This is a genomic window from Lutimaribacter degradans (assembly GCF_023703375.1).
Taxonomy (GTDB): Bacteria; Pseudomonadota; Alphaproteobacteria; order Rhodobacterales; family Rhodobacteraceae; genus Lutimaribacter; species Lutimaribacter degradans.
The window spans coordinates 331,503-373,561 of sequence record NZ_JAMQGO010000002.1 but is presented as its reverse complement, the minus strand read 5'-3'; the positions used below and the strand labels follow the sequence as shown (position 1 = coordinate 373,561).

Here is a 42,059-nt window from a genome sequence, read left to right as displayed (position 1 = left end):
CAAACGATCCAAACAAACCTCCGCGGGGTGGAGCAGCCCGGTAGCTCGTCAGGCTCATAACCTGAAGGTCGTAGGTTCAAATCCTACCCCCGCAACCAGAATTCATAAAATATAAAAAAACGTTAGAGCTCGATCCAAGCAGTCGGGTTTCTTGCGTACATTCATGTCAACGTTTGGCGAGTCGACCCCTCCCGCCGATATAGGCCCGCGCTCACCCACGGTGGGTGACAATCTCCCGTGTTGAGCGGGACTGCTATGCTTTTTTTGCCTGCCGGCTCGGTCCGCTTGGCATCGTGACCTGCCACTGAACGTTCATTCAGTTGGAATCAGGGCCCTTTCGGTTGATACGCCGGTCGGCGCAGTGTGAGCAACCGACAGCCCCGAGAACAGGCGTGGCCACACCGAGCAATCGGATACAGACATTGGCGCGACATCGAAACTCGGCCAAATTCCGCAACGCCGCGTAACGGGCCAAGCGCTTATCGGTCAATCCAACTCAGATGCTGCGGGCTAAGTCGATGGCACCCGGTCTTTTGCGGGCACGCGTCGCGATGCCTGAGTTCGCTGAGCGCAAAGGCGTTCCAGCTTCCACTTCTCTATGCTGGACTCAGGCCATAAGCTATGCTCTCAAGACAACGGCGTATGTGACGCCATCGTTGTAATCCGCGAACACCTGTAACAACGGCCAGAAACAGAACAGACCATTGGGTCACGCGAACGCGAGTGAGCACTGGCCCGATTGTGAACTTTCGCGGTTCAGTCAAATGTGGGACTGTCTGACGTAAACCAGACAGCTGGAGGAAGTATGAATATCCGCTGCCTTGCCGCCTCGGTTGCGGCTTCTGTCTTACTCGTGTTCGCGACGCCTGCCAGCGCCTCCGACACGATCCTTTCTGTCACCGGAAAAGTGACCGACGGCGAAATCAACCTGACGCTGGAACAAGTCGAGGCCATGGGAAGCACCAGCATCGTGACAACCACCCCCTGGCATGATGGCCTGACGACCTTCGAGGGCGTTCCCATGGCGCGTTTCCTTGACGCCGTGGGGGCGCAGGGCACGACGGCCTATGTTCACGCCCTGAACGACTTCAGTATCGACATTCCCCTGTCGGACCTGACCCGCTTCGATGCGATAATGGCATTCAAGACGGACGGTGAATACATGGGGATCGCTGAAAAAGGTCCGCTGTTCATCGTTTTCCCTTACGACGACGTGAGGGAGGTCCGCAACGAGCTCTTCTATGCCCGTTCCGTCTGGCAAATCCATACCATCGAGATCGAATGACTGCACACAGTGATATAACGTCATGAAGCGCCTTGAATGGTTGCGCTTGATCACCGGCACGGTGGGCATTTGCCTGTTCGTTGCCGCGATAATCTATGCCCATGGAGTCGGCGTTTCACAAAACGCCCTCGACCGGGTGACGGCATACGACTGGCCAACGTCAGCCCTCCAGGGCCGCAATGAAGCCAGCGAGATGGAACGGAACGTCCTACGGCTTGCGTTGCGGGACGACCAGCCCAGCCGCGATGCCGCTGTCCTGTGGCACCAGATTCTTCAGAGCCGAATTAGAGACTGGGGCAACAGCGACTTCCACCAGTTCATCGAGGGGGATCAGCGCCTCGAGGCCCAATACGGCGCGCTGGTCGCGGATATGGAAAGGCTCGGTAGAACGTTGTTGCAACTCGCCGATGAGCGCGCAGCTTCAGACGCCCTCGCCGAGCCTGGCGACATTGCAGACGCTATTGAACAGGCTGGCGTGATCAAACAAGCTGTCAACCGGCTGGCCATGAGCGCCTTTGCGCACGGCTTGAACGAGAGGACACAGGCCAGAGAAGAATTGCGCAACAGGCAAGCCGCCCAGAAAGTGCTTAACCGCTCCCTGTTCGCGGCCGTATTGATACTGTTGTTTGTTATGATCTGGCAAAATCGATCACTGGTGCGGGCCAACGCCGCCGTTGCGGACGGCGCCCGGCAGCTTGCCGAACGAGAGGCGGAACTGTCGGCCCTGTTGGCAAGCACAACAGATGGCGTCCTGGTTATGGATACTGATTGGCGCGTTACCTACGCAAACCAGAGCGCCATCGACACCTTACTGCCAATCCACGAAGTTCAGGGAGTTTCCTTTTGGAAACTGCTCCCGGACCTAGTGGGCAGCAAATTCGAAAGTTTTTTTCGCAGGGTGATGGAGCGGCAGACACCGGAGAAAACTGAACTGTACTACGCAAGACTGGGCTGCTGGTTCGAAGTGCATGCTCATCCTGCGCCCGAAACGCTGATGATCTTTCTGCGGGATGTGACCGCGCAGCGCCGCGTCGAAGAACGTTTCCGCCACGTGGCGCATGTATCGAGCGACTTCATCTTTGACCGTGACGTTGTCACAGACATGACTTGGGTAAATGACGCGGCTTTTTGGCTGCCTGACATCCCACCGGGGCCCCAAAGAGTTCCGCGAAGCGCGTGGGTCGATAGCGTCCATCCCGACGACATCGCCGGGGTCGAAGCAGCAATCGAGGCAGCGACCCGAAGCGTTCAGGATTACTGGGAGGTTGAGTATCGGCTGCGGAGACCCGACGGCGAGTATATTCCCGTCCGCGAACGGGCGAGCCTTTTGCGCAATGATGCAGGAGAGCCGGTTCGCGTGATCGGGAACATTATCGATCTTTCCGAGAAAAAGGCGCTGGAGGCGCAGTTGCGCCAATCGCAACGGCTGGATGCGGTAGGCCAACTGACGGGGGGAATTGCGCATGATTTCAATAACCTTTTAACCGTGATCATGGGCAATGCCGAAGCGCTGACCGACACGCTGGCAGCCGACCAATCGAGCGCAACCATGGCACGGCAGATCATGATCGCGTCCGAGAGCGCTGCCGACTTGACGCACCACTTGCTTGCCTTTGCGCGCAAACAGTCGCTTTCACCCGGTATTTTCCAGGCAAATGAGCTCATCGAAGGCATGCGAATGCTGATTGAGCGCTCGATAACTCCGGCAATCACGCTGGAGTTACACCTCGATGATTGCCTTGGCTTTATCTATGTCGACCGAGCAATGTTCGAAAACGCGCTGCTCAATCTTTGCGTTAATGCACGCGATGCGATGCCAGATGGTGGTTCGCTCCACATTGTGACAAACTCGGTAACATTGAATGGACCAACCTCTCCTGGCACACCGCAAGAGGGCGAATACGTGCGCGTGGCAGTCTCGGACACCGGCGCAGGGATGGATGACGATACACTGGCCCAGGCATTCGAGCCATTCTTCACCACCAAGCCTGTCGGTGCAGGAAGCGGGTTGGGCCTGAGCATGGTTCATGGTTTCGTGCATCAGTCCGGTGGGCAAGTGCGCGTTCAAAGCGAAATGGGCAAAGGCACCACGGTCGAGTTACTGCTGCCACGTTACGCCCAGCCGGCCGACGACCACGATGCGCCAGAGGTCCAGCCTGCCGCCCAGAAAGACCTGCCGCGCGCACGCATTCTCGTGATCGATGATGAGGATCAGGTGCGGGACTACATCTGCATGATCGTCCGAGCGCTCGGATACGAGGTCGAGTCTGAGTCGCGCGCCGCCATGGCATTGAACCGTCTAGAAGCTGGCGAGGAATTTGATCTTTTGGTCTCCGACATAGTCATGCCTGGCGGCTTTAGCGGTCGAGAGTTGGCTGAAATCGTGATCGAGAGGTGGCCGGGTCTTCCCGTGCTCCTGGTTTCCGGTCACGCTGAAGAGATTACCGCACCTGACGTGCAGCTCGACCCACGCATTGGCTTTCTGCGCAAGCCCTTTCGCAAGAGCGAATTGGCGCACAGGTTGGCGGATATGCTGACTGCTGAAAATCGTTGAACCGGCTCCGTAGTGAAATCGGGACAGTAGCCAGCCCTCGAAAAGCGACTTGCCGATGGCTTGGAGGCACGACCCATTGATTTCCGCTGGGTAGCGTGATTCACGGTTCGAAAAACGAGCGGTGAACATGTCTGATCTCTCCTGACTGACCGACGCGCAGATGGCGCGTCTGAAGCCCTATTTCCCGAAGTCCCACGGTAGCCGCGCGTCGATGACCGGCGTGTGCTGAGCGGGATTATCTTCTTCAATCGCAATGGGTTGCAGTGGCGAGATGCACCTGCGGAATAGGGACCGCACAGGACACTTTATAACCGCTGGAAGCGATGGAGCGACAAGGGCGCCTTTGCACGCATCATGGTTGGCTTGGCCGCCGAGCACGGCGAGAAAAAGACGGTCATGATCGACGCTACGTATCTGAAGCCACACCGGACCGCGACCAGCCTGGCCGCAACCGTCATCTATTGGCTATGAAGCAAGAACGAGCCCTGACCCTAGCATGAGCGGCGCCCCTTCAAGACATGAGCCATTCGGAGGTCGACCGATCTGCCCGCGGCCGGTCCATAAGCGCCATGTGTGTTACGGAAATGATCGGGCTGGCCGAAGTCGCGCCGGGTTCGGTGCGGGCGGCTGTACGGCGAACGTTAACCGGGCTGGTGGTCGCCGGTGGCCTCGCGCCAGTGGCGGCGGCACAGGCTGACATAGGTTTCATTGCCGCCGATCTGGACTTGCGCGCCGTCGCGCATCACGCGGCCTTCGCCATCCTTGCGCACAACCATCGTGGCCTTTTTCCCGCAATGGCAAATCGTGCGCACCTCACGCATTTCATCGGCGACCGCCAACAGCGCGGCCGAGCCGGGAAACAACTGGCCCATGAAATCGACCCGCAACCCATAGGCCATGACTGGCACGTTGAGGTCATCAACCGCGCGGGCAAGTTGCCAAGCTTGTGCAGGCTGTAAAAACTGCGCCTCGTCCACGAAAACGCAAGCCACCGGGCCTTGGGCCAAGCGAGTGGTGATCTTGGAAAACATGTCTTCGCCCGGCGCGAATGTATCGGCATCGCTGCCAATGCCGATTCTGCTGGCGATTCGGCCCTTTCCGGCGCGCGTGTCCAGTTGCGCGGTCATCAGGTAGGGCACCATTCCACGCTCGCTGTAGTTATGCGCCGCCTGTAGCAGGGCGGTCGATTTCCCGGCGTTCATCGTGGAAAAATTGAAATGCAGCTTTGCCATGGCGTGGGCATAGTCCGGCTTTGACCATATTGGCAAGACGGCCGCGCGCCCGAAAGAACAAGGACGGGGCGTAATATTGTACAGCCGTGTTGCCGATGTCGGGGTCGAATGAAACGAAAAAACGGGTTCGTCGCGCGGCTGCCGGGAAACCGGCTTTGCTGTCCCTCGCAGCAAAGGCGCGACAAACCCCACACGCTTGCCAGCCCCGGGGTGGGCCGGCCACTCGTCAAAACCCTTAAAAACCATGTGGTTTCTTCTTACATGACAAATGCTGTCGAAGACTTTAAGGGGAAACGCGCGCGAGATTTCCCACAATAAGAAAAGGTCCGATCATGAATGCGATGGGCAGTTATCTGAAAAAGCATACCGAGGCCCTGGTGAAATCTGTCGGGGTCGAAAAAGCCTGTGAACTGACCGGAAAATCCAAGGCCACGTTGGGGCGGTATTACTCGGATCACGATGAACATGCCGACCGGTTCATGCCCATCGACACGGTTGCCAAGCTGGAAGAAACCAGCGCCTATCCTCATGTCACCAGCGCACTGGCCGAGCTGGGCGGGATCACCCTGTCGATTGACAGGCATCGCCCGAACCGTGCCAAAAGCAGTGGCGTCAATTCCGATGTGCTCGCCCTGAGCCAGCGGTTTGCCATGCTGATAGCCGAGTACCAGCAATCCATCGAGGATGGCGTGATTTCCGTAAGCGAGACGAAGCTACTTCTCAAGGAAGCCGTGGCGCTGCAACGCGTGCTGTTGGACATGAAGCTGCACCTTGAAGAGGGTAAAAACTGAAAGCCTTCAAACGCCGCAGTTGGACCCATGAAAAGGCCCGCCGGTCGTGAAACCTGAGGGCCTTGTCATGTTCCGTGCGCGCACGTTCAGGCAGGCACGCCGCCTTGCAGGGCCTGGACCCCGAAATCGCCCTTGGTCCGCGCCTCCATCGCCTGCACGGCGGCGATGGCGCCCGCAGCGGTGGTGAAGTAGGGGATCTTGTCATAGAGCGCGACCGAGCGGATCTCGCGGCTGTCTTCGACCGCCTGGCTGCCTTCGGTCGTGTTGAACACAAGGGCGATTTCGCCGTCCTTCAGCGTGTCGACGATGTTCGGGCGGCCTTCGTAGACCTTGTTGACGGTGGCGCACTCAACACCGGCATCCTGCAACCATTTCGCGGTGCCACGCGTGCCGACCAGTGTCAGCCCCAGCTCGACCAGCGTGCGAGCGGCATCAGCCATGGCGTCGGTCTTGTCATCGTCCTTGATCGAGATGAACACCTTGCCCTCTCGTGGCAGGTCGCTGCCGGCACCAAGCTGTGCCTTGAGAAAGGCCATGGCAAAGGACACGTCCCAGCCCATCACCTCGCCGGTCGAGCGCATCTCGGGGCCCAGGATGGTGTCGACGCCGGGGAAGCGGGCGAAGGGCAGAACCGCCTCTTTCACCGAGAACCACGGCATGTCCGGGTCGGCCAGCGTCAGCGGGTCGGCCATGGGTTGCGACCCCGGCAACGCACCTTTGGGATAGCGCGCGCGCAGCGGGAAATTCTCCATCGGTTCGCCCGCCATCAGCCGTGCCGCGATGGACGCAATCGCGCTGTCGGTGGCCTTGGCAACAAAGGGCACTGTGCGGCTGGCGCGTGGGTTCACCTCGATCAGGTAGATGTCGCCATCCTTGACGGCGAATTGCACGTTCATCAGGCCGACGACGCCCAGCTCTAGCGCCAGGGCCTCGGTCTGGCGCTTGATCTCGTCGATGATGTCACGCGGCAGGCTGTAGGGGGGCAGCGAACAGGCGCTGTCGCCCGAATGCACGCCCGCCTCCTCGATATGCTGCATGATGCCGGCCACGTGCACGGTCTTGCCATCGCAAAGCGCATCGACATCACATTCGATGGCGCCTGACAGGTAGTTGTCCAGCAACACGGGGCTGTCGCCCGAAACCACCACTGCCTCGGCGATGTAGCGTTCCAGGTGGGCCATGTCGCGCACGATTTCCATCGCCCGCCCGCCCAGTACGTAAGAGGGGCGGATGACCAGCGGAAAGCCGATATCCTCGGCAATGGCCAATGCCTGCGCGTCGGTGCTGGCAATACCGTTATGGGGCTGTTTCAGCCCCAGCTTGTTGACCATTTGCTGGAAACGCTCGCGGTCTTCGGCCAGGTCGATCGCGTCGGGCGTTGTGCCCAGGATCGGGATACCTTCTTCGTACAGCGCGTTGGCCAGTTTCAGCGGCGTCTGGCCGCCGAACTGCACGATCACGCCGTGCAGGGTGCCGTTCTCCTGCTCGACCCGCAGGATTTCCATCACGTGCTCGAAAGTCAGTGGCTCGAAATACAGCCGGTCCGAGGTGTCGTAGTCGGTGGAAACCGTCTCGGGGTTGCAGTTGATCATGATCGTCTCGTAGCCCGCATCGGTCAGCGCGAAACAGGCGTGACAGCAGCAGTAATCGAACTCGATCCCCTGGCCGATCCGGTTGGGTCCGCCCCCGAGAATGACCACCTTCTTGCGGTCGCTGGGGCGTGCCTCGCATTCCACCTCGTCCATGGCGGGCGCTTCGTAGGTGGAATACATGTAGGGTGTCTGGGCCTCGAACTCGGCGGCGCAGGTGTCGATCCGCTTGAACACGGCCGTCACGCCCAGGTTTTGCCGCGCGCGGCGCACATTGGCCTCGGTCCGGCCTGTCAGCTTGGCCAGGCGTGCATCGGTAAAGCCCATCATTTTCAAACGGCGCAGGCCGTTTTCGGTGACGGGCAGGCCGTTCTTGCGGATCTCGGCCTCGGTCTCGACGATCTCGCGGATACGCGCAAGGAACCACGGGTCGAACATGGTGACGCCGTGGATGTCATCGTCCGACAGGCCGTGGCGCATGGCCTGCGCGATGGTGCGCATCCGGTCGGGCGTCTGTTCACTGATCGCCTTGATCACGGCGGCGCGGTCGGGCGCCCCTTCTATCTCGACCTCGTCGAACCCGGTCAGACCCGATTCCATCGACGCCAACGCCTTTTGCAGCGACTCGTGGATCGTGCGGCCAATGGCCATCGCCTCGCCCACCGATTTCATCGCCGTGGTCAGATGGGGCTTGGAGCCGGGGAATTTCTCGAACGCGAATTTCGGGATCTTGGTGACGACGTAATCAACCGTCGGCTCGAAACTGGCGGGCGTGACCTTGGTGATGTCGTTATCCAGCTCGTCGAGCGTGTAGCCCACGGCCAGTTTTGCCGCGATCTTGGCAATCGGAAAGCCCGTGGCCTTTGATGCCAGTGCCGAAGAGCGGCTGACTCGGGGGTTCATCTCGATCACGACCATGCGGCCGTCTTCGGGGTTAATGGCCCATTGCACGTTCGAGCCGCCGGTCTCCACCCCGATCTCGCGCAGCACGGCGATGCTGCCGTTTCGCATGATCTGGTATTCCTTGTCGGTCAGCGTCAGCGCGGGCGCCACGGTGATGGAATCGCCCGTGTGCACGCCCATCGGATCGACGTTTTCGATGGAACACACGATGATCGCGTTGTCCGCCTTGTCGCGCACAACCTCCATCTCGAATTCCTTCCAGCCCAAAAGGCTTTCATCGACAAGGATCTGGCCCACCGGGCTTGCATCCATGCCGGACCGGCAGAAATGTATGTAATCGTCGCGGTTATAGGCCACGCCGCCGCCGGTGCCGCCCAGCGTATAGGCGGGGCGGATGATGGCGGGCAGGCCGATATCTTCGAGCGCCTCAAGCGCCTTGGCTACGCCGGTCTCAAGGTCGAAATGGCCCTGCGCATCCTTGGGCGCGGTGACGATGGTGGCCTTGGGGTTCTCGATTCCCAGCCGGTCCATCGCCTCGCGGAACAGCTTGCGGTCTTCGGCCATCTCGATGGCCTCGCGATTGGCGCCGATAAGTTCGACCCCGAATTTTTCCAGCACGCCCATATCGGCAAGCGCCAGGCTGGTGTTCAGCCCGGTTTGCCCGCCCATCGTGGGCAGCAGCGCGTCGGGGCGTTCCTTCTCGATGATCTTGGCGACGACCTCGGGGGTGATCGGCTCGATATAGGTGGCGTCGGCCAGGCCCGGATCGGTCATGATCGTGGCGGGGTTCGAGTTGACCAGGATAACCCGGTATCCCTCTTCCCTGAGCGCCTTGCAGGCTTGCGCGCCGGAATAGTCGAATTCGCAGGCTTGCCCGATGATGATGGGCCCTGCGCCGATGATCATGATTGAGTTGATATCGGTTCTTTTGGGCATGTCGGGACCTCTGGTTTTTGCGGGCAGCGGGCGCAGCGGCAGGGCAGAGTCGCCGTGCGCAAATTGTCGTGGGTTATAGACATCGCAGGGCGCGGCGCAACCCCCCAAGCGGTGCGTCAGGAAAACAGGTTCACCCCGCCTGCGCAAGGCGTTAGAACCCCACCAACCAAGGCAGGAGTCGCATCATGTCCACCCCGAAACCCGTTGTGCTGTGCATCCTCGATGGCTGGGGCCATCGCGAGGAGATGGCCGACAACGCGGTGGCACAGGCCAAGACCCCGAATTTCGACCGCATATGGGCCAGTTGCCCGCATAACCTGCTTGTCACGCATGGCACCGATGTGGGCCTTCCGCGCGGGCAAATGGGTAATTCCGAGGTGGGACATACGAATATCGGTGCGGGCCGCGTGGTCACGATGGACCTGGGCCAGATCGACCTGGCGGTCGAGGATGGCTCTTTCGCGGCCAATGACTCGCTGCGCGATTTCATCGCACGACTGCGCGAAACTGGCGGCACCGCGCATCTGATGGGGCTTTTGTCGGATGGCGGGGTGCATGGGCACATCACCCATATCCTGGCCGCGATCCGCGCCATTGCCGCCGCCGGGGTGCCGGTGGTGCTCCATGCCGTCACCGACGGGCGCGACGTGGCGCCCAAATCGGCCTTTTCCTACATGGCACAACTCCAGGAAGGGCTGCCCGAAGGCGCGCGCGTCGGCACCGTTACGGGGCGCTATTTCGCCATGGACCGCGACAATCGCTGGGACCGCGTGCAGGAAGCGTACGACGTCATGATCCGTGCTCAGGGCCTGCACGCCTCGTCGGGGCGGCGCGCCGTCGACGCGGCGTATAATCGGTCGGAAACCGACGAGTTCATCACCGCCACGGTGGTGAGCGATTACGCAGGCGCACATGACGGCGACGGGTTCTTTTGCCTGAATTTCCGCGCTGACCGTGCGCGCGAAATCCTGCGCGCCGTGGCCCAGCCCGATTTCGCCGAGTTCGACGTATCGAACCGCCCCGACTGGGCCTTGGTGCTGGGAATGGTCGAATATTCCGAGGCCCACAATGACTGGATGGGCACGATGTTTCCGCCGCGGGACATTCGCAACACCCTGGCCGAATGGGTGGCCGCGCATGGCAAGCGCCAGTTCCACCTGGCCGAGACCGAGAAATACCCCCACGTCACCTTTTTCCTGAACGGCGGTAAAGAAAACCCCGAGCCGGGCGAAGATCGCTACATGGCCGCCAGCCCCAAGGTGGCCACCTATGATCTGCAACCGGAAATGAGTGCCGCCGAAGTGACCGAACATTTCGTTGGTGCAATTGCCGATGGCTACGACCTGATCGTGACAAATTACGCCAACCCTGACATGGTCGGTCATACCGGCGACCTGGCCGCCGCCATCGCTGCCTGCGAGGCGGTCGACCAGGGGCTGGGGCAGGTGCTGGACGCACTGGAACGGGCAGGGGGGGCGATGATCGTCACGGCCGATCACGGCAATTGCGAATTGATGCGCGACCCCGAAACCGGCGGGCCGCATACGGCGCATACCACTAACCCGGTGCCGGTGGTTCTAGTGGGCGGGCCTGCGGACGTGCGGCTGAAGCCGGGCCGCCTGGCCGACCTTGCGCCAACGCTGTTGCAGCTCATGGGCCTGCCGCAGCCATCCGAAATGACGGGGGAATCGCTGCTCGCATGATCCGCGCTGCCGCCCTGTCTCTGGCCATTGCGCTGGCTGCGCCGGTTGCGGCGCAAACCGCGCCCGACCCGGCCAGTGCCGCGCGTGCCGCGGCACAGCGCCTGGACGAGGCCTCGCGCCAACTGGATCGCGCCGACAGCGCCCGCAACCGCGTCAAGGCCCTGACAGAAACCCTGCGCGCTTTCGAAGACGGGCTTGAGGCGATGCGCGACGGCTTGCGCCGCGCCGCCATCCGCGAACGCCGCCTGCTGGCCGAACTGCAGGCCCGCGAGGACGAGATCGCCCGCCTTCTGGGGGTGTTGCAGGCGATGGGCCAGTCGCCCGCGCCGGTGCTGTTCCTGCACCCCTCGGGGCCGACGGGGACGGCGCGTTCCGGGATGATCCTGGCCGATGTGGCGCCCGCTCTCAACGCGCGTGCCGAGGGCCTGCGCGCCAAGCTGACCGAGGTGCGCACGCTGCGCGCCTTGCAGGAAACCGCCGCCGACACGCTCCGGCAGGGCCTCGATGGCGTGCAAGAGGCGCGCACCGCGCTCAGCCAGGCGGTGGCCGATCGCCAGCCCCTGCCGCGCCGCTTTACCGAGGATCCGGTGAAAACCGCGATCCTGATTGCGTCGAGCGAGACACTCGAGGGTTTCGCCAGTGGGCTCAGCCAGATTGCCCAAGAGGAAAGCCCCGGCAGCCTGCCCGACATTTCGCACCACAAGGGGGCGCTGCCAATGCCGGTGCAGGGGCAACTGTTGCGCCGCGCGGGCGAGGCGGATGCCGCCGGCATCACTCGTCCGGGCATCGTGCTGGCCACGCGTCCGCGCGCGCTGGTCACCACGCCCACGGCGGCAACGATCCGTTATCGCGGGCCGTTGCTTGAAATGGGCAACGTGATGATTCTCGAACCGCAGTCGGGCACGTTGTTCGTGCTGGCGGGCCTCGATATCGTCTATGGTGCCACCGGAGAGGTGCTGCCAGCAGGCAGCCCGGTGGGTCTGATGGGCGGTGAAGAGGCAGAAACGGGCGCGGTGATCACACAATCCGGCGAGGGGGCTGGAAACATGCGGCCCGAAACGCTCTATATAGAAGTCAGGCAAGACAACCAGCCGGTCGATCCGGCGACATGGTTCGCAATGCAGGAAGGATGACTGAAAGATGAAGAAATTCGTCATGGCCGCGCTGGGCGGCACCTTGGCCGGTGCCGTGGTCACCACGCAGGTGGCGGGCCCGCTTGTCGCGCAAGAGGCCGACAACCAGACCACTGTCTATGAACAACTGGATCTTTTCGGCGACATTTTCGAGCGTATCCGCGCGCAATATGTCGAAGAGGTGAACGACAAGGAGCTGATAGAAGCGGCGATCAACGGCATGCTGACATCGCTTGATCCGCATTCCAGCTATCTTTCGCCCGACGATGCCGCCGACATGCGCGTTCAGACGCGCGGCGAATTCGGCGGCCTGGGTATCGAGGTGACCCAGGAAGAGGGGTTCGTGAAGGTCGTGTCGCCCATCGACAGCACGCCCGCCGCCGAGGCGGGTGTCGAGGCGGGTGATTTCATAACCCATGTCGATGGCGAAAGCGTGTTGGGCCTGACCCTGGACGAGGCGGTAGACAAGATGCGTGGCCCCGTGGGCAGCGAGATCGTGATCACCATCGTGCGCGAAGACGAGGTCGAACCCTTCGACATCTCGATCGTGCGCGACACGATCAAGTTGCAGGCCGTGCGGACCCGCATCGAAGGCAACGCCGTGGTGCTGCGCGTGACGACTTTCAACGACCAGACCTACGACGATCTCGAAGAGGGGCTGGAAAAATCGCTCGAAGAATTGGGCGGCATCGAGCAGGCCAGCGGCATCGTGCTGGATCTGCGCAACAACCCCGGCGGCCTGCTGACCCAGGCGATCCGCGTCAGTGACGCCTTCCTGGACAAGGGGGAAATCGTTTCGACCCGTGGGCGCGATCCGGCCGATGGCGACCGCTACAACGCGACGCCTGGCGACCTGGCCGAGGGAAAGCCGGTGGTGGTGCTGATCAACGGCGGCTCGGCCTCGGCCTCGGAGATCGTCGCTGGCGCCCTGCAGGATCATCGCCGCGCGATCGTCGTGGGCACCAAGAGCTTTGGCAAGGGCTCGGTCCAGACGGTGATGCCGTTGCGCGGCGACGGGGCCATGCGCCTGACCACGGCGCGCTACTACACGCCTTCGGGCCGGTCGATCCAGGCGCTGGGTGTCAGCCCCGATATCGTTGTCGAACAGCCGCGCCGCGCCCCCAATGGCGAGGAAGAGGCCGACGCTCGCCCCTCGCGCTCGGAGGCCGATCTGCGCGGGCGTCTTGATAACGACTCGCTCAGCGAAGACGAGGTTCGCCAGATCGAGGAAGACCGGGCCAAGGCCGAAAAATCCGCGGCGCTTCGCGACGAGGATTACCAACTGGCCTATGCCGTCGACATCCTGCGCGGCTTCAGCGCGCTGAAGCCAGCAGAAGAATAAGGCGCTTGGTGCGCGCCACGCCGGGGTATCTGCCCCGGCGTGGCCTTGCTGTCACCGTTTCCCTTTCCAACCCGCGAGGCAGGCATGAGCCCGGAAGATATTGCCAAACTCCCTTATCGGCCTTGCGTGGGTGTCATGCTGGCGAATACCGATGGCGCCTTGTTCGTCGGGCAGCGCCTCGACAGCGAAACCCCCGCCTGGCAAATGCCCCAGGGCGGCATCGACCCCGGTGAAACCCCGCGCGAGGCGGCCCTGCGTGAGCTGTGCGAAGAAACAGGCGTCACACCCGATCTTGTGACTGTCGAAGATGAAACCGATGACTGGCTGACCTATGACCTTCCGCACGAGATCGTGCCGCGAATCTGGAAGGGGCAATTCAAGGGGCAGTGCCAGAAATGGGTGCTCATGCGGTTTCATGGCCGCGACGAGCAGGTGAACATCGCCACCGATCATCCCGAATTTTCCGAATGGCGCTGGCTGCCGGCGGACGAGGTTGTCGACCAGATCGTGCCATTCAAGCGCGCGGTCTACGAGCAGGCGTTGGCCCGCTTCCGAGACAAGCTCTGACCGCAGCAGGCCAACATTACCCGGCTGAACCCGCAGGGCGAATGGGGCAAAGCCCGCTGGGGTGAGCGTGCGCCATCACTCGCGCGCCCGCAACACCCCTGCCGGGCGCACCGCCAGTGGCCTCCAGGCAAAGGCCAGCCCCGAAAGCAGCGTCGCGAGCACCCCGCCCAGAACGATCCCGATGGCCGACGACCAGATCACCCCGAAGTCGGTTTCGAACACGAAGTGGCTGACAGCCCAGCCCCCCGCGATACCGGCCGCCAGGGCCACCAGCCCCGCGCCCAGCCCCAACAAGCCCGCGCGCAGCGCAAAGCTGGCCAGGATGCGCCCGCGCGTCGCGCCCAGCGTGCGCAGCACCGCCGCCTCGTAGACGCGGGCGGTGTCACCCGCCGCGGCCGCGCCGATCAGCACCAGGAACCCGGTTACCAATGTCGCCGCCGCGCCCCAGCTGGTTGCCGCCGCCAACCCTGACAGAACTTCCGACACGCGGTCGATGGCATCGCGCACACGGATCGCCGTGATGTTGGGATAGGCGTTCGACACATCGCGCAGGATCGCCGCCTCGGCCTCGGGTTCGGCATAAACGGTGGCGATAAAGCTGTGGGGCGCATCGGCCAGCGCGGCCTCGTTCATCGCCATGATGAACCCCATCCCGGCGGTCGAGAAATCGACATTGCGAAAGCTGGTGATCGTGCCTGTGATGTCGCGGCCCAGGATATTGACCGTCAGCGTGTCGCCAAGTTGCAGGCCCATCTCTTCGGCTTCTTCGGCGGCGAAGCTGATCTGGGGCGGGCCGTCGTAATCTTCGGTCCACCATTCGCCTGCCGTCACCTCGGTGCCTTCGGGTTGCGCGGCTGCATAGGTCACGCCGCGATCACCCTGTATCACCCAGTGTTCGCCCGCCACCTCGGCCGCGGGGCGGTCGTTGATCTGCGTGATGATGCCGCGCAGCATCGGGGCGCTTTCGGTTTTGCTCACCGCCGGATCATCCTCCACCCGCGCCAGAAAGCCGGGCATCTGTTCACGCTGGATATCGAGGAAGAAATAGCTTGGCGCCCGGTCGGGCAGGTCGCGTGCGATGGCATCGCGCAGGTTGCCGTCGATCTGGCCCACCGCCGCCAGCACCGAAAGGCCCAGGCCCAGCGACAGCACGACCGAGGTCGCCTCGGCCCCACGGCCAGAAATCGCGCCCAATGCCCATCTCAGGGCGGGGCGCGGTCGCAGGGCCACGCGGGCGACGCGCGCAAGCACGCGGATGCCCCAGGCGGCCAGGGCCAGCATGAACAGGGCCACCAACAGCCCGCCCGCCGTCCACAGGGTCAGCGCCCAGGTGCCGGAAAACACCCCCGCCACCGCCACCAGAGCGGCCACCAGCGCCACGGTCAGCGCCACCCAGATCGCCCGAGGGAAGGTTTGCCCCGATTGCCCGCCATCGCGAAACAACGTGGCGGCGCGAATATCCTCGGTGCGGGCCAAGGGCCACAGGGTAAAGACCAGCGCGGTCAGCAAGCCGTAAATCGCTGCCTCGGCGAGCGGGCCGGGATACAAGGCAAACACCGCCGGCACGGGCAACTGCGCCTGCAACACCGGCGCCAGTGCCAGCGGCGCCAGCGCGCCCAGCACCAGCCCCGCGCCGATGCCCAGCAGCGACAACGCCCCGATCTGCAGGAAATAGGTCTGGAAAATCATCGCCCGTTCGGCCCCCAGCGTGCGCAGCGTGGCAATGACGCCGGTCTTGCCCGCCAGGTAGGCACGCACCGCCGCTGACACGCCCACGCCGCCTACGGCCAGCCCGGACAGCCCCACGAGGATCAGGAAGGCGCCGATCCGCTCGACGAAGTCGGCCACGCCCGGCGCCCCGTTGCGCGCGTCGCGCCAGCGCAGGCCCGTGTCGGCGAACCGGGCCTTGGCCTGCGCCTCGAGCGCGGCAAGATCGGCCCCCTCGGGCAGGTCAAGACGGTATTGCGTTTCGAAAAGCGTTCCGGGCTGCAACAGCCCGGCATCGGCCAGCGCATCGGTGGCAACCAGTGTACGCGGCCCCAGGCCAAAGCCGCCGCCAGCATTGTCGGGTTCGCGCGCCAGCCGTGCCATCAGCACGAAATCCTGGCTGCCCAGGCGAAAGGTGTCCCCCACCTTTAGGGCCAGCCGGTCGGCCAAGATCGGCGCCATCACCCCGCCCGGCAGGCCGTCTTGCCCCGCCAAGGCTTGTGACAGCGACATTTCGGGTGCCAGTTCCACGTTCCCGATCAGCGGATAGGCCCCGTCGACCGATTTTACCTGCGTCAGCCCCCGTTCGGTGTCGCCATCGCGCGTGACGGTGGCCATTGACCGGAAATCCGTCACCTCGGACACGCGCTGCGCCGTGTCTTGCATCCAGGCCCGTTCCGCGTCGCTGGCAAAGCGATAGGTGAACTCCATCTCGGCATCGCCGCCGAGCAGCGCCGCGCCCTCGCGCGCCAGCCCCGTTTCGATCGATGACCTGACCGAGCCGACAGCCGCAATCGCCGCAACGCCAAGGGCAAGACAGGCGAGAAAGATCCAGAACCCCTTGAGGCCCCCGCGCAATTCGCGCGCGGCAAAGCGGGCCGCCAACCCCAGGCTCATTGCGCGGCCTCGGCGGCGGTGTCGATGCGTCCATCGCGCAAATGCACCACCCGGTCGCAGCGCGCGGCGAGGTCGGGCGCATGGGTGACCAGGACCAGCGTGGCCCCGTGCCGGTCGCGCAGGCCGAACAGCATGTCCATGATTGCCGCGCCATTGGTGCCGTCGAGGTTTCCGGTGGGTTCGTCGGCTAGCAAAAGCTCGGGCCGGGGCGCGGCGGCGCGTGCCAGCGCCACGCGCTGCTGCTCGCCCCCGGACATCTGCGCCGGGTAATGGCCCGCGCGCGCTTCAAGCCCCACGGCGCGCAGCTCGTCCATGGCGCGGTCCATCGCGTCGGGCACGCCGGCCAGCTCCAGCGGTGTGGCCACGTTTTCATGCGCTGTCAGCGTCGGGATCAGGTGAAAAGACTGGAACACCACCCCCAGGTGACCGCGGCGAAAGCGGGCAAGCTGATCTTCGGTCATGGCTGTCAAGTCTTGGCCCAGCACCTGCACGCGGCCGGCGCTGGCGCGCTCCAGCCCGCCCATCAGCATCAGAAGCGAGGATTTGCCCGAGCCCGAAGGCCCCACCAGCCCCAGCGTCTGCCCACGCTGGACATCCAGCGTGATGGCGTCGAGGATATCGACACGCCCGGCATTGCCATCCAGCGACAAGCACACATCTTTAAAGGAAATAACGGGGTCTGATGACATGAAAAAACGCCTGTTTCTAAGCCTGTCCTTGGCATATGGGGTCGCGGCCCTGATCGGCAACCCGCCGATGGTCGCACCTGCCCATGCCGGGTCGCACAGCACGACTGGCCCAACCGTCGTGGCGCTGGGCGACAGCCTGACGCAGGGCTATGGCCTGGTTGAACAAGAGGGCTTCGTACCGCAGTTGCGGGCATGGCTGGCCGACAACGGCGCGGGCGATGTGCGCGTCGTGAACGCGGGCGTGTCGGGTGACACGACCGCCGGCGGACTTTCGCGCGTGGCCTGGACGCTGACGCCCGATGTCGATGCGATGATCGTGGCGCTGGGCGGCAATGACATGCTGCGCGGCACCGACCCGGCCACCACCCGCGCCAATATAGATGGCATCCTGGCCGAGGCCGACAAAGCCGGGGTTGCCGTGCTGCTTGTGGGCATGCAGGCACCGGGCAATTACGGACCCGACTACAAGCGCGATTTCGAGGCGATCTGGCCCGACATGGCTGAAAAGCATGACACGCTTCTGGCCGAAAGCTTTTTCAAGGGGCTGGGCGAGGGCGATGATCCCTCTGCGATGCGCGCGTATTTTCAGCCCGATGGCATCCATCCCAACGCCGAGGGCGTGAAAAAGGTGGTCGAGGGGCTGGGCCCCCACGTGCTTGACCTGATCGCGCGCATCCCCGACGCGGCCGGTTAAGCGCCGCGAGCGGTGGCCGCTGCATCTGAATTTGCGTGACGTAGCGGCACCACGCACTCTTGCATAGCGCGCAGCTCTTCATATCTCATAAACAGAATATGAAGAGAGGTGGCACGATGTCGTCCATGAAACTGACATGTCTGGATTGTGGCCAGGTCAACCGGCTGCCCAGCAGCAAACTGGGGCCGGGCGCCAAATGCGGAACCTGCGGGGCGCGGCTGATGCCGGGCAAGGCGGTCGAGGTTGATTTCGACACGCTGCAAAAGGCCGCGCGCAATGACGACCTCCCTCTTGTCGTCGATTTCTGGGCGCCCTGGTGCGGGCCCTGCCGCATGATGGCGCCCGAATACGCCAAGGCCGCCACCGAACTCGGTGACCAGGCCCGGCTGGTCAAGCTGAACACAGAACAGCACCAGAAGGCAGGCACCGCCTATGGCATCCGGGGTATCCCGACGATGGCAGCCTTTGCCGGCGGGCGCGAACGCGCGCGCCAAACCGGCGCGATGCCCGCCGCCTCTATCGTATCATGGGTGCGCGGCGCGACCTGACGCCACCCAACTGTCATTAACTCAAGGAGAAACCGAAATGACACTCGACCGTGCCGTGATGGCCTTTGCCGGCGTAATGATCCTGATCTCGCTTTTGCTGACCGCTTTCGTGTCGCCGCTGTGGATGTGGTTCACCGCCTTTATCGGCCTCAATATGCTGCAGGCGTCCTTTACCGGCTTTTGTCCGGCAGCGATGATCTTTCGCAAGATGGGCGTAAAATCGGGCTGCGCCTTCGAATGAAGGCACAAGGCCGGGGCGCATCGCGCGCGCCCCGGCCCCGGAAGTTGAAGACCCTGCTTAAAGTACCGTTACCGGCGCGCCCACCGGAACCTTTTCGTACAGGTCAATGACGTGGTCGTTGATCATGCGGATGCAGCCATTCGAAACCGACCGCCCGATCGAACCCGGCTCGGTCGTGCCATGAATACGGTAGAACGTGTCACGCCCGTTCTGGAACAGGTAAAGCGCCCGCGCCCCCAGCGGATTGCCCGGCCCGCCGGGCTGGACGTAATCGTTATCCTTGAACTTGGCATAGGTCCGCGGCTCGCGCTCGATCATCTCGTTGGTGGGCCGCCATGTCGGCCATTCCTTCTTGACGTCGATCGTGGCCTTGCCGGTGAATTCCAGCCCGGCCTTGCCCACGCCCACGCCATACCGCAGGGCGCGGCGCGGCTCGGTCACGAAATACAGGAAATGCGCGCGCGGCAGTATAAGGATCTGGTTCGGCGCATAGGCTGCGGCGATGGTCACCGACTGAGGGCGAAATTTCGGCTCAATCTGTGCGGCGCGGGCCAGGCTGGGTGCCGCCAGCGCAGCGCCGGATGCGGCGATAAAGGTTCGGCGGGTAAACATGGTCATAATGCCCCTGTCTGAATACAACAGGGACATTATGTTCAGTTTTGCAGCGCAATCAACAGTCGCACTGCCGTTTCACCCACACGTGACAGGCGCGCGCCCGCCTCAGCGGATCACATGCACCGCGCAGGACGAGTGGCGCACCACCTGATGTGCCGTCGATCCCAGCAACAGGTCTTGCATGCCCGGCCGGTGCGACGCGATGACGATGCAATCAACCCCGTGCTTTTCCGCCCATTCCACGATCGTGCGGCCCGAATGGCCCTCGACCACCACGCCCTGCCCATTGGGCAGCGCGTCGGCTTTCTCGCTCAACTCGGCCTGCACGGCCTTGCGGCTTTCGGCGATGTAATCGGTGGGCATGTAGGAAATGGCATAACCCGGTATTTCTTCCATCACGTGCAGCAGGGTGATCTGCGCGCCCTCTGCGCTCAGCGCCTGTGCCACCTCGATGGCTGACTTGGTGTTGCGGTCCTCGTCGAAGGAAATCGGAACCAGGATCTTGCGGTACATTCGGCGTCCTTTCTTGGCTGACAGGCGGTATCGTGTTTCATCGCGCGCATACGCGCCTTGATTCAGGTCAGTCGAAACTGGCCACCACGTCATACATCACCGGCTCGAACCGGGTGCACAACGCGGCGATGCGCCGGTTGCGGCGGCGCATCTCTTCGCTTCGCAGCATGGCCTGGAAATCCTCGCGCCGGGCCCATTGCGAGTAATTGGCGATGCGCGTCTGCGCGTCGTTCACGTGCAGGCCGGAGGCGATAAAACCCGGTTGCTTGGAGATGAAGTTTTCAAAGGCGTCGGTCAGCTCGTCCATCAGGTCCTGGCAGGTGCCGGGGGTCATCTCGAACGTGGTGATCACGGTCTGGCAGGGCGTGTCGCTGGAAATCCGGGGCATGGGATGGCCTTTCTTTTGCGTCATCGGGGGCCGTGCCGCCAGCTTAGCACGTGCCACGAGGCTTGGCCAAACCACATCGGCGGCTCGCGGCGCGGAAGGCCGCCGTTAACCACGTGTTTACCAAGGTGGCGGAGCTTGGCGCAGGGTTTTTGACAGGAAGGAAGGGTTATGCTGCGCCTGGCCGTGATCTTTTGGTTGATGATGGCCGGCCCGCTCTGGGCCGGGGCCTGGCCGCGCGGCAAGGGCAATGTCTTCGTAACCGCCCTGACCTACCTGACGCAGAACGGCACCTATTCCGGTATCTACGCCGAATGGGGCCTCACCGATCGGCTGACCCTTGGCCTTGATGTGGGGCACGGCGTATCGGGCGAGGAAAAGGCCGTGGCCTTCCTGCGCCTGCCGATGCTGGAGCGCCTTTCCAACCATGAATTCGCATGGGAGCTGGGCTTGGGCGAGATCGCCGGTGAAAAGGTGATCCGGCCGGGCCTGAGCTGGGGCAAGAGCGTTGAACTGGCAGGGCGCCCGGGCTGGATCGCGGTCGATTCCGTGGCCGAAATGCGCACCGAAACGCTGGCCACAGACTACAAGGCCGATCTCACGCTGGGGTTGACCGTCACCGACAGGCGCAAGATCATGATGCAGTTCCAGGCCGGCGTGCAATCCGGGGACGAACCCTTTCTGCGGCTCGTCCCCTCGATCACCTTCGGCCTGTCGAACCGGACGCAGTTGGAAATCGGCCTGACACACGACCTGCTCGGCGTCCGTGACACCGGGATAAAGGCGGCAGTTTGGTATGAATTCTAGCCGCGGCCCTAGTTGTCGATCCGCACCGACACCGAGTAGACGCCTTCGACCGGTTCGGGGAAATGCAGCTTTACCCGGTCTCGCTCCGGCCCCTGTTCCGTCGCCACGTATGGCTGATGGTACCGCGCCACGTTGGCCCCGTTCTTGATTTTCGAACGCGCCACGATGGCCTCCACATTCTGGGCATACCCGCCAAAGGGCAGGGGCCCCGCGCAATCGACCACCCAGGTCGCGGCCGCACTGTTTTGTTCGTGCAGGATGACGGCCGGGTTCATGATCCCCTGGCTGACCGAATTGAACATGTTGCCGGTGATGGTGATGTTGCGCATCCTGGAATAGTTCAGATCGGCGAAAGACGTATCCACGTGGTCGACCCTGTCGATCACACCGTGGATCACGCGAAAGATGTTGCCTGTCATGTTCAGTCCGTTGATGAAATGGCCCGCGCCATGCGGCTTGATCACCAGGAACCGAAACCACGGCGCCACGCCGATGGCCTGGAACACGTTGTCGGAAATGTTCAGCCCCGAGAACGAGTACTCGCTGGCAAATTCCGGCTCGTGGTCGTGTTCGTTCGACCATTCGATGGAACAATTGTCGATGTAGTTCCCCGCGATGGTCGCGCGGTTGTGGGACGAGGTCAGGATCAGCCCCGCAGTGCGCACGCCTTCGGGCTCGTCATCGCCCTGGAACCAGTGATTTCCGGTGATGATGCTGCTGGTGCCGCCCAGGATGGCGAAATGCCGGAACTGGGTAATCCGGTTGTTGCGCAGCTTGACGTCGTTGGCATTTGCATTCAACCCGACCGACACACGATCCTGCGCGCGCATGGCGGTTTCGTTCGACAGGAACTGGCAGCGGTCGACCAGCATCCCCTGGCAGCCCTGGCCGGGGCTGGTGATCGCGCGGTCGGCCGGCGCGGTAAAGAAACAATCCTTCACGTGGAAAATCAGCCCCGCAGGCGCCAGCAGGATGCCGCTGGCCCGGCCACGGCACAGGAACTCGATATCCGACATCGAGAACTTTGAAAGCTTCTCGAAACCGCTGAAATCCAGCACGTATTTGAACCGGCGAAAGGTGAACGTCTGCGTGCCCGCCGCATCGTAAAGCGGCATCGACAGGGTGATGCGCTGCTGGGCGACGTTCTTTTCGCGCACATAGACCTCGCGGCCGACGCCGCCGCCCTCGATCAGGGCCCCCACCGGGATGTTGGCGATGTTCTGCACATTGGTCAGCTCAAGCGGGTTGTTGGGGTTGTAGCTGGCCACGCTGGTTCTCACCTGCGTGTCCCAATTGGCCGAGGGTTCGACATAGAACTGGCCGTTGCGGATATGCCGGCGCTGGGCGTATTCGCTGCGGTTGGCCACGGCGGCCTGCATGTCGATGGGCTCGTGCACGCTGATGCGCCGGCCGCCCATGTCCAGGCTTTCATGATCGGAATTGTTCAGCAGCGCCTGAAAGGCTTTCTTGAAGGCCAGAACCTCGTTGCCGAAGGCATCGATATAGGCGGGCAAGTCGAAATTCTTGGTCAACGACAGGATCTTGCCATCAGGCATCGTCACCGTTCCTTCAAAGGACACGCGGTTTTCAAAAGTCACGCTGTTGCCCAGGAAGTAGGTGCCGGCCGGCACGATCACCCGCTGCCCGTTCGCAGCCGCATCGGCGGCCTCGAAGGCGGCGCTGTCATCGGTGACGCCGTCACCCAGTGCGCCGAAATCGCGCACGTCGACAAAGCCCAGCATGCCGCGCAGAAAGACCGAGGTGACATCCTCGATCTCGATATCGTCGATGCGCACCACGCCGCCATTCGCGCCGGTCAGGTCCAGCCCGAAATGTCCATAGATCGCCGCCCGGCCCCAGGGCATGTCGACGCCGGGCCGCGTGCCGGTGCCGACGATGGCACTGATCTCGACAACTTCGCCATACCTGTCAATCGCCAGCGCGGGCCCGATCTCGGGCACGCCGTCAAGATGCACCTCGCCCGCCGTGCCCGCCCAGGCCGCGATACGGGCCGAGGGCAGGTTTCCGCTGACGGCCTTCAGGCGCGCGCGGATGCGCAGGTAGCAGCCCGGCAGGACCGGCGTCTGCCCCATGAAGCGCAGCTTTTGCACCGTGTCGGTCTTTTGCACCTCGAGGCAGCCGCCGAAATCGGCATCGGCCGGAACGAAGGCGGCATTGGGCGCACCGTCATACGTGTCCGAGCCGGGCGTACCATTGCCGCGCGACCACTGGTCAAGCCCTTCTGCAAATGCGGGCGGCATCAGCGCCAGACCCTCGGTAATCGCCTTGTTCATCTTGATCCCCTTCCACGAGTAATGCGGCAAAACCCCGGCGGGCCCGCGTGATCGGGAAAGGGAAGTATCAATACCGCGTTAACCGACCCTGAGACCACCGTCACGGTGCCTCCCGCGCGGTATCGGGCAGATGTCGCGCGATGCGCTGGGCCGAGGGCCTTGCCGGTGTTTGCCCGCAAAGCTGAAACTGCCAGCGGTTCAAGCTGCCGTGCCGGGGGCCTTCAACAACTGCACACCGTTGATCTGCCAACCGTTCTCGGTTTCGATCATCTGGTAGTCCAGCAGGTGAACACGGCCTTGCGCGTCGGTGATCTGCACGCGCTGCCACAGGCTTCCGGCCTCGTCGCGCAGTTGCAGGTAACGCACCTCGGCCGGGCGCCAGACCATCGGGTAACCGCGCCGGACCATAGCTCCAAAGTTCTCGGGCGTACGGAAAATATCCTTGATGGTTGGGCTGGCAAAGGTAAAGGCGCGGTCGAAATCGTCGGCCTTGAACGCTTGCAATTGCTCGTCGATCACATCGGTGATGGCCTGCTGCTGGGCGTGGCCGGGCAGGGCAAGGCCCAGCAAAAGGGCGAAAATCAGGAAAAAACGGCGCATGGGGTCATCCTCCTGCGCCGCTTAGATAGGGCCCCGCGCGGGGGCGTCAAAACCGCTCAGCCGGTGGTCAGCTCACCGGCCAGCGCCGAGTCGATCAGCGCGATGGTTTCATCGACCCCGTAAAGCGCGATGAACCCGCCAAAGCGTGGGCCCTGGCTGGCGCCCAGCAATACCTCGTAAAGCGCCTTGAACCAGTCGCGCAGCGGGTCGAACCGGTCGCGCCCGACGGCGTAGACGATGGATTGCAGCGTCTCGTCATCCGTCGGCCCGTCATGGGCGGCCAGGGCCGTGCGCAGCGCGTCTAGGGCCTCGCGCTCGGTCTCGGTGGGGGCGCGGTAGGTTTTGGTGGGTTTCACGAAGTCGTTGTAGTAGCGCACGGCAAACCCCGCCGCCTGGTCCAGGTCGGGGTGCGTTTCGGGGCTTGCGTCGGGCGCGTAGCGGCGGATGAACCCCCACATGGTTTCCTTGTCCTCGGCCGCCGATACCGATGCCAGGTTCAACAGCATCGAGAAGGGCACCACCATGTGCGATTCGGGCGGCGTGCCGCCATGGATATGCCAGACCGGGTTGTTGACCTGCTGTGCCGCGTCCTGGCCGGGAAAGGCGCGCAGCTGCTGGTGGTATTCATCCACCGCGCGCGGGATCACGTCAAAGTAAAGCCGCTTTGCCGTCTTGGGTTTCTGGTACATGAAATACGACAGGCTTTCGGTGCTGGCATAGCTTAGCCATTCGTCGATCGTCAGGCCGTTGCCCTTCGATTTGCTGATCTTCTCGCCGTTCTCGTCCAGGAACAGCTCGTAGGTGAAATGTTCGGGCTTCCTGCCGCCCAGGATCTCGCAGATACGGTCATAGATCGGGGTGTTGGTGGAGTGATCCTTGCCGTACATCTCGAAATCCACGTCCAGCGCTGCCCAGCGAGCACCGAAATCGGGCTTCCATTGCAGTTTCACCTGCCCGCCCGTCACCGGCAGGGTCCATTCGCGGCCGGTTTCGTCGTCGAAGGTGATCGTGCCGTTGGCCGCGTCCACGTGTTTCATCGGAACGTACAGAACACGGCCCGTTTCGGGGTGAATGGGCAGGAAGATCGAATAGGTCTGCCGGCGTTCCTCGCGCAGCGATTTCAGCATGACCTTCATGATGTCGTCATAGCGTTCGGCGGCACGCAGCAGCACCGCGTCGAACCGGCCGGTATTGTAGAACTCGGTGGCGCTGATGAACTCGTATTCGAACCCGAAAGTATCGAGGAACCGCCGCAGCATGGCGTTGTTGTGGTGGCCAAAGCTGTCATGGGTGCCGAACGGGTCGGGCACCGATGTCAGCGGGCATTGCAGGTGCTCGCGCAGCATGTCGGGGTTGGGCACGTTGTCGGGCACCTTGCGCATCCCGTCCAGGTCGTCGGAAAAGCAGATCAGCCGCGTCGGGATGTCGCTGATCAACTCGAACGCGCGGCGGATCATCGTCGTGCGCAGAACCTCGCCGAAGGTGCCGATATGCGGCAGGCCCGACGGGCCATAGCCGGTTTCAAACAGCACATGGCCCTTTTCGGGCGGCTGTTTTTCATAGCGTTTGACCAGTTTACGCGCCTCTTCAAAGGGCCAGGCTTTGGAATTCAGGGCGGCATCGCGCAGGTTGGTCATGATTGGGCTCCGGTTGCCGGGCCGCGCCCCATGCGCGGCAGACCGCCGCTTCCTATTGAAGCGGGGGGGCACAGTCAATATTCTGCACTGCAACAACCCCGTGCAAGGAACCCCCGATGAACGATCAAACCCCCCACCCGCTTTCGCCGCAGGACTGCCTGGTGGCGGTCATGGTCGCGGTTTCCGCCTCCGATGACGATATCCGCACCGCCGAGCTGGTCAAGATCCAGTCGGCGGTCAACCACCTGCCGATCTTTGCCGAGTATGACATCGACCGGATGAACATGACCGCGCAGCTCGTGTTCGATCTCTTCGCCGAAGAGGACGGGCTTGATGCGCTTTTCGGCCTGGTGCGGGAAAACCTGCCGGAACACCTGTTCGAAACCGCCTATGCCCTGGCCTGCGATGTGGGCGCCGCCGATGGCAAGCTGGAAGAGGCCGAGCTGCGCCTGCTGGAAGAAATCCGCTACGAGCTCAACATCGACCGCCTCGCCGCCGCCGGCATCGAACGCGGCAGCCGCGCCCGCCACATGCGCGCCTGAGCGCGGCGGCAGGCCAGCGCCGAACGACCCGGTTCGGTGCACGGAGCGTCATGCCGGGGCCATGCGGTGGGGGTGGTTTTCGGCTCGTGGCCGCCATTCGTGGAGCCTGAGGCGAACGGGAGGTGCCAGGCCCGGAGCGGACCCAGTACCAGCCGATGATGCAGGCAAAGGCGGGCAGCCGTGATACGCTAGCGGAAAGGCGAAGATGCGGACTAAGTTGCCGTTCGCAGATTAAACCTCAATGTCGGGAATTGCGAAGCGGCAGACTGGCGGTCTCGTTTCGATCTCTAGATTAAATCGAAATCTGACAGGAATTCTTCTCCGACAAGGCTGATTAACTTCCGCATCTGCGCATGGTTTAATCTGAATGCTTCGTCTTCCGGCAGCAGGGCCGGAACAAGCTCGACAAGACCGAGTTTTAGAATGTCGCTCGCAGCGCCGTTCTCGATAACGCCTTCAACCTCTTTTGGAGGCTGCTCTTCTAGAGGCCAATTTTCCAATTCGGGAGCGATAGCAAACTTTCGAGGTACTATCACTCCCGGCTCAATCTTAAGCCCCGAGGCTAGCACGCTCGCGACGATTGTCAGTCCATTCCTTGTCGTCAAATTCTTTAGCGACTTCGGGCTTGGATAGGCGTTGACGAGCCTAGGTCGATACTCAATTAGAGGTTTGATAGGGACACTGGCAACTTCCCCTAAAGACTGAAGGTACAAGTTCATTGTTGTCCGCTCAGGATTGCCATGAACCACACCAGCGAGCGTGGCGCTATGGCGGCCTGTCGTCAGTGGATCGCGCGATGAAAGGCTGCCTAGGCCTGCTGCGAGATTAGTAAGTATGCCACCGTCACAACGCCTCTTATATAGTGAAATAAGCTCCTCTTCGCGGCGTAAGCAGGCTGCCTCGTCGTGCTCAAATACCTGGTCCACTCGATAAAAGACCTGCTTCCCCGAGCCGATTGTCTTACGTATCTTGTTGCATTTGAAGGGGTTGCTCTTGTGTATTGCTGTTTCGCGGAGTGCTTCTGTTTCATGTTGAAGAAGCCGTGAACCCTTTCCTTTCCCAACGTAAAATGGCTCAAGCTCGGGGGTCAAAAGCAAATAAGTGTAGAACGATCCAGTTGGGAGGTCATTCACGAACTGATTTGCCAAGATGCGGTCGCCCTCAAATGCAAACCTCGAAATCCCAAACATGTACTTTCTCCACTTCACAGTGGACCTTCGTGCATACCGCAGCATTCGTCAACTTGGTCTCGCTGCCGACCTTCGCCGCACGCTACACGAAAGGCCGCTCTCGGAAAACGGCCCAAAACTTTGCAACCCCCACCCATACGCAGTGCCGCCGTTCGCCCAGTGCGCAGCGAACATCCACTCCCCGCCAGGTCACGCGCCGTAGATCGCATCCCAGCGTTCGATAAGCCCTTGTTGAAGCTGCTTTGACCGGCGGTTCCAGGCGCGGGCGCCGTCGGGGCGTTCGCGTTGCGCGCGCGGGATCGTGGCGCGGGTGTCGAGGTCGGCGGTCAGGATGGCAAAGACCAGTTCGCTGCCGTCGCGCGCCGTCATGAACCCGGCCAGCGTGCTGACGAAATTCAGCGTGCCGGTCTTGGCGTCCACCTTCACCGGGTGCGCGCGGTCGGGCGCGCCGTTGGCATCGCGCAGCACAACCCGTTTCAGGATCGGGCGCAGCGCCTCTTCCTGCGCGGCGCCGGCCAGCATCTGCACCATCGCCGCGGCGCTGATGCGCGAGGCATCGCCCAGCCCCGAATGATCGACCAAGGCCACGTCCTGCATGCCAAGGCGCGCCCGCGCCCAGCGGCTCATCTCTTCGGCCGAGGCGCGCAGGTCGGCCATTTGCTGCCCCCCCGCCTGGCTTGCGGCCAGCCCCACCATCTCGGCCGTCAGGTTGGTCGAGAATTTCAGCATCCCGTGCAGGATCTCGCGCAGCGGGGCGCTGTCATGCCGGGCCAGCAACTGGCCCCCGGGCGGGCTGTCGGCCTCGGTCTCTTGCGGCAGGACGATCCCGTGCGACCGGGCGAAGGTGCGAAAAACCTCGCCCGCGTAAAGCGTGGGCCGCCGCACCGGCAACCAGCGTGACCCGCCATTGCCCAACGCCCCCCTGGCCACGGTCCATTCATCGTGGCTGGGACGGTCGGCATAGGTGTACACGGGCATCTGGCGCGTCACCACCTGCATCCGGGCCACCCGCACCGCCGGCCGGTACTTGGCCGAGCGCGCATCCATCGTCACGCCGTAGCCATCGCCCTGGCGCTGCCACTCGAAATGGACCCGGTTGAAATTCAGCGACAGGCCCGAAATCGCGGGGTTGTAGCCCACGTGTGGCGGTTGGCCCGGGTCGATCTCGCGGATAAAGGGCAAGCCCCCGCCCCAGACCAGGAACCGCCCGCGCACCGCGCGCACGCCCGCGTCTTTCAGGGTTTGCGCCAAATCGGCCAGCGCATCGGTATCCAGCGTCGGATCGCCCCCGCCGGCCAGCACCAGGTCTCCCGTGATCTCGCCATTCTCGATCGCGCCGGTGGCCAACAGGCGCGTGGCAAAGCGATGCGCGGGCCCCAGCCGGTCCAGCGCGTAAAGCGCGGTGATCGCCTTGGCCACGCTCGCCGGGGGCAGGGCGGTTCGGGCCGCGTGCCGCTCCAGCATCACGCCGCTTTGCGCATCCGCCACGGCAAAGGCCACCGGCCCGCCCAGCCGCGCCTTTGCAATCAGCGCCTCGGCCGTCGGGATCGTGCTGCCGGGAAAGCCGTCGGGCCGCAGCACCGGCCGCAGCGACGCGGCAGGCGGCGCTGCGCGCGCCGCACCGGGCAAAAGCCCCAGCGCCGCAGAACCGGCCAGGAAATGCCGCCGTGAAAACCGCTTGTTCATGGGCGCAACACTAGCCCCGGATTTCCGCCGCTTACAAGCGCGCAGGCATCACGATTTCGCTGCCCTGGCGGGTCCAGCCGCCCGTGCGCCGTATCCGCGTCGATGACATGTCGATCATGGGCACGTTCACGAAGCACCAGCGCGGCGGCTGGCCCGCCGCCAGCGCCCGCGCCGCGCGCGCGGGCAGCTTGGCATGGCGGTAGATGCGCGCCGCCTTTGACGCGCGCGCAGAAATGCGTTGGCCCGGCCGTGCCAGAACACCAACCGGCACGCTCTCCATGATCTGCTGCCAATCCTGCCAGCGGTGCAATTGCGCCAGGTTGTCGGCCCCCATCAGCCACACGAACCGCACGCCGGGGTAAAGCCGGCGCAGGCGACGCAGTGTCTGCGCGGTGTATCGCGTGCCAATCCGGGTTTCGATATCGGTGACCGTCACGCGCGGATGGTCCATCACCGCCCGCGCCCGCGCCATCCGATGCGCCAGCGTCGCGGGGCCCTTGGCCTTCAGCGGGTTGCCCGGGCTTACCACCCACCACACCTGGTCCAGCCCGAACCGGCGCAGCGCCTCGCGCGTGATATGGGCGTGGCCCTCATGCGCGGGGTCGAACGACCCGCCCAGCAGGCCCACGGACTCGCCCGCCCGCGCGCGGGGCAGCGCATACCGCGCCAGCCCGCCGGTTCCTGCCTCTTCACTGCCCATGCCTCGCCCTCTTGCCCGCACCGGCGCGGACCTTGCCAGATCGCCCCGGCGCTGCCAAGGCCGCACCGTCATCGGCCTGTCATACCGCCGCGCCAAAGGGTGACAATCGCACGCGCAGCCGCTACCGCTTGATCCACGCCAAGAGGAAACCCCGATCATGCATATCGAGAACTGCACATTCGATGAACTCCAGGTCGGCGACAGCCGCGAATTGCGCCGCCTGTGCACCCAGGACGACCTGCTGGTATTCGCCAACGTCTCGGGCAACCACAACCCGATGCACCTGTATGATGCCGACGGCGATGGCGACGGCATGGTCGAGGCCGTCGCCCCCGGCATGTTCGTCGGTGCGCTGGTCTCGGCGGTGCTGGGCAACCTGCTGCCCGGGGCGGGCACGCTCTATCGTGCGCAGAGCATGGTCTTTCACGCCCGCGCCCATGCCGGGGACGAGCTGGTCAGCCGCGTCACCGTCACCGACAAGAACGAACGCGACAGCACCGTGACCCTTGCAACCGAGGTGCGCCGCTTGGGCGATGACGCGCTGATCCTGTCCGGCGCGGCCACGGTCGAGGCGCCCCGCAAGAAGATCAGCTATTCCAGCCACGACCTGCCCGGCCTGATCGTGCAGCGCCACCGCCATTTCGAAAAGCTGTTGAAACTGGCCGCGCCGTTGCCCGCGTTGAAAACCGCCGTGGTCTGCCCCGAAGAACCCAATTCGCTGGGCGGCGCCCTTTTGGCGCGCAGCCATACCCTGATCGCGCCGATCCTGGTGGGCGATGCCACGCGCATCGCCGCCTGCGCCGCCGAAATCGGTGCCGACCTGACTGGGGTCGAAATCATCGACGAACCCGATCACCAGACCGCCGCGCACCGCGCCGTCGCCCTGGTGGGCGAGGGCCGCGCCGAGGCGCTGATGAAGGGGCATTTGCACACCGATCAACTGTTGCGCGCCACGCTGGACAAACAGGCCGGGCTGCGCGCCGGGCGCCGGTTCACCCATGTATTCGTGATGGATGTGCCGGGGCTGGCGCACCCGCTCTTGGTGACCGATGCCGCCATCAACATCTCGCCCGATCTGAAAACCAAGGTCGACATCGTGCAAAACGCCATCGACCTGGCCCTGTCCATCGGGATCGAGCAGCCGAAGGTCGGCGTGCTGTCGGCGGTGGAAACGGTGAACCCCGACTTGCCATCCTCCATCGACGGGGCGCTGTTGTCGAAAATGGCCGAGCGCGGTCAGATCACCGGCGGGCTGGTCGACGGGCCGCTGGCGATGGATAACGCCGTCGATATCGCGGCGGCGCGCACCAAGGGGCTGACCTCGCCCGTCGCAGGCCATGCCGACGTGCTGGTCGTGCCCGATATCGACGCGGGCAACATGCTGGCCAAGCAACTGACCTATCTTAGCCACGCCGAGGGCGCGGGGCTGGTGCTGGGCGCGCGCGTGCCGATCATCCTCAATTCGCGTTCCGACGACGACATGTCGCGGCTGGCCTCCTGCGCGGTCGCGGCGCTGCATCACTTTCGTCTCAAGGGGGGGGCGTGATGTCGCATCTGCTGGTTCTGAACGCGGGGTCGTCATCGCTCAAATTCGGGTTGTTCCAGTCCGGGCCCGGCGACCCGCAGGCGCTGGTCACCGGGCTGGTCGAGCGTATCGGCGGCGCGGCGCGGCTGGTGCTGACAGGGCCGGACGGCGACAGGCTGGCGCAAACCGATCTGCCGGCCCGGCACGCGCAAGACCATCACGGCGCGCTTCACGCGGCGCTGGCCGAGGTGGAAACCCGCTTCCCCGAGGCCGAGATAACGGCCGTCGGGCACCGCGTCGTGCATGGCGGGCGCGATTTTGCCGATCCGATGGAGCTGACGCCCGACGTGATCGCCCGGCTTGAAACCCTGGTGCCCTTCGCGCCGCTGCACCAGCCGCATAACCTGGCCGGTGTGCAGGCCGCGATGGCCGAATTTCCGCAGGCGCGGCAAGTGGCCTGTTTCGACACCGCCTTTCACCGCAGCCACCCTTTCGTGAATGACACCTTCGCGCTGCCGCGCGCCTACTACGACAAGGGCGTGCGCCGCTACGGCTTTCACGGGCTCAGCTATGATTACATCTCGGGCGCGCTGGCCGAAATGGCGCCGACGCTGCACAAGGGCCGGGTGGTGGTGGCGCACCTGGGCAACGGCGCGTCGATGTGCGGGATGCTGGCGGGCCGGTCGCTGGCCTCGACCATGGGGTTTTCCGCGCTCGACGGCTTGCCGATGGGCACGCGCTCGGGTCAGGTAGATCCCGGCGTGCTGCTATACCTGATGGAGCAAGAGGGTATGGACGCCGCGGCGATTTCAGACCTGCTTTACAAGAAATCGGGCCTTCTGGGCCTGTCGGGCATCAGCCATGACATGCGCACGCTCGAAGAATCCGACGACCCGCACGCGCGGCAAGCGATCGACTATTTCACCTTTCGAATCCGGCGTGAACTGGGGGGGCTGGCCGCCGCGCTGGATGGGCTGGACGCGGTGGTGTTCACCGGCGGCATCGGCGAAAACTCGGCCCGCATCCGCCACCAGGTTTGCAGCGGCATGGGCTGGATCGGGATCGAGCTGGACGAAGACGCCAACGCGCAAAACGCCTCGGTCATCTCGTCCGATCTCGGGCGGGTGCGCGTCATGGTCATTCCCACGAACGAAGAACTGGTCATCGCCCGCGCCGCGGCAAGGCTGGCGGGCGGGTAGGGGCCTCGCGGGCCCGCGCAGGCGGGACCGGCGCGGGTGGCGCTGTCCGGCTTTCGCAGCCGCGCGGTTTTCCCCGCCGATCGCGCGGATTCTGCATATTTACAGCGCCTGAAAATATATCGGGTGGCTTAGTAATCGCGCTCGTAATACACGCCCAGCCCCGTATCGCCATCCGAGCCCAGCCGCCCGCGAACGGTGATATTCGGGCTGACCTCGAGGTTCAGGTTGATATCGGTCTCGCCCTCGCCATTTACCACGACATCGGAATAAATGTTTTCCGACAGGTACTTGCCCGCGCGCGCCTGCACGTTGCCCGAGTCATCGGTGCTGACGTCAAAGTCATCCAGTGACAGCGTTTCGCGCAACTGGCCGGTCAGGCCCGCCCCGCCATGCCCCGACAGCACGCGCACCGCGTTGGCCAGCCGCAATGCCTGCAAGGCAGATATCTCGGTCACGTCCCGCCCGAACAGAAGCAATGACAATATCTCGTCCTGTGGCAGCTCTGGCGACGATTGAACCACAAGATCTGGTGCGCTTGCCGAGCCTTCGATTCCCAGGGTTATGACCACGTCCTGGCTTCTCGTGGTGGCGGCAAAGCGGATAATCGGGTCGAACGACCCCTGCAATTGTAGCACCCCCTCGTCCAGCGCCAGCCGCTGGCCCAGGATGTCCAGCCGCCCGCGCACCAGTTCGAACCGGCCCTGGGGCACAATGTTGTCAGTGGTGCCCAAAAGCTGGAGCTGACCGCCCAATTCGGCGTCAAGTCCCCGTCCCCTAACGAAAATTCGCGATGGCGCCCGGATCGTCAGGTCAATCGGGTAGGCCGGGCCGCTGGCCGCGTTGCCGGCCCCCGGCTCGGCGATCAGCCCGGCCCATTGCCGCACCTGCCGTACCGCGGGCGGTTCGTTCACGTGGCGCAGGCCGGCCAGGTCGCCGAAACTCGGGCCTGTCGATGCGGGTATCCGCAGTTCCGCCGGACCCAGATCAATCAAGCCCCCAATCCGCGCGCCATTCGTCAGGGGCCCCTGCAAGGTCACCCGGCCGGTTGCCGTCGTCTCGTACAGGCGGGCTTGCCTAAGAACGACTTGTTCAATGATTACAGACAGATCGGCGTTGAAGGGCGGTGTCAGGCCCACGCCGCCCTCAAGCTGCACCCGCCCGCCGCTGGAAACCACCGCAGTCGCCGCGATCCGGGCCTGCCCGCCAGACAGATCGGCGCTTGCGTCGATCTCGCCCAGTGCCAGCCCCAGGCTGGGCAGGGTCAGCCGGGCATCTCGGGTTGCGATATTGCCCGACAACGAAGACAGCGCCAACGGCCCCGCCAACCGCAGGTCATAGCTGGCAATTCCGCTTACCGCACGGGGCCGCAAACGGGCATTGGCCAGCGCCAGCGGTGTGCGGCCCGTCAACGCCAGGTCGGCGCGGGTGAAATCGGGCGCAATGGTGCCGTTGGCAGCCAGTCTGGTATCGCCGGTTGCTCCGCCTGTAACGTCGATCTGCCAGTCACCCGTTCCGCGTTTAGCATTGCCCTGCACCGTGACCGGCCCTGCCAGCTCTTGCGCGAGGATACCGCCATCGGGCAGGCGCAGTTCAGCGGCCAGGCTTTGGCTGTCTGCCGTCATTTCGCCATTGGCCGTGGCGGTCAGTGCGGGCGTCGATAGCCGCAGGCTGTCGACGTTCAGCCGGCCCTGGGCATCGCGGCGGAGCACCGCCGAAAGTTCACCATTTCCGCGCAACAGTTGGTCGGCCGTCTCAACGTCAACCGACAGGTTTTGCAAGGTGGCGGACAGGTCGATCCGACCATCGAGGTCGGTCAGGCCGGCATCGATCTCGGCCGATGCGCTCAAGCCGCCGCCCAGTTGCCGCCCGGCCAGCCCGGAATAGGGGGCAAGATCATCCAGTTGCGCCTCGGCGCGCCCTGCCAGGCGGGGCGCGTCGGGCAGGCCCGTGACACGGCCTTGCCATGTGGCGTTGCCATTGCCGGGCAGGGTGGCCTGGGCGTTCACCGTCCATGCGGTGACGGCGCCAGTGCCCTGCGCGGCCAGGCGCGCGGGACCTGAAAGGCCCGGTGCGATACGGGCCGTGTCGGCAACCTCGGCCTGCATGTCAAAGCTGCCAGCCTCTTCGCCCAGCGACGCCTCGCCGGTGATGCGCGCGTGATCGGTGGCGATGCGCAGCCCCTGGACGCTGGTTGCCGCGCTGTCACGAAGCAACCGCAGCGAGAGCGTTCCCGCGCCCGCCAGAAGCGGGTCAAGCTGCGGTTGGCCAACCGAAAGGTCGGTGGTTTGCCCGTCAAACAGCAGATCGAGTGCGCTTGTGTAAAGCGCCACGTCGCCGCTGATGTCCAGCGCCGCGCTACCGCCAAGCGGCGCATCAGCCAGCGCGGCAAAGCGGGCCAGATCGCGGGCGGCAAGCCGCAGATCGAGCGTGGCCTGCGGGTCGAACATATCCTCGGGCAAGCGCAGGCTGGCATCGCCGGTCAGGCCATAATCGGCGCCGGACAGGTCGATGCCGGCAAGGCGCAGGCCGTTGGCATCGGTCCATTCAAAGCCAAGCCGCCCGGATAGCGAGGGGCCGACCGCCTGCGCCAACTTGGCATCGGCAAGCGTCAGCCCATCGGCGGCAAGCGCCACGTCACCGACTATCGTGCCAAGGCCATCGCCGCGCGGGGGCGTGATCGTGCCGCCCGCCGTCAGGCGCAGCGCGCCAAGGCGGTTGCCCGCCTGCACGACCTGCCGGGCAGTTGCCTGCATCTGCCAGCCATCGCCCGCGGCACGGTCGTACTCCAGTTGCAGGTCGGCCCCGTCCACTTGGGTGCCGTCGCCGCCCGTGGGCAGGTTGACCGGGTTGCCTTCCGGGTCGGCGACGCGGCCCGAAAGGTTCAGGCGTTCGGGCCAGCCATCGGCGCCGATCGCGCCGCTGCCGGTGATCTCGATGGATTGGGCCGTCAGGCGTAGCTGTTCCAGCACCTGCCGGCCATCGGGGCGCTGCACCGCGCTGGCACGCAGCGCGATTTCCGGGCCGAAAAAGCGGCGGTACTCGGGGGCGAAAACCGGCGCGATATCACCCGACAGATTGGCGGTAACGCGGCGCGCGTTCCCGTCGGTGCCGGGCGTGTTTGCCAGAGTGACCGCGCCGGTCAGCCGGGCGACGCCGTCGGTGGCCAGCTGGATATCGGCACGGAAATCGTCTATCGGGTCATCGCCCGCGATCGACAGTGCCAGCGCGGGACGCCCTGGTAGGTCAAGCAGGTTGGCGGCAATGCCGTCGGCATCTTCCTGCAACGAGACCGACAGCCCCAGCTCGCGCGTTTCGTTGGAATAGCTGCCGGTCATTTCCAGCGCGCCTTGCGGGCCATCCAGCCGGGTCAGGCGCAGCTCGGCGGCGCCCGCGCCGCTTGCAAGTTCGGCATTTCCCTGCACCTCGAACGCGGCCTCGCGCCCCAGCAAAGGGGCACCCAGTTCGACGCGTTCAAGGGCCAGTTGGCCGATATCTATGGATACCGGCAATTCGGGCAGCGCGAAGGGTTCACGCGCCGTGGGCGTGGCGGGGGCATCTGGCCCGGTTTCCGGCGCGCGCGCCACGATCACCGCCTCGGCCGACAGTTCTGCCACCTCCAGCCGCCCCGAAAGCAGCGCGGCACGGTTCCAATCGAGCACTGCGCCGCGCAACGTGATCCACACCCCCTGCGCATCGGCGATGGTCAGCGTTTCAATGCTGGCGCGGCCCGATAACGCGCCTGAAAACCCCTCGATACGCACCTCGCGGCCCGCCGCTGACAGGTTGTCCTCGAGAAACGCCTGGATCACGCCGCGATCCCGCGCCTGCTGATCCTGTGCCCATACCAGCGCGGGCATCACGGCAAGCACCAGCACGGCCAGCGCCCGGAGAATTAAGCGCGTGCCCATCAAAATGCCTGCCCTATACCGATATAAATTTGCACCCCGTCGCCGGTGTTGCCTGACACGGGCGCGGCCACGTCCAGCCGGATTGGCCCCACCACCGTGTCATAGCGCAGGCCGATCCCGGCGCCCGCGTGCCAATCGCCGGATCCGTCATAGAATTCCTCGGCTCCGACATAGCCCGCATCGGCAAAGCCAACGAGGCCGAAATTGCCACCCAGCTTGGCGCGCAGCTCGCCCGACAGGCCCAGGAAGCTGCGCCCGCCGGTTTGCGTGCCCCCGACGTTGACGCCAAGCGACTCGTAGGGCTGGCCGCGCACCGTGCCGCCGCCGCCGGAATGGAACAAAAAGCGCGGCGGGGTGCGGTCAATGTCGGCGCCAAGGATGCTGCCGAATTGCAGTCGGCCTGCCATCACGAACCGTGCTTCCGAATCCAGCGCGTGATAGGCGCGCGCATCCAGCATGACCCGCCCGCCGGTGTCGGCGCCCTCGATGGCGATGAACGGTGTTGTTTCAACGCGCAGCAAGCTGCCGCTTGTCGGGTCCAGAATGTCATCGCGCCGGTCCCATGTCACCGTGACGGGCAGGGTGGCCAGGGTGAAATCGCGGGTGCCGAACCCATCGGTTGTTTCCTCGGTCTCAAGCCCGATCCCGACCTCGGCGCTCAGCGTGTCGGAGAAGATCCGGTGCGCGCCCACGGTGATACTGGCCCGATCGGTAAAGTAATCGGGTTCATCCAGGCGTTCGATCTCGCCCTTGAACCAGAAACTCGTGTCGGGGCCATAGCTGGCGGGCCGTTCGCCACGCACGGACAGGCGGTAATCGGTGCCGCCCGTTTGCCCGCCGATGCCTGCCACCTCGCCCTCGACACGCAGCCGCTCGGCCCCGCCCAGCAGGTTGCGATGCATCCAGAAACCCGACAGGCGCAGCCCCTCGAAACTGCTGATCTCGGCGCCGCCGCCGATGCGGCGGGGTTTTTCATCGACCAGCTTGGCGGTCACGTCCATACGGTTGTCAGGGCCTACCACCTCGCCTTCGGCCAGTTGGACCGAGCGAAAGGCCCCGGTGCGGCGCAACCGCGTGGCGGCGCGTTCGACACTGTCGGGCGAATACCGCGTGCCTTCGGGCAGGCCCGCGATCTTGCGCACGCGGCGGGGGGTCACGGCGCTGCCGGGGGCGACCAACAGGCGGCCGAACTGCACCTCGGGGCCGGGGGCAAGCCGCACCTGCGCATCCAGCCGTGCATTGGCGTGGTTGGCGGTGATGTCCTGGCCTGCGACCTGTGCCTTGGCGTGGCCGGCGCCGCGCCACTCTGTCACCGCGCCGTCAACGGCGTCGCGCACAGCGGTCGAGCGTGCGCGCTGGCCCGTGGCAAAGCCCCGTGGCGGTGTGCTGCCGGGCGCGCGCGGCGCGATCTCGGCCTGGCCAAAGCGAAAGGGGCGACCGGGGTCGACCTGCACCGTCACCGTGCCGATGCGCGCGGGCGTTTGCAGCGGGGGGATGCGCGCGGCCTCTTGCCCGTCCAACCGGATGGAGATCGTGCCGCCGTAATAGCCCTGGGCATACAGCGTTTCGGTAAGGCGGCGATAATCGCTGAGCGCGGCCGACAGCACATCTTGCGGTTGGGTCGTGCCCTCGGCCTGCGCGGCCCGCAGGATCGAGGCGGCGTTCAGCGTTTCGGTCAGGGCGTCTTTTTCCGGCCCCGAGACCTGAAGCGTCATGGTTTCGAATGCGCGCGCGGGCAGGGCGGGCGACAGCCAGGCCGCCAGCGCAAGCACGGTCAGGGCGCGTTGTATCGGGCCGGCGACCCGCACGGTATTCGGCAGCAAAGGCAAGGCCCCCTCTTTGTTGCCTTGATACGGCGCTTTGCCGCCAAGGACCATGCGGATTAAGGTAGACCGGCAGAAATGTGATCAACCGGCCCCGCTCAGGGCAGCAGGTGTAACCAGCCCCAGATCGTGCCGATAGACAGCGCGGTGGCAATCAGCACCGACGAGGCCGCCACCCGCTGCGCCCGGCCATACATGTTGGCAAACACGTAGGCGTTGATGCCTGGCGCCATTGCCGCCGTCAGCACCGCCGAGCGCATGGCGTCCACCGAAAGCTTGTTCAGCGTGCCCAGCGTCCAGGTAATCGAAGGGTGCAGCAACAGCGACACGACGCAGACATAGGCGATGATGCGGAAATCGCCATCGGGGCGATAGCGATACAGCACGCCCCCCATGCCGAACAATGCGCAGGGAATGGCCGCGCGCACCAGCATATCTACGGCTCCCTCGATCATGCCTGGCACGGTCGCGCCGGTCAGGTTGACGGCGAAGCCCAGCATGATGCCGATGACCAGCGCGTTGCGGAACATGGCACGCAATACCTTGCCGGGCACCGCGCGGGCAGGGGTGCCGCGGGCCCGGGCGATTTCCATCGCGGTGATGCCAAGGCCATAGCAAAAGGGCGAATGGACCGCGACAATGGCATAGTTGGCTTGCAGCGCATCGGCGCCATAGGCGCGCTCGGTCATGGCCAGCCCCAGCATCAGGGAGTTGGCGAACAGGCAGGTAAACCCGATGGCAACCGCGTCTTCCCAGTCGCGCTTGAAAAGATATCGCCCCCCCAGCAGCCCGACAAAAAAACCCGTGCTGGAACCCGCGTAAAAGCTGACCAACAGGGACAGGTCGAAATTCTGGCCCAGGTCGAGTGTCGAGATGGCGCGGAAAAGCAGCGCGGGGATCGCGAAATTCTGGGTGAACACCATCAACCCGTCAACCGCGCTTTCGCGGAACAGACCGCGCCAGACAGCGACGTAGCCAAAGCCGATCAACGCGAAGACGGGCAGGATGATATCGAGCAGCGCCTGCATTACCGGGCCATCCCGGCAAAGGCGACGCCGGAGGGACACCGGCGGGCGCCTGTCTGGCAGGAGAAAGGATCGGTCACGCGCAAGACGTCATACCGAGTAGCGGATAACCATCCCGTCATAGGCGGGCGTGACATGGTCGGGAGTTTCATCCGCGACTGTCTGGTAATCCAGGTCGATATGCATGTTGGTCAGCACTGCGCGCCTTGGGGCGACTTGCGCGATCCAGTCAAGCGACTGGTCGAGATGCGAATGGGTTGGGTGCGGTGTGCGGCGCAACGCGTCGAGCACCCAGCAGTCAAGACCCTGAAGCACCGGCCACGCGTCGTCGTAGATCTCGGCAACGTCGGGCAGGTAGGCCAGCCCGCCGATGCGGAACCCCAGCGCGTCGATCGCGCCGTGGCCAACCTTGAAGGGCGTCAGGGTGATCGACCCCCCCGCGCCGTCGATCGTGACATCGCCATTGATCGTGTGCATGTCGAGGATCGGGGGATAGGGGCTGTCATCGGGTTGCATGAAGGCATAGCCGAAGCGCGAATAAAGGTCGTTTTGCGTGTCACCATCCGCCCAGACGGGCAGGCGGCGGCGCATGTTGAACACGATCATGCGCAGGTCATCGAGCCCGTGCACGTGGTCGGCGTGGCTGTGCGTCCAGATCACGCCGTCAAGCGCGCCTATCCCGGCGTCAAGCAATTGGCTGCGCATGTCGGGCGAGGTGTCGATCAGCACGCGGGTTATGCCGGCCTCGGTTTCGCGCTCGACCAGCATCGAGCAGCGGCGGCGCCGGTTGCGGGGATTGTCCGGGTCGCAATCGCCCCAGTGCCCGCCAAGGCGCGGCACACCGCCGGACGAGCCGCAGCCCAGGATGGTAAAACGCAACTCGGGCATCAGGCGGCGGCCCTCCAACGGGCGGCTTTCCGGAACAGCCGGTCGAAGTTGGCCTGGGTCTGCGCGGCGAAGGCGGCATAATCCAGCCCGTAAAGCTCGGCCGCGACCTGGGCGGTATGCGCGGTAAAGGCAGGTTCGTTGCGCTTGCCGCGATGGGGCTTTGGCGCAAGGTAGGGTGCGTCGGTTTCCACCAGGACCCGGTCGACGGGGGCAGCCGCGAAAATCTCGCGCAGTTCGGTGGATTTGGGGAAGGTGCCGATGCCCGACATCGACAGGTAAAACCCAAGGTCCAGCGCCGCGCGCGCCAGTTCGGCCCCGGACGAGAAGCAGTGCATGACGCAGGCATAGGGCTTGGCGCGATACCCCTCGGCCAGGATCGCGGCCATGTCGTCATCGGCTGCACGGGCGTGGATGATCAGCGGCAGCCCGGTCTCCTGCGCGGCATGTATATGGATGCGCAGCGATTGTTTCTGCACCTCGGCCGAGTCGGCGGTATAGTGATAATCCAGGCCGCTTTCCCCGATGCCGACGAATTTCGGGTGCTGTGCCAGGTCGACCAGTTCGTCAACGCTGGCCATCGGCTCGTCCGCGGCGCTCATCGGGTGGGTGCCGGCGGCGTAGAAGACCGGGTCATATGCCTCGGCAATCGCGCGCACCTGGGGTTCGTTGCGCAGTTTGGTGCAGATGGTGACCATGCGGGTCACGCCCGCGTCGATGGCCCGGTCGATCACCTGCGGCAGTTCCTCGGCGAAGTCGGGAAAATCCAGGTGGCAATGGCTGTCGGTGATCTGCGGCGTCTCTGTCATGGTGTCCTTCGCGCCTTAAGCGGCGGTTTTCTGGATCTTGAAAACCGTATCTAGGACAAGGGCGACCGGGTCAAGGTTGACCGCCCGCGCATGGCCAATGCGGGCGCTGATCGCCTGTGCCTGCTCGGCCCAGGCGCGTGCATGGGCGGGCGTGGGCGACAAGCGCGCCAGCAACGCGGCCTCGCCCGGGGCGGCCTCGACGGCCGGCGGATGGCCGGTGGCGCCGGTGCGCGCAAGCCGCGCCAGAAACAAGTCCTGAAGGTGAAACAGCAGATCCAGCCGCGCCTCGGCCCCACGCGCGGCGGCGGCCTCGGCCAATTTCAGCGCGCGGGCCCGATCAAGCCGGGGCAGGGTATCGTAAAGCGCCACGAGCTGGGAATAAAGCGTGAGCCCGTCAAGGTTGATCAGGCGCACCGCCTCGCCAACCGACCCGCTGCTGAGTTCGGCCAGCGCCGCGCCATCTTCGGGCGCGGCCACACCGGCCTGGGCCAGCGCGGCGGCCATGTCATCGGGCGCGAGCGTGGAAAGGCGCAGTTCGCGGCAGCGCGAGCGGATCGTCGGCAACAGGCGCGAGGGTTGGTGACTGACCAGCAGAAGCGTGGTGCGCGCGGGCGGTTCCTCGAGCATTTTCAGCAAAGAGTTGGCGGCCTGCACGTTCATTTCATCCGCCGCGTCGATGATCACGACGCGCCGCCCCCCGTCAGCCGCCGAAAGCGACATGAACCGGGCCAGGCTGCGCACGTCATCGGCCACGATCTGGTCGCGCAGGCGCTTGGTTTTCTCGTTCACGCTGCGGGTGATGTGAAACATCCCCGCCTCGGACCGGGCCAACAGGCGCCGCGCAACCGGGTGCTCGGGGTCGATATCCAGGCTGGCGGGCGGTGGCGGCGCCCCGAACAGCCCGTCCTCTTCTGCCGGCGGGGTGGCAAGCAGGAACCGCGCGATGGCCCAGGCCAGCGTTGCCTTGCCCACGCCGCGCGGCCCCGTCAGCAGCCAGCCGTGGTGCAGGCGTCCTGAATTGTAGCTTTCCAGGAAGCCCGCCTGCGCCGCGTCCTGCCCGATGACGCGCGGCGTTTCGCGTGGATGCGGGGCGCCATCTATGCGG

The 42,059-nt window shown here is 64.3% G+C and carries 33 protein-coding genes, 1 tRNA gene and 1 pseudogene (1 of these 35 only partly in view); 16 read left to right on the top strand and 19 right to left on the bottom strand.

Annotated features, from left to right (window positions below; genetic code table 11):
- Positions 1-21 precede the first annotated feature (21 nt).
- The 4 genes and pseudogenes from M8744_RS06280 to M8744_RS06265 form a co-directional block, all read left to right on the top strand.
- A tRNA-Met gene (locus tag M8744_RS06280) sits at positions 22-98 on the top strand.
- A 707-nt stretch (positions 99-805) separates the two neighbouring features.
- Positions 806-1,285, top strand: coding sequence for a putative pterin-binding protein (locus M8744_RS06275; protein WP_251411111.1), 480 nt, complete (start codon positions 806-808; stop codon positions 1,283-1,285).
- A 22-nt stretch (positions 1,286-1,307) separates the two neighbouring features.
- Positions 1,308-3,839: a hybrid sensor histidine kinase/response regulator gene (locus M8744_RS06270; protein WP_251411108.1), complete on the top strand. Its 2,532-nt coding sequence runs from the start codon at positions 1,308-1,310 to the stop codon at positions 3,837-3,839.
- Positions 3,840-3,999: 160 nt separating this feature from the next.
- Positions 4,000-4,283 (top strand): annotated as a pseudogene (locus M8744_RS06265) (transposase); the annotation flags it as partial.
- Between the two features lie 197 nt (positions 4,284-4,480).
- Here M8744_RS06265 and M8744_RS06260 read toward each other — a convergent pair.
- Positions 4,481-5,071: a thymidine kinase gene (locus M8744_RS06260; RefSeq protein ID WP_251411105.1), complete on the bottom strand. Its 591-nt coding sequence runs from the start codon at positions 5,069-5,071 to the stop codon at positions 4,481-4,483.
- A 332-nt stretch (positions 5,072-5,403) separates the two neighbouring features.
- On the opposite strand from M8744_RS06260, the gene M8744_RS06255 reads away from it, so the two are divergent.
- Positions 5,404-5,862: a hypothetical protein gene (locus M8744_RS06255; protein WP_251411101.1), complete on the top strand. Its 459-nt coding sequence runs from the start codon at positions 5,404-5,406 to the stop codon at positions 5,860-5,862.
- Between the two features lie 86 nt (positions 5,863-5,948).
- Here the strand turns inward: M8744_RS06255 and carB are convergent, their stop codons facing one another.
- Positions 5,949-9,290: a carbamoyl-phosphate synthase large subunit gene (gene carB, locus M8744_RS06250; protein WP_251411097.1), complete on the bottom strand. Its 3,342-nt coding sequence runs from the start codon at positions 9,288-9,290 to the stop codon at positions 5,949-5,951.
- Between the two features lie 185 nt (positions 9,291-9,475).
- Here carB and gpmI point away from each other — a divergent pair, with 185 nt between their 5' ends.
- The 4 genes from gpmI to M8744_RS06230 all read left to right on the top strand — a co-directional run bounded on the left by gpmI (position 9,476) and on the right by M8744_RS06230 (position 14,035).
- A complete protein-coding gene (gene gpmI, locus M8744_RS06245; RefSeq protein WP_251411094.1) occupies positions 9,476-10,993 on the top strand; it encodes a 2,3-bisphosphoglycerate-independent phosphoglycerate mutase in 1,518 nt (505 codons plus the stop codon).
- On the top strand, positions 10,990-12,126 hold the full coding sequence (locus tag M8744_RS06240) for a murein hydrolase activator EnvC family protein (RefSeq protein ID WP_251411091.1): 1,137 nt from the start codon (positions 10,990-10,992) through the stop codon (positions 12,124-12,126). Before gpmI ends, M8744_RS06240 begins: the two co-directional genes overlap by 4 nt.
- Before the next feature lie 7 nt (positions 12,127-12,133).
- The gene (locus M8744_RS06235; protein WP_251411088.1) at positions 12,134-13,468 is read left to right on the top strand and encodes a S41 family peptidase; all 1,335 of its coding nucleotides are present in this window, start codon (positions 12,134-12,136) and stop codon (positions 13,466-13,468) included.
- 84 nt (positions 13,469-13,552) lie between these two features.
- Positions 13,553-14,035 (top strand): RNA pyrophosphohydrolase, encoded by a 483-nt coding sequence (locus M8744_RS06230; RefSeq protein ID WP_251411085.1) that lies wholly within the window; start codon positions 13,553-13,555, stop codon positions 14,033-14,035.
- A gap of 75 nt (positions 14,036-14,110) precedes the next feature.
- Here the strand turns inward: M8744_RS06230 and M8744_RS06225 are convergent, their stop codons facing one another.
- Positions 14,111-16,639 (bottom strand): ABC transporter permease, encoded by a 2,529-nt coding sequence (locus tag M8744_RS06225; protein ID WP_251411083.1) that lies wholly within the window; start codon positions 16,637-16,639, stop codon positions 14,111-14,113.
- A complete protein-coding gene (locus M8744_RS06220; protein WP_251411081.1) occupies positions 16,636-17,328 on the bottom strand; it encodes an ABC transporter ATP-binding protein in 693 nt (230 codons plus the stop codon). The genes M8744_RS06225 and M8744_RS06220 overlap by 4 nt, the downstream gene beginning before the upstream one ends.
- Between M8744_RS06220 and M8744_RS06215 the strand changes: the two genes are divergently transcribed.
- The 3 genes from M8744_RS06215 to M8744_RS06205 all read left to right on the top strand — a co-directional run bounded on the left by M8744_RS06215 (position 17,327) and on the right by M8744_RS06205 (position 18,811).
- A complete protein-coding gene (locus tag M8744_RS06215; protein WP_434481348.1) occupies positions 17,327-18,022 on the top strand; it encodes an arylesterase in 696 nt (231 codons plus the stop codon). The two genes, M8744_RS06220 and M8744_RS06215, sit on opposite strands and share 2 nt — an antisense overlap.
- 116 nt (positions 18,023-18,138) lie before the next feature.
- Positions 18,139-18,570, top strand: coding sequence for a thioredoxin TrxC (gene trxC / locus M8744_RS06210; RefSeq protein ID WP_251411079.1), 432 nt, complete (start codon positions 18,139-18,141; stop codon positions 18,568-18,570).
- A 37-nt stretch (positions 18,571-18,607) separates the two neighbouring features.
- Positions 18,608-18,811: a YgaP family membrane protein gene (locus M8744_RS06205; protein WP_251411076.1), complete on the top strand. Its 204-nt coding sequence runs from the start codon at positions 18,608-18,610 to the stop codon at positions 18,809-18,811.
- Positions 18,812-18,868: 57 nt separating this feature from the next.
- On the opposite strand, the gene M8744_RS06200 is transcribed toward M8744_RS06205, so the two are convergent.
- The 3 genes from M8744_RS06200 to M8744_RS06190 form a co-directional block, all read right to left on the bottom strand.
- Positions 18,869-19,423, bottom strand: a complete 555-nt coding sequence (locus M8744_RS06200) for a L,D-transpeptidase (protein WP_251411155.1) — start codon at positions 19,421-19,423, stop codon at positions 18,869-18,871.
- Positions 19,424-19,531: 108 nt separating this feature from the next.
- Entirely contained in the window at positions 19,532-19,939 is a 408-nt protein-coding gene (locus M8744_RS06195; protein ID WP_251411073.1) for a universal stress protein, read from the bottom strand.
- A gap of 67 nt (positions 19,940-20,006) precedes the next feature.
- Positions 20,007-20,327 carry an antibiotic biosynthesis monooxygenase family protein gene (locus M8744_RS06190; protein ID WP_251411153.1) on the bottom strand — a complete coding sequence of 107 codons (321 nt, stop codon included), beginning with the start codon at positions 20,325-20,327 and terminating at the stop codon, positions 20,007-20,009.
- 168 nt (positions 20,328-20,495) lie between these two features.
- On the opposite strand from M8744_RS06190, the gene M8744_RS06185 reads away from it, so the two are divergent.
- Complete coding sequence (locus tag M8744_RS06185) at positions 20,496-21,131, top strand: hypothetical protein (protein WP_251411070.1); 636 nt, start codon at positions 20,496-20,498, stop codon at positions 21,129-21,131.
- Between the two features lie 8 nt (positions 21,132-21,139).
- Here M8744_RS06185 and M8744_RS06180 read toward each other — a convergent pair whose 3' ends face one another.
- From M8744_RS06180 to M8744_RS06170, 3 genes are all read right to left on the bottom strand, one after another.
- Positions 21,140-23,425, bottom strand: a complete 2,286-nt coding sequence (locus tag M8744_RS06180; protein WP_251411067.1) for a glycosyl hydrolase family 28-related protein — start codon at positions 23,423-23,425, stop codon at positions 21,140-21,142.
- Positions 23,426-23,623: 198 nt separating this feature from the next.
- Positions 23,624-24,025: a DUF4864 domain-containing protein gene (locus tag M8744_RS06175; RefSeq protein ID WP_251411064.1), complete on the bottom strand. Its 402-nt coding sequence runs from the start codon at positions 24,023-24,025 to the stop codon at positions 23,624-23,626.
- Positions 24,026-24,081: 56 nt separating this feature from the next.
- The gene (locus M8744_RS06170; protein ID WP_251411061.1) at positions 24,082-25,662 is read right to left on the bottom strand and encodes a lysine--tRNA ligase; all 1,581 of its coding nucleotides are present in this window, start codon (positions 25,660-25,662) and stop codon (positions 24,082-24,084) included.
- Positions 25,663-25,778: 116 nt separating this feature from the next.
- On the opposite strand from M8744_RS06170, the gene M8744_RS06165 reads away from it, so the two are divergent.
- Positions 25,779-26,204 (top strand): tellurite resistance TerB family protein, encoded by a 426-nt coding sequence (locus M8744_RS06165; protein WP_251411058.1) that lies wholly within the window; start codon positions 25,779-25,781, stop codon positions 26,202-26,204.
- A gap of 287 nt (positions 26,205-26,491) precedes the next feature.
- Here the strand turns inward: M8744_RS06165 and M8744_RS06160 are convergent, their stop codons facing one another.
- From M8744_RS06160 to M8744_RS06150, 3 genes are all read right to left on the bottom strand, one after another.
- On the bottom strand, positions 26,492-27,394 hold the full coding sequence (locus M8744_RS06160; protein WP_251411055.1) for a GIY-YIG nuclease family protein: 903 nt from the start codon (positions 27,392-27,394) through the stop codon (positions 26,492-26,494).
- Positions 27,395-27,583: 189 nt separating this feature from the next.
- A complete protein-coding gene (gene dacB / locus M8744_RS06155; protein ID WP_251411052.1) occupies positions 27,584-29,080 on the bottom strand; it encodes a D-alanyl-D-alanine carboxypeptidase/D-alanyl-D-alanine endopeptidase in 1,497 nt (498 codons plus the stop codon).
- 31 nt (positions 29,081-29,111) lie between these two features.
- Entirely contained in the window at positions 29,112-29,780 is a 669-nt protein-coding gene (locus M8744_RS06150; protein WP_251411049.1) for a nicotinate-nucleotide adenylyltransferase, read from the bottom strand.
- 157 nt (positions 29,781-29,937) lie between these two features.
- Here M8744_RS06150 and M8744_RS06145 point away from each other — a divergent pair, with 157 nt between their 5' ends.
- Positions 29,938-31,326 (top strand): bifunctional enoyl-CoA hydratase/phosphate acetyltransferase, encoded by a 1,389-nt coding sequence (locus M8744_RS06145; protein WP_251411046.1) that lies wholly within the window; start codon positions 29,938-29,940, stop codon positions 31,324-31,326.
- Positions 31,326-32,504, top strand: coding sequence for an acetate/propionate family kinase (locus M8744_RS06140; protein ID WP_251411042.1), 1,179 nt, complete (start codon positions 31,326-31,328; stop codon positions 32,502-32,504). Before M8744_RS06145 ends, M8744_RS06140 begins: the two co-directional genes overlap by 1 nt.
- A gap of 128 nt (positions 32,505-32,632) precedes the next feature.
- Here M8744_RS06140 and M8744_RS06135 read toward each other — a convergent pair whose 3' ends face one another.
- The 6 genes from M8744_RS06135 to M8744_RS06110 all read right to left on the bottom strand — a co-directional run.
- Positions 32,633-36,412, bottom strand: a complete 3,780-nt coding sequence (locus M8744_RS06135) for a translocation/assembly module TamB domain-containing protein (protein ID WP_251411039.1) — start codon at positions 36,410-36,412, stop codon at positions 32,633-32,635.
- Positions 36,412-38,241, bottom strand: a complete 1,830-nt coding sequence (locus M8744_RS06130; RefSeq protein ID WP_251411036.1) for an autotransporter assembly complex protein TamA — start codon at positions 38,239-38,241, stop codon at positions 36,412-36,414. Before M8744_RS06130 ends, M8744_RS06135 begins: the two co-directional genes overlap by 1 nt.
- A gap of 92 nt (positions 38,242-38,333) precedes the next feature.
- On the bottom strand, positions 38,334-39,263 hold the full coding sequence (locus tag M8744_RS06125) for an AEC family transporter (RefSeq protein WP_251411033.1): 930 nt from the start codon (positions 39,261-39,263) through the stop codon (positions 38,334-38,336).
- Between the two features lie 87 nt (positions 39,264-39,350).
- Positions 39,351-40,148, bottom strand: a complete 798-nt coding sequence (locus M8744_RS06120) for an MBL fold metallo-hydrolase (RefSeq protein WP_251411030.1) — start codon at positions 40,146-40,148, stop codon at positions 39,351-39,353.
- Positions 40,148-40,954, bottom strand: coding sequence for a TatD family hydrolase (locus M8744_RS06115; RefSeq protein ID WP_251411027.1), 807 nt, complete (start codon positions 40,952-40,954; stop codon positions 40,148-40,150). The genes M8744_RS06120 and M8744_RS06115 overlap by 1 nt, the downstream gene beginning before the upstream one ends.
- A 15-nt stretch (positions 40,955-40,969) precedes the next feature.
- Positions 40,970-42,059 carry the 3' portion of a DNA polymerase III subunit delta' gene (locus M8744_RS06110; RefSeq protein WP_251411025.1) on the bottom strand. The gene runs 29 nt beyond the window's last position, so only the last 1,090 of its 1,119 coding nucleotides appear in the window; its start codon lies beyond the right edge, outside the window; the stop codon is at positions 40,970-40,972.

Bases quoted from the DNA above. Each gene is read 5' to 3' on its own strand.
- M8744_RS06275 (WP_251411111.1), top strand. From the start codon at position 806: ATGAATATCCGCTGCCTTGCCGCCTCGGTTGCGGCTTCTGTCTTACTC.
- M8744_RS06270 (WP_251411108.1), top strand. From the start codon at position 1,308: ATGAAGCGCCTTGAATGGTTGCGCTTGATCACCGGCACGGTGGGCATT.
- M8744_RS06260 (WP_251411105.1), bottom strand. From the start codon at position 5,071: ATGGCAAAGCTGCATTTCAATTTTTCCACGATGAACGCCGGGAAATCG.
- M8744_RS06255 (WP_251411101.1), top strand. From the start codon at position 5,404: ATGAATGCGATGGGCAGTTATCTGAAAAAGCATACCGAGGCCCTGGTG.
- carB (WP_251411097.1), bottom strand. From the start codon at position 9,290: ATGCCCAAAAGAACCGATATCAACTCAATCATGATCATCGGCGCAGGG.
- gpmI (WP_251411094.1), top strand. From the start codon at position 9,476: ATGTCCACCCCGAAACCCGTTGTGCTGTGCATCCTCGATGGCTGGGGC.
- M8744_RS06240 (WP_251411091.1), top strand. From the start codon at position 10,990: ATGATCCGCGCTGCCGCCCTGTCTCTGGCCATTGCGCTGGCTGCGCCG.
- M8744_RS06235 (WP_251411088.1), top strand. From the start codon at position 12,134: ATGAAGAAATTCGTCATGGCCGCGCTGGGCGGCACCTTGGCCGGTGCC.
- M8744_RS06230 (WP_251411085.1), top strand. From the start codon at position 13,553: ATGAGCCCGGAAGATATTGCCAAACTCCCTTATCGGCCTTGCGTGGGT.
- M8744_RS06225 (WP_251411083.1), bottom strand. From the start codon at position 16,639: ATGAGCCTGGGGTTGGCGGCCCGCTTTGCCGCGCGCGAATTGCGCGGG.
- M8744_RS06215 (WP_434481348.1), top strand. From the start codon at position 17,327: ATGAAAAAACGCCTGTTTCTAAGCCTGTCCTTGGCATATGGGGTCGCG.
- M8744_RS06220 (WP_251411081.1), bottom strand. From the start codon at position 17,328: ATGTCATCAGACCCCGTTATTTCCTTTAAAGATGTGTGCTTGTCGCTG.
- trxC (WP_251411079.1), top strand. From the start codon at position 18,139: ATGTCGTCCATGAAACTGACATGTCTGGATTGTGGCCAGGTCAACCGG.
- M8744_RS06205 (WP_251411076.1), top strand. From the start codon at position 18,608: ATGACACTCGACCGTGCCGTGATGGCCTTTGCCGGCGTAATGATCCTG.
- M8744_RS06200 (WP_251411155.1), bottom strand. From the start codon at position 19,423: ATGTTTACCCGCCGAACCTTTATCGCCGCATCCGGCGCTGCGCTGGCG.
- M8744_RS06195 (WP_251411073.1), bottom strand. From the start codon at position 19,939: ATGTACCGCAAGATCCTGGTTCCGATTTCCTTCGACGAGGACCGCAAC.
- M8744_RS06190 (WP_251411153.1), bottom strand. From the start codon at position 20,327: ATGCCCCGGATTTCCAGCGACACGCCCTGCCAGACCGTGATCACCACG.
- M8744_RS06185 (WP_251411070.1), top strand. From the start codon at position 20,496: ATGCTGCGCCTGGCCGTGATCTTTTGGTTGATGATGGCCGGCCCGCTC.
- M8744_RS06180 (WP_251411067.1), bottom strand. From the start codon at position 23,425: ATGAACAAGGCGATTACCGAGGGTCTGGCGCTGATGCCGCCCGCATTT.
- M8744_RS06175 (WP_251411064.1), bottom strand. From the start codon at position 24,025: ATGCGCCGTTTTTTCCTGATTTTCGCCCTTTTGCTGGGCCTTGCCCTG.
- M8744_RS06170 (WP_251411061.1), bottom strand. From the start codon at position 25,662: ATGACCAACCTGCGCGATGCCGCCCTGAATTCCAAAGCCTGGCCCTTT.
- M8744_RS06165 (WP_251411058.1), top strand. From the start codon at position 25,779: ATGAACGATCAAACCCCCCACCCGCTTTCGCCGCAGGACTGCCTGGTG.
- M8744_RS06160 (WP_251411055.1), bottom strand. From the start codon at position 27,394: ATGTTTGGGATTTCGAGGTTTGCATTTGAGGGCGACCGCATCTTGGCA.
- dacB (WP_251411052.1), bottom strand. From the start codon at position 29,080: ATGAACAAGCGGTTTTCACGGCGGCATTTCCTGGCCGGTTCTGCGGCG.
- M8744_RS06150 (WP_251411049.1), bottom strand. From the start codon at position 29,780: ATGGGCAGTGAAGAGGCAGGAACCGGCGGGCTGGCGCGGTATGCGCTG.
- M8744_RS06145 (WP_251411046.1), top strand. From the start codon at position 29,938: ATGCATATCGAGAACTGCACATTCGATGAACTCCAGGTCGGCGACAGC.
- M8744_RS06140 (WP_251411042.1), top strand. From the start codon at position 31,326: ATGTCGCATCTGCTGGTTCTGAACGCGGGGTCGTCATCGCTCAAATTC.
- M8744_RS06135 (WP_251411039.1), bottom strand. From the start codon at position 36,412: ATGGGCACGCGCTTAATTCTCCGGGCGCTGGCCGTGCTGGTGCTTGCC.
- M8744_RS06125 (WP_251411033.1), bottom strand. From the start codon at position 39,263: ATGCAGGCGCTGCTCGATATCATCCTGCCCGTCTTCGCGTTGATCGGC.
- M8744_RS06120 (WP_251411030.1), bottom strand. From the start codon at position 40,148: ATGCCCGAGTTGCGTTTTACCATCCTGGGCTGCGGCTCGTCCGGCGGT.
- M8744_RS06115 (WP_251411027.1), bottom strand. From the start codon at position 40,954: ATGACAGAGACGCCGCAGATCACCGACAGCCATTGCCACCTGGATTTT.